46 protein-coding genes (2 of these 46 running past the window's edge) are annotated in these 56,598 nt (G+C 72.1%); 16 read left to right on the top strand and 30 right to left on the bottom strand.

The genetic code is table 11. The features are described from left to right. Nucleotides 1-690, top strand: partial view of a PQQ-dependent methanol/ethanol family dehydrogenase gene (locus N4G63_RS11210; RefSeq protein ID WP_314599683.1) — the 3' portion only. Its footprint begins 1,062 nt before the window's first position; 690 of the gene's 1,752 nt are visible here — the last part of the coding sequence; its start codon lies beyond the left edge, outside the window; its stop codon occupies nt 688-690. Nucleotides 691-779: 89 nt separating this feature from the next. On the opposite strand, the gene N4G63_RS11205 is transcribed toward N4G63_RS11210, so the two are convergent. Continuing rightward, nucleotides 780-3,827, bottom strand: a complete 3,048-nt coding sequence (locus tag N4G63_RS11205; RefSeq protein ID WP_314599682.1) for an ATP-binding protein — start codon at nt 3,825-3,827, stop codon at nt 780-782. A 125-nt stretch (nt 3,828-3,952) separates the two neighbouring features. Here N4G63_RS11205 and N4G63_RS11200 point away from each other — a divergent pair, with 125 nt between their 5' ends. The 3 genes from N4G63_RS11200 to N4G63_RS11190 all read left to right on the top strand — a co-directional run bounded on the left by N4G63_RS11200 (nt 3,953) and on the right by N4G63_RS11190 (nt 6,515). Continuing rightward, complete coding sequence (locus tag N4G63_RS11200) at nt 3,953-4,894, top strand: DMT family transporter (RefSeq protein WP_260788497.1); 942 nt, start codon at nt 3,953-3,955, stop codon at nt 4,892-4,894. A 114-nt stretch (nt 4,895-5,008) separates the two neighbouring features. Next, nucleotides 5,009-5,797, top strand: coding sequence for an SDR family oxidoreductase (locus N4G63_RS11195; protein WP_314599681.1), 789 nt, complete (start codon nt 5,009-5,011; stop codon nt 5,795-5,797). 97 nt (nt 5,798-5,894) lie between these two features. Then, a complete protein-coding gene (locus N4G63_RS11190) occupies nt 5,895-6,515 on the top strand; it encodes a glutathione S-transferase family protein (RefSeq protein ID WP_314599680.1) in 621 nt (206 codons plus the stop codon). Nucleotides 6,516-6,535: 20 nt separating this feature from the next. On the opposite strand, the gene N4G63_RS11185 is transcribed toward N4G63_RS11190, so the two are convergent. The 5 genes from N4G63_RS11185 to tfpB all read right to left on the bottom strand — a co-directional run bounded on the left by N4G63_RS11185 (nt 6,536) and on the right by tfpB (nt 14,113). Continuing rightward, nucleotides 6,536-8,242 (bottom strand): gamma-glutamyltransferase family protein, encoded by a 1,707-nt coding sequence (locus N4G63_RS11185; RefSeq protein ID WP_314599679.1) that lies wholly within the window; start codon nt 8,240-8,242, stop codon nt 6,536-6,538. A 25-nt stretch (nt 8,243-8,267) separates the two neighbouring features. Next, a complete protein-coding gene (locus N4G63_RS11180; protein ID WP_314599678.1) occupies nt 8,268-9,896 on the bottom strand; it encodes an MFS transporter in 1,629 nt (542 codons plus the stop codon). A 212-nt stretch (nt 9,897-10,108) separates the two neighbouring features. Next, nucleotides 10,109-11,620 (bottom strand): tripartite tricarboxylate transporter permease, encoded by a 1,512-nt coding sequence (locus N4G63_RS11175; protein ID WP_260788496.1) that lies wholly within the window; start codon nt 11,618-11,620, stop codon nt 10,109-10,111. Between the two features lie 10 nt (nt 11,621-11,630). Beyond that, on the bottom strand, nt 11,631-12,095 hold the full coding sequence (locus tag N4G63_RS11170) for a tripartite tricarboxylate transporter TctB family protein (protein WP_260788495.1): 465 nt from the start codon (nt 12,093-12,095) through the stop codon (nt 11,631-11,633). 140 nt (nt 12,096-12,235) lie between these two features. Then, entirely contained in the window at nt 12,236-14,113 is a 1,878-nt protein-coding gene (gene tfpB, locus N4G63_RS11165; RefSeq protein WP_260788494.1) for a type IV pilus assembly ATPase TfpB, read from the bottom strand. A gap of 124 nt (nt 14,114-14,237) precedes the next feature. Here tfpB and N4G63_RS11160 point away from each other — a divergent pair, with 124 nt between their 5' ends. The 3 genes from N4G63_RS11160 to N4G63_RS11150 are packed head-to-tail and all read left to right on the top strand — an operon-like array spanning nt 14,238 to nt 18,631. Next, the gene (locus tag N4G63_RS11160) at nt 14,238-15,605 is read left to right on the top strand and encodes a TldD/PmbA family protein (protein WP_260788493.1); all 1,368 of its coding nucleotides are present in this window, start codon (nt 14,238-14,240) and stop codon (nt 15,603-15,605) included. Between the two features lie 13 nt (nt 15,606-15,618). Next, nucleotides 15,619-16,932, top strand: a complete 1,314-nt coding sequence (locus N4G63_RS11155) for a metallopeptidase TldD-related protein (protein ID WP_260788492.1) — start codon at nt 15,619-15,621, stop codon at nt 16,930-16,932. A gap of 40 nt (nt 16,933-16,972) precedes the next feature. Continuing rightward, on the top strand, nt 16,973-18,631 hold the full coding sequence (locus tag N4G63_RS11150; protein WP_260788491.1) for an MFS transporter: 1,659 nt from the start codon (nt 16,973-16,975) through the stop codon (nt 18,629-18,631). A 194-nt stretch (nt 18,632-18,825) separates the two neighbouring features. Here the strand turns inward: N4G63_RS11150 and N4G63_RS11145 are convergent, their stop codons facing one another. From N4G63_RS11145 to N4G63_RS11120, 6 genes are all read right to left on the bottom strand, one after another. Further along, nucleotides 18,826-19,815 (bottom strand): Bug family tripartite tricarboxylate transporter substrate binding protein, encoded by a 990-nt coding sequence (locus N4G63_RS11145; protein ID WP_260788490.1) that lies wholly within the window; start codon nt 19,813-19,815, stop codon nt 18,826-18,828. Between the two features lie 33 nt (nt 19,816-19,848). After that, nucleotides 19,849-21,459 carry an AMP-binding protein gene (locus N4G63_RS11140; protein WP_260788489.1) on the bottom strand — a complete coding sequence of 537 codons (1,611 nt, stop codon included), beginning with the start codon at nt 21,457-21,459 and terminating at the stop codon, nt 19,849-19,851. A gap of 39 nt (nt 21,460-21,498) precedes the next feature. Continuing rightward, nucleotides 21,499-22,476 carry an NAD(P)H-dependent flavin oxidoreductase gene (locus tag N4G63_RS11135; RefSeq protein WP_260788488.1) on the bottom strand — a complete coding sequence of 326 codons (978 nt, stop codon included), beginning with the start codon at nt 22,474-22,476 and terminating at the stop codon, nt 21,499-21,501. Nucleotides 22,477-22,614: 138 nt separating this feature from the next. Continuing rightward, complete coding sequence (locus N4G63_RS11130) at nt 22,615-23,754, bottom strand: DNA alkylation repair protein (protein WP_260788487.1); 1,140 nt, start codon at nt 23,752-23,754, stop codon at nt 22,615-22,617. A 49-nt stretch (nt 23,755-23,803) separates the two neighbouring features. After that, nucleotides 23,804-27,595, bottom strand: coding sequence for a hypothetical protein (locus tag N4G63_RS11125; protein ID WP_314599677.1), 3,792 nt, complete (start codon nt 27,593-27,595; stop codon nt 23,804-23,806). A gap of 21 nt (nt 27,596-27,616) precedes the next feature. Continuing rightward, the gene (locus N4G63_RS11120; RefSeq protein ID WP_314599676.1) at nt 27,617-28,315 is read right to left on the bottom strand and encodes a hypothetical protein; all 699 of its coding nucleotides are present in this window, start codon (nt 28,313-28,315) and stop codon (nt 27,617-27,619) included. A 279-nt stretch (nt 28,316-28,594) separates the two neighbouring features. Between N4G63_RS11120 and N4G63_RS11115 the strand changes: the two genes are divergently transcribed. Further along, nucleotides 28,595-29,797, top strand: a complete 1,203-nt coding sequence (locus N4G63_RS11115; protein WP_260788483.1) for an ammonium transporter — start codon at nt 28,595-28,597, stop codon at nt 29,795-29,797. Between the two features lie 152 nt (nt 29,798-29,949). Here N4G63_RS11115 and N4G63_RS11110 read toward each other — a convergent pair whose 3' ends face one another. From N4G63_RS11110 to N4G63_RS11045, 14 genes are all read right to left on the bottom strand, one after another. Next, on the bottom strand, nt 29,950-31,335 hold the full coding sequence (locus N4G63_RS11110) for a hypothetical protein (protein ID WP_314599675.1): 1,386 nt from the start codon (nt 31,333-31,335) through the stop codon (nt 29,950-29,952). A gap of 24 nt (nt 31,336-31,359) precedes the next feature. Beyond that, a complete protein-coding gene (locus N4G63_RS11105; protein ID WP_260788481.1) occupies nt 31,360-32,070 on the bottom strand; it encodes a nucleotidyltransferase family protein in 711 nt (236 codons plus the stop codon). A 2-nt stretch (nt 32,071-32,072) separates the two neighbouring features. Next, nucleotides 32,073-32,975, bottom strand: coding sequence for an XdhC family protein (locus N4G63_RS11100; RefSeq protein WP_260788480.1), 903 nt, complete (start codon nt 32,973-32,975; stop codon nt 32,073-32,075). A gap of 12 nt (nt 32,976-32,987) precedes the next feature. Continuing rightward, a complete protein-coding gene (locus N4G63_RS11095) occupies nt 32,988-34,196 on the bottom strand; it encodes a VWA domain-containing protein (protein ID WP_260788479.1) in 1,209 nt (402 codons plus the stop codon). Between the two features lie 48 nt (nt 34,197-34,244). Further along, nucleotides 34,245-35,171 carry an AAA family ATPase gene (locus N4G63_RS11090; protein WP_260788478.1) on the bottom strand — a complete coding sequence of 309 codons (927 nt, stop codon included), beginning with the start codon at nt 35,169-35,171 and terminating at the stop codon, nt 34,245-34,247. A 5-nt stretch (nt 35,172-35,176) separates the two neighbouring features. Continuing rightward, nucleotides 35,177-36,034, bottom strand: coding sequence for an SRPBCC family protein (locus N4G63_RS11085; RefSeq protein WP_260788477.1), 858 nt, complete (start codon nt 36,032-36,034; stop codon nt 35,177-35,179). Nucleotides 36,035-36,047: 13 nt separating this feature from the next. Next, a complete protein-coding gene (locus N4G63_RS11080; RefSeq protein WP_314599674.1) occupies nt 36,048-38,465 on the bottom strand; it encodes an aerobic carbon-monoxide dehydrogenase large subunit in 2,418 nt (805 codons plus the stop codon). Nucleotides 38,466-38,480: 15 nt separating this feature from the next. Next, the gene (locus N4G63_RS11075) at nt 38,481-38,990 is read right to left on the bottom strand and encodes a (2Fe-2S)-binding protein (RefSeq protein WP_260788474.1); all 510 of its coding nucleotides are present in this window, start codon (nt 38,988-38,990) and stop codon (nt 38,481-38,483) included. A gap of 96 nt (nt 38,991-39,086) precedes the next feature. Then, nucleotides 39,087-39,947 carry an FAD binding domain-containing protein gene (locus tag N4G63_RS11070; RefSeq protein ID WP_260788473.1) on the bottom strand — a complete coding sequence of 287 codons (861 nt, stop codon included), beginning with the start codon at nt 39,945-39,947 and terminating at the stop codon, nt 39,087-39,089. Between the two features lie 192 nt (nt 39,948-40,139). Beyond that, nucleotides 40,140-40,967, bottom strand: coding sequence for a LytTR family transcriptional regulator (locus N4G63_RS11065; RefSeq protein WP_260788472.1), 828 nt, complete (start codon nt 40,965-40,967; stop codon nt 40,140-40,142). Nucleotides 40,968-41,031: 64 nt separating this feature from the next. Then, a complete protein-coding gene (locus tag N4G63_RS11060) occupies nt 41,032-43,389 on the bottom strand; it encodes a CHASE domain-containing protein (RefSeq protein WP_314599673.1) in 2,358 nt (785 codons plus the stop codon). Between the two features lie 49 nt (nt 43,390-43,438). Beyond that, complete coding sequence (locus N4G63_RS11055; RefSeq protein ID WP_260788469.1) at nt 43,439-43,810, bottom strand: response regulator transcription factor; 372 nt, start codon at nt 43,808-43,810, stop codon at nt 43,439-43,441. A gap of 217 nt (nt 43,811-44,027) precedes the next feature. Continuing rightward, nucleotides 44,028-44,759: a crotonase/enoyl-CoA hydratase family protein gene (locus tag N4G63_RS11050; RefSeq protein ID WP_260788468.1), complete on the bottom strand. Its 732-nt coding sequence runs from the start codon at nt 44,757-44,759 to the stop codon at nt 44,028-44,030. A gap of 35 nt (nt 44,760-44,794) precedes the next feature. Further along, a complete protein-coding gene (locus N4G63_RS11045) occupies nt 44,795-46,981 on the bottom strand; it encodes a sigma-54-dependent Fis family transcriptional regulator (RefSeq protein WP_314599672.1) in 2,187 nt (728 codons plus the stop codon). 327 nt (nt 46,982-47,308) lie between these two features. On the opposite strand from N4G63_RS11045, the gene exaC reads away from it, so the two are divergent. Beyond that, entirely contained in the window at nt 47,309-48,832 is a 1,524-nt protein-coding gene (exaC, locus tag N4G63_RS11040; protein ID WP_314599671.1) for an acetaldehyde dehydrogenase ExaC, read from the top strand. A 217-nt stretch (nt 48,833-49,049) separates the two neighbouring features. Continuing rightward, the gene (locus N4G63_RS11035; protein ID WP_260788466.1) at nt 49,050-49,439 is read left to right on the top strand and encodes a DUF779 domain-containing protein; all 390 of its coding nucleotides are present in this window, start codon (nt 49,050-49,052) and stop codon (nt 49,437-49,439) included. 165 nt (nt 49,440-49,604) lie between these two features. Here the strand turns inward: N4G63_RS11035 and N4G63_RS11030 are convergent, their stop codons facing one another. Beyond that, the gene (locus N4G63_RS11030; RefSeq protein WP_260788465.1) at nt 49,605-50,009 is read right to left on the bottom strand and encodes a type II toxin-antitoxin system VapC family toxin; all 405 of its coding nucleotides are present in this window, start codon (nt 50,007-50,009) and stop codon (nt 49,605-49,607) included. Nucleotides 50,010-50,013: 4 nt separating this feature from the next. Beyond that, on the bottom strand, nt 50,014-50,271 hold the full coding sequence (locus N4G63_RS11025) for a type II toxin-antitoxin system Phd/YefM family antitoxin (protein ID WP_260788464.1): 258 nt from the start codon (nt 50,269-50,271) through the stop codon (nt 50,014-50,016). A gap of 142 nt (nt 50,272-50,413) precedes the next feature. On the opposite strand from N4G63_RS11025, the gene fdxA reads away from it, so the two are divergent. The 4 genes from fdxA to N4G63_RS11005 all read left to right on the top strand — a co-directional run bounded on the left by fdxA (nt 50,414) and on the right by N4G63_RS11005 (nt 52,823). Further along, nucleotides 50,414-50,764, top strand: a complete 351-nt coding sequence (fdxA, locus tag N4G63_RS11020) for a ferredoxin FdxA (RefSeq protein WP_260788463.1) — start codon at nt 50,414-50,416, stop codon at nt 50,762-50,764. Between the two features lie 29 nt (nt 50,765-50,793). Then, nucleotides 50,794-51,405, top strand: coding sequence for a pyridoxamine 5'-phosphate oxidase family protein (locus N4G63_RS11015; protein WP_260788462.1), 612 nt, complete (start codon nt 50,794-50,796; stop codon nt 51,403-51,405). A 60-nt stretch (nt 51,406-51,465) separates the two neighbouring features. Beyond that, complete coding sequence (locus tag N4G63_RS11010) at nt 51,466-51,855, top strand: MAPEG family protein (protein ID WP_260788461.1); 390 nt, start codon at nt 51,466-51,468, stop codon at nt 51,853-51,855. A 251-nt stretch (nt 51,856-52,106) separates the two neighbouring features. Then, a complete protein-coding gene (locus N4G63_RS11005) occupies nt 52,107-52,823 on the top strand; it encodes a riboflavin synthase subunit alpha (RefSeq protein WP_260788460.1) in 717 nt (238 codons plus the stop codon). 37 nt (nt 52,824-52,860) lie between these two features. Here N4G63_RS11005 and N4G63_RS11000 read toward each other — a convergent pair whose 3' ends face one another. Next, nucleotides 52,861-53,364, bottom strand: coding sequence for a cupin domain-containing protein (locus N4G63_RS11000; RefSeq protein WP_260788459.1), 504 nt, complete (start codon nt 53,362-53,364; stop codon nt 52,861-52,863). A gap of 138 nt (nt 53,365-53,502) precedes the next feature. Between N4G63_RS11000 and N4G63_RS10995 the strand changes: the two genes are divergently transcribed. After that, nucleotides 53,503-54,072 (top strand): hypothetical protein, encoded by a 570-nt coding sequence (locus tag N4G63_RS10995; RefSeq protein WP_260788458.1) that lies wholly within the window; start codon nt 53,503-53,505, stop codon nt 54,070-54,072. 23 nt (nt 54,073-54,095) lie between these two features. Here N4G63_RS10995 and N4G63_RS10990 read toward each other — a convergent pair whose 3' ends face one another. Then, complete coding sequence (locus N4G63_RS10990) at nt 54,096-55,367, bottom strand: serine hydrolase domain-containing protein (RefSeq protein WP_314599670.1); 1,272 nt, start codon at nt 55,365-55,367, stop codon at nt 54,096-54,098. A gap of 402 nt (nt 55,368-55,769) precedes the next feature. Between N4G63_RS10990 and N4G63_RS10985 the strand changes: the two genes are divergently transcribed. Then, a protein-coding gene (locus N4G63_RS10985; RefSeq protein ID WP_314599669.1) for an ATP-binding protein crosses the window boundary here: on the top strand, nt 55,770-56,598 show its beginning. It continues 2,957 nt past the right edge of the window; 829 of the gene's 3,786 nt are visible here — the first part of the coding sequence; the start codon lies at nt 55,770-55,772; its stop codon lies beyond the right edge, outside the window.

Here is a 56,598-nt window from a genome sequence, read left to right as displayed (position 1 = left end):
ACCGGCAAGCTGGTCAACGCCTTCCCGTTCGTCAAGAAGATCACCTGGGCCACCGGCATCGACCTGAAGACCGGCCGCCCGAACTTCGTGCCCGAAAACCGCCCCGGCGACCCCACCGCCGGCGCTGACGGCAAGAAGGGCAACTCGGTGTTCTCGGCGCCTTCGTTCCTGGGCGGCAAGAACCAGATGCCGATGGCCTACTCGCCCGACACCAAGCTGTTCTACGTGCCGGCCAACGAATGGGGCATGGAGATCTGGAACGAGCCGATCACCTACAAGAAGGGCGCGGCCTACCTGGGCGCCGGCTTCACGATCAAGACGCTGAACGACGGTCCGATCGGCGCGCTGCGCGCCATCGATCCCAAGACCGGCAAGATCGTCTGGGAAGCCCCCAACAACGCGCCGCTGTGGGGTGGTGTGCTGACCACCGGCGGCAACCTGGTGTTCTGGGGCACGCCGGAAGGCTTCCTGCAGGCCGCCGATGCCAAGACCGGCAAGATCGTCTGGAAGTTCCAGACCGGCTCCGGCGTGGTGGCTCCCCCGGTCACCTGGGAAGACAAGGGCGAGCAGTACGTCGCCGTGGCTTCGGGCTGGGGTGGTGCGGTGCCGCTGTGGGGCGGCGACGTGGCCAAGAAGGTCAACTACCTCGAGCAGGGTGGCTCGATGTGGGTGTTCAAGCTCGCCAAGTGAGCGACAGCGGCCGGCCACACCGGCCGCTGAACAACCCAATGCAGAAGGGGGCCGCGAGGCCCCCTTTTTTTGCGCCCTGCGCCGCCTTCTCATGCGCCCTTGAGCGCGGCCTCCACGGCCCGCAGCAGCAGGCCGGCGTCGATCGGCTTGGCCAGGAACTGGGCGGCACCGGCCTCGATGCAGTCGTCGATGCGCTGCGGCCGGGTTTCGGCCGAGACCACGATCACCGGCACCTCGCGCATGCGCGGGTCGGCGCGCAGCGTGCGCAGCAGCTCGATGCCGGGGCGGTCGGGCAGGTCGAGGTCGAGCAGCACCAGATCGGCCAGCGCGGCGCGGGCCAGGCCGTCGGCGGCGGTGGCCACGCAGCGCAGGCTGACGCCCGGCAGGCTGCCCAGGATGCGCTGCACCTCGGCGGTGTCGCGCGCATCGTCCTCGATGTAGAGCACCTCGCCGATCGCCACCTGCGAGGCCAGCGGCGTGAGCTGGCTCGACAGCACCTCGCTGTGCCGGCCATGGGCGGTGTCGCCGGCGGCGCGCGGCAGGCGCACGCCGAACACCGAGCCTTCGCCCAGGCGGCTGCTCACCTCCAGATCGCCGGCCATCAGCTCGAGCAGCTTGCGGCAGATCACCAGGCCGATGCCGGTGCCCTGGTCGTGCAGCGCGCCGGGCGTGGCACCGCGCTCGCGGCCCAGGCGGTGGAAGGGCGTGAACAGCTCGCCCAGGCGCTCTTCGGGGATGCCCTGGCCGCTGTCTTCGACCTCGATGCGCAGCTCGCCCACGCCGGCCGGCCGGGTGCGCAGCTCGACCGTGCCGCCACGGCGGTTGTACTTGACCGCGTTGGACAGCAGGTTCACCAGCACCTGGCGCAGGCGCATCGGGTCGGCCTGCACCCACTCGGCCTGCGGCGACAGCGACAGCGACAGCGTCACGCCCGCGGCCAGCGCGGCGGGCTCGACCATGGCCATGGCCTCCTGGGCCAGGTCGGGCAGGGCCACTGGCTCAAGGTGCAGGCGCAGGCTGCCGGCTTCCATGCGCGAGAGGTCGAGCACGTCGTTGATCATGTCCAGCAGGTGCCAGCCGGCCTGGCGGATCTGCGCCAGGCCACGCTGGCGGCTGCCGCCGGTGGCCGGGCCTTCGGCGCTGCCGGCGTCGTCGAGCATCTGCGCAAAGCCGAGGATGGCGTTGAGCGGCGCGCGCAGCTCGTGGCTCAGCCGCGCCAGGAACTCGCTCTTGGTGCGGATGGCGATGGCCGCCTCGTCGCGCTCGCGCTCGGCCTCGCGCAGGCGCAGCACCTGGGTCAGGTCCTGCAGCGCACCCACCGTGGCCACCGGTGCGCCGCTGGCGTCGTGCAGGGTGCGCAGGCTGGCGGCCACCTGCAGCATGCGGCCGTCGGTGGTGAGGTAGCGCTGGCGCGTGGCACCGCCGCCGCCCAGCGCCGCCGCGGTGCCGTCGTCCTCGTGCACATCGGGCAGGCGGATGTCGTCGAGCGGGCGGCCCAGCAGCGCCGCCGCCTCGCAGCCCATCATGCGGCAGAAGGCCGGGTTGACCATGGTCAGGGTGCCAGCGTTGTCGACCAGCGTGACGCCGATCGGCACGCTGTCGAAGATGGCGCGAAAGCGCTGCTCGCTCTCGGCGGCCACGCGCTCGGCCTGGCGCCGCTCGTCGATCTCGGTGTGCAGCGCGGCGGTGCGTTCGCGCACCCGGTCCTCGATGCGGCGCAGCCGGCCGGTGAGCGCCAGCAGCAGCACGGCCAGCAGGGCCATGCCGGTGAGCGTGGGCAGGGCCAGCAGCCAGGCGGCGGTGAACAGGCGGTTGTCGGCCCCGGGCGGCTCGATCAGCAGCAGGTCGAGCCGGCGGTCGGCCAGCGTCAGGCGCGTGGCCTGGGTGCGCGTGGCGCCCTCGGTGGCCTGGTTCTGGCAGGCCTCGGGGCCGGCTAGGCGCTGCAGGCCGCTGGTGGCCTGGGTGCGGCCGTCGTACACGCACAGGCGCAGGTTGGGGTCGTCGGCGTCGGGCAGGGCCGGCTCGAGCTGGCGCTGCAGGTCGAGCAGGGCCACCATCACGCGGCGCGGTGCGTTGCCGTCGGCCGGCAGCGCCTGGGTCAGCAGCATGGTCTGGGCACCGGGGGCCACCGGCTGGGCATGGGCGCCCTGGTCGGCCAGCGCCTGGCGGGCCGCGTCGGCCAGGGCCGGGGCGTTGCGCAAGGCCTGGTCGCTGCCGGCGGCGCTGGCGTACAGGTGGCGCAGCGCCGGTGCCGCGCCGTCGCTGCCCAGCTCCAGCCAGCCGGCGGCCAGCAGGCCGGGGTTGCGCTGCATCCACAGGCCGGCCCAGGGGTCGAAGGCCTGGCCGCCCAGGCCCTCGCCGCCCACCGCGAGCATGCCGCGCAGTGCCAGCAGCGCCGCCAGCGGGTCATTGGCCAGCTGCTGCAGCCGCTGCTGGCGCGCATGGGTGTCGCGGTCAAAGCGCACCTGCAGGCGCAGCTCGTCGCGGCGCGCCACCTGGTCGATGCCGGGCAGCATCACCGCCATCAGCAGCAGCAGCGGCCAGGCCACCGGGCGGCGGCGCAGGCGCCAGGCCTCCTGCTGCCGCGCCAGCCAGCACAGCAGCACCGGCGCCACGATCACGATGGCCGCCCAGTCGGCCACCCAGCGGCCGGCGGCCGCGGCCAGCACCTGGCGCGAGAACAGGCCCTGGCTGTCGGCCCAGGCGGCCGTGGCCATGGCACCGGCCGCGCCCAGCGTGGCAGCGGCCGCCGCGGCATGCAGCGCAAAGCGGCGCAGGCGCGCGCCATCGTCCAGCTGCAGCAGCTGGGCGTCGTCGGCATGGCGCATCAGCCAGCCCATCAGCAGGGTCTGCACGGCCAGCAGCGCGGCATGGCCCAGCAGCGGCACCACGGCCGTGCCGGCCAGCGCGTCGCCGGCCATCGCGCCCAGCAGCGCGGCCGGCACCGTCCAGCGCCCGCGCGACAGGCCGGCGGCCACCATCACGCCGAGCACCAGGTTCAGCGGGGCCAGTGCGGTGGCGCCCAGCGTGTAGCGCGGCAACAGGGCCTGCAGCGCCGCACACAGCAGGGCCAGACACACTGCGCGCAGCGCGGCGCGGCCAAGGGGCGAGGGGGCAGGTACAGCGGCTGTGTTCATGGTGCGCGGCGAGTATCGCCCACGCGCCTGGCGCGCACGGGCCGGTGTTTCACGCCTTGCCAGGCGTGCGCGGGCGCTTGCAGCTGGCCGCGGGGGCGCCCACAGCGGCTTCCTACAATGCCCGCATGCCGTCTGCCACACCTGCCGCGCCCGCTGCCGCCAGCGCGCCGCGGCCGTGGCTCGGGCCGCTGCTGGCCATCGCGGGCGCGATGGCCTTCTCGGGCAAGGCCATCATCGTGAAACTGGGTTACCGCCACAGCCTGCTGGACAGCGGTGTGCCGCTGGACGCGCTGACCCTGGTGATGCTGCGCATGCTGGTGGCGCTGCCGTTTTTCGTGCTGCTGGCCTGGTGGGGCGGGCGCGGCCGCGCCGCGCTGGGCCGGCACGAGCTGGCTGCCGTCGCCGCGCTGGGCTTTGCCGGCTACTACCTCAGCAGCACGCTCGATTTTCTGGGCCTGCAGTACATCAGTGCCAGTCTCGAGCGCCTGATCCTCTACATCACGCCCACCGTGGTGGTGCTGCTGTCGCAGTGGCTGTTCGGCCGGCGTGCCACGCGCGCGCAATGGCTGGCCATGGCGCTGGCCTATGTGGGCCTGCTGCTGGTGTTTGGCCGCGAGCTGCACTTCGAGGGCCCGCGGGCCGCGCTGGGCGCGGCGCTGGTGCTGGCCAGCACGCTGAGCTACGCGCTGTACATGATTTACAGCGGCGAGTGGGTGCGCCGCATCGGCGCGCTGCGCCTGGCCGGCTGGGCCAGCGCGGTGGCCTGCGTGCTGTGCCTGCTGCAGTTCGTGGCGCTGCGGCCGCTGGCCACGCTGGCGGCGGTGCCGGCACCGGTGTGGTGGCTGTCGCTGCTCAACGGCACGCTGTGCACCGTGGCGCCGGTGCTGATGGTGATGATGGCCATCGAGCGCATCGGCTCGTCGCGCGCCTCGCAGCTGGGCATGGTGGGGCCGGTCTCCACCATCCTGATGGGCGTGGTGCTGCTGGGCGAGCCGCTCACCGGCTGGCTGGTGGCCGGCACCCTGTGCGTGCTGGGCAGCGTGACCTGGCTGGCGCGGATAAAGTAATTCCCCCCCCCACACCCCGATGCGCCAGCGGCGCCTGCCGGGTGGCGGTGGCCGATGGTGATGTGGGTGCCGCTGGGTACCCTGGACAATGAAGAGCGTTCTCTGGAGCACGACATGGATCTGGGTTTGCAGGGCAAGTGGGCGCTGGTGTGCGCCGCCAGCAAGGGGCTGGGCAAGGGCTGCGCGCAGGCGCTGGCGCGCGAGGGCGTGAACCTGGTGGTCACCGCCCGCGGGGCCGATGCCCTGCAGGCCACCGCGGCCGAGCTGCGGGCGCTGCACGCCGGCATCACGGTGCAGGCGGTGGCCGGCGACATCACCACGGCCGAGGGCCGCGCCGCCGCGCTGGCGGCCTGCCCGCAGGTCGACATCCTGATCAACAACGCCGGTGGACCGCCGCCGGGCGACTTTCGCGACTGGGACCGCGAGGCCTGGATCAAGGCGCTGGATGCCAACATGCTGACGCCCATCGAGCTGATCAAGGCCTGCGTGGACGGCATGGCCGCGCGCGGTTTCGGCCGCGTGGTCAACATCACCTCGGGTGCGGTGAAGGCGCCGATCGACTTTCTCGGCCTGTCCAACGGCGCCCGCAGCGGGCTCACCGGCTTCATCGCCGGGCTGGCGCGCCAGCCGCGGCTGGCCGGTGCCAATGTCACGCTCAACAACCTGTTGCCGGGGGCCTTCGACACCGACCGCCTGCAGACCACCCTGCGCGGCGCGGCCAGCAAGGAAGGCGTGGCGGTGGCCGAGATCGCGGCGCGGCGTGCGCGCGGCATTCCGGCCGGGCGCTTTGGCACGGCCGACGAGTTTGGCGCCTTCTGCGCCTTCATCTGCAGCGCGCAGGCCGGCTACCTGACCGGGCAGAACCTGCTGCTCGACGGTGGCGCCTACCCCGGCACCTACTGAGGCGCCCGGCGCCGTGGGCCAGCTTCACCCACCGCCGGGCGGCGAGCCAGGCGACGTCGGGCGGCCGGAGAGCCGGCCGCCTGCCTCAGGCCCTGCGGTGCTGCGCGTGCTGGGCCAGCCGGCCTCGATCAATGTGCGCAAGGTGCTGTGGACCTGCGCCGAGATCGGCCTGCCGATCGAGCGCGAAGACTGGGGCGGCGACACGCGCGCGCCCACCGCGCCGGGCTTTCTGGCGCTGAACCCCAACGCCATGGTGCCGGTGATCGTGGACGGCACGCAGGTGCTGTGGGAGTCGAACACAATCTGCCGCTACCTCGCGGCGCAGCATGGCCGCGTGGATCTGCTTCCCAACGCCGCCGGTGAGCGTGCAAAGGTCGAGCAGTGGATGGACTGGCAGATCGCCGAGCTGAACCCGGCCTGGCGCGCGGCCTTCGTGGCCCTGGTGCGCGGCCGGCCGGTGCCGGCCGATGAGGTGGCGGCCAGTACTGCGCAGTGGCACCGGCTGATGGCATTGCTGGATGCCCACCTGGGCGATGGCCGGACGCATGTCTGCGGCGAGGCCTTCACGCTGGCCGACGTGGTGCTGGGCCTGTCGGCCAACCGCTGGCACCACACGCCGCTGGCCGGCCGGCCCGGCCTGCCGGCCGTGGCCGCCTGGCTGGCGCGGCTGGCGCAGCGGCCGGCCTGCCGGCTGCACGGACTCAACGGCGTGGCCTGACGAGGTGTGAATCAGCGCGGCTACCAGCCCGCCGCCAGGCCGTCGCGCCGCGGATCGCTGGCCGCCACATAGCCTTCGGCCGCCGGATCGCCCAGGCGCCAGATGAACTGGCCGGCGCCGAAGTCCTGGTAGCTGTCGCTCAGCACCTCGGTCTGGTGGCCCAGGTCGCGCAGGCCCTGCACCACGGCCGGTGCCATGGCCGACTCGACATTGATCGACAGCCCGGCGTTGAAGCGCCAGCGTGGCGCGTCGCAGGCGGCCTGCGGGTTTTGCGCAAAGTCGAGCATGCGCACCAGGGTCTGCATGTGGCCCTGCGGCTGCATGTTGGCGCCCATCACGCCGTAGCTCATCACCGGTTGAAGCATCGTCGCCGATGTGGCTTTGCCACTCGGTGACACCCCCACGGGGGGCGGTGACGCGTCAAGCGTCGCCTGGGGGCATTGTTTCGTAAGGAAGGCCGGGATGATGGTGTGGAAGGGCCGTTTGCCCGGTGCCACCTGGTTGGGCCCGGCCTGCAGACCGAAGGCATGGCCGCGGTTCTGCAGGCTGATGCCGTACTCGGGCACCACCACGCCCGAGCCGAAGCCCATGTAGTTGCTCTGGATGAAGCTGACCATCATGCCGCTCTCGTCGGCCGCGGTGAGGTAGATGGTGCCGCCCTTGACCGGGTTGCCAGCGCCGAAGTCTTGCGCGCGTTTGGGGTCGATCAGCCTTGCACGCCCGGCCAGGTAGTCGGCATCGAGCATCTGCGCGGCGCTGACGTCCATGCTGGCGGGTTCGGCCACGTAGCGGTAGACATCGGCAAAGGCCAGCTTCATGGCCTCGATCTGCAGGTGCTGGGCGGCCACGCTGTCGGCGCCCAGCGCGGCCACGTCAAAGTGCCGCAGGATGCCGAGCGCGATCAGCGCCGCGATGCCCTGGCCGTTGGGCGGGATCTCGTGCAGGCGGTGGCCACGGTAGTCCTGGCCGATCGGCTCGACCCATTCCGGGCGGTACGCGGCCAGGTCGGCCACGGTCATGGCGCCGCCCTGGGCGGCGGCCTGGCGCGCCAGGCTCTCGGCAATCTCGCCACCGTAGAAGGCGGCGCCGCGGGTGGCGGCAATGGCCTTGAGGGCCCGCGCCGCGCCGGCAAAGCGGAACAGCTCGCCCACCGCCGGCGCGCGGCCGCGCGGCAGAAAGGTCTCGGCAAAGCCCGGCTGCGAGGCCAGGGCCTGCACCTGGGCCGCGGCGGCCCATTTCTCCTGCACCACCACCGGCACGGCATAGCCGCGCTCGGCTACCTCGATGGCCGGGGCCATCAGGTCGGCAAAGGGCAGCTTGCCGTAGCGCTCGCTCAGGGCCACCCACGAGGCCACGGCACCGGGCACGGTGACGGCGTCCCAGCCGCGCACCGGCGGCGTATGGGCGCCATCGCCGTACTTGCGGTGAAAGTACCCGGGCGTCCAGGCTGCCGGCGCGCGGCCCGAGGCATTGAGGCCCTGCAGGCGCTGGCTGGCGGGATCCCACAGGATGCAGAAGGCATCCGAGCCCAGGCCGTTGCTGCAGGGCTCGACCAGGGTCATCACCGCGGCGGTGGCCACCGCGGCATCCACCGCATTGCCACCCTGGGCCAGGATGCGCAGCCCGGCCTGCGCAGCCAGCGGATGCGAGGTGGCCACCACGTTGCGCGCAAACACCGGCAGGCGGGTCGAGCGGTAGGGGTTCTGAAAGTCGAAGGCGTGGGTCATGGGGGGCTCCGGTCAGGGCTTGCGCTCAACGCATCGATCGATCGGCCAGGTAGCGCTGCACGCGCGGGGCCTCGGCGCCGAGGTGGAACGCCAGGCGCTGCTCGCGCAGCTCGCGGTCGGCCTCGGTGAACCGCTCCTGCCGGCGCAGGTGCTCGGTCCAGCTCTCGTCGACAAAGTACTCGAGGTAGCGCCCGGGCATGGCCGTGTCGCGGAACAGGCCCCAGCTCAGCACGCCCTGGCGCCGGCGCGCGGCGCGCGTGGCCTGCATCACCTGGGCAAAGGCCTCGGCGCGGGCCGGGTCGACAAAGTACTCCACGGTCACCATCACCGGGCCTTCGTCGGGCTCGATCGGGATCATCGGCGCCTCGGCCGTGGCCGGCACGGCCACCGGCGAATGGTCGGCGTCGCCCGCGCCGTCCACGCTCCAGCGCCGCGTGGCCAGCAGAAACAGCGGCCCGGCCACGGCGGCCACCACCACCGCGGTCTGCACGCTGCTCATCGAGGCCACCTGGCCCCACAGCAGCGAGCCGGCCGCCGAGCCACCCATCAGCGCCATCTGGTAGGTCGACATGCCGCGTGCGCGCACCCAGTCGGGCAGCGCCATCTGCGCGGCCACGCTGAGCGTGTTGGCGGTGGAGATCCAGGCCATGCCCAGCAGCGCGATGGCCGGCAGCGCCAGCCACAGGCTGGGCGCAAAGACCACCGCCACCGACAGCAGCGCATGCGCCACGGTGGCAAAGCCGACAAAGGTGTCGCGGTCGAAGCGTGCGCGCAGCGCCGGAAAGAACAGCGCCGCCACGATGGCCCCGCTGCCGATGCCGGCCAGCAGCAGCGTGAAGGTGGCCGGCCCGGCCCCGGGCAGGCGCAGCGCCACCAGCGGCAGCAGCGCACTGAGCGCCGCCACCTGCAGAAAGAACGCAAAGATGCGCAACAGCACGATGCGCATGCGCGGGTTGTGCGCCACATGGTGCAGGCCCACCCGCATGGCGCCCACGAAGCGCTCGCCCGGCAGCGCGCTGGCCTGCGGCTCGGATTTCCAGCGCAGGATCAGCACCGAGGCCATCACCGCCAGCAGCGCATTGAGCACGAACACCGCCGCGCCGCCGGCCATCACCGTGAGCAGCGCGCCGGCCAGCATCGGGCCGACCACGCGCGCCAGGTTCATCGAGATGCCGTTGAGGGCCAGCGCCGCCGGCAGATCGGCGCGCGGCACCACCGAAGGCACGATGGCCGAGAACACCGGCCAGCGCAGCGCCAGGCCGATGCCGTTGGCAAAGGTGAGCGCCAGCAGCAGCGGTGCGCTGATGGCGCCGGTGAGCGACAGCACGGCCAGCAGCAGCGCCACCACGGCCACCCAGATCTGCGTGGCGGCGTAGTAGCGCCGGCGGTCCAGGATGTCGGCCAGCGCCCCGCTGGGCAGGCCCAGCACGAACACCGGCAGCGTGGACGCGGTCTGCACCAGGGCCACCATCACCGGATCGGTGGTCAGCGAGGTCATCAGCCAGGCGGCCGCGACATCGTTCATCCACATCGTGAGGTTGGCCGCCGCCCAGGTGATCCACAGACCGCGGAACACCGGCCCGCCCAGCGGCGCCAGCGCGCCGGGCAGTGGGCGGCGGGGCGGCGGGCTGGGATCGGGGGCGGAACGACTCATGAGGCAGGGTGCAAGCGTAGCCCGAAATGCACAACGACCCCGTGAACGGGGCCGTTGGATGGATCGACATCGCAGGGGCCGATGTGGATCGGAGCGCAGCGGGGCCAGGGCACGCCACCGATCCAACCCAGCGGTCGCCGCGGAACCGGCTCTGCCGGGCCGCTGGCGGCGCCCCCTTGAGGGGGAAGCGGCGACGCCGCTTCGGGGGTGGATCAATCTTCGACGAAGGCCTCGTCGCGCTTGGCCTTGATCGACGGCAGCATCACCACCACGATCATCAGGAACGCGGCCACCAGCAGGCCGGCCGACAGCGGGCGGGTGACGAAGGCCGACCAGTCGCCGCGCGACAGCAGCAGCGCGCGGCGCAGGTTCTCTTCCATCATCGGGCCCAGGATGAAGCCCAGCAGCAGCGGCGCCGGCTCGCAGCCCAGCTTGTAGAACAGGTAGCCCACCAGCGCGAAGCCACCGGTCATGAACACGTCGAAGGTGCTGTTGTTCAGCGTGTAGGTGCCGATGCAGCAGAAGGTGACGATGGCCGGGAACAGGAAGCGGTAGGGCACCGTGAGCAGCTTGATCCAGATGCCGATCAGCGGCAGGTTCAGGATCACCAGCATCAGGTTGCCGATCCACATGCTGGCGATCAGGCCCCAGAACAGCTCGGGGTTGCTGGTCATCACCTGCGGGCCGGGCTGGATGCCCTTGATGGTCATCGCACCCACCATCAGCGCCATCACGGCATTGGGCGGGATGCCCAGCGTCAGCATCGGGATGAAGCTGGTCTGCGCGCCGGCGTTGTTGGCCGACTCGGGGCCGGCCACACCGCGGATGTTGCCCTTGCCGAAGGGCACCTCGCCCTTGCGGCCGAAGCTCTTCTTCTCGAGCGTGTAGGCGGCAAAGGCAGCCAGCAGCGCGCCGCCGCCGGGCAGCACGCCCAGCAGCGAGCCCAGCGTGGTGCCGCGCAGCACGGCCGGGAAGGCGTCCTTGAAGTCCTGCTTGGTCGGCCACAGGCCCTTCACGTCCTTGGTGAAGACCTCGCGGTGCTCGGCCGGCTGGCCCAGGTTGGCGATGATCTCGCCAAAGCCGAACACGCCCATGGCGATGGCCACGAAGCCGATGCCGTCGGTGAGCTGCGGGATGTCGAAGCTGTAGCGCGGCACGCCCGAGATCACGTCGGTGTTGATCTGGCCCAGCAGCAGGCCCAGCACGATCATCGCGATGGCCTTGACCAGCGAGCCCGAGGCCAGCACCACGGCGCCGATCAGGCCCAGCACCATCAGGCTGAAGTACTCGGCCGGGCCGAACTTGAAGGCCAGCTCGGTGAGCGGCGGCGCGAAGGCGGCGATGATCATCGTGCCCACCGTGCCGGCGAAGAACGAGCCCAGGCCGGCAGCCGCCAGCGCCGAGCCGGCACGGCCCTGGCGGGCCATCTGGTAGCCGTCGATGGCGGTGACCACCGAGCTCGACTCACCCGGCACGTTGATCAGGATGGCGGTGGTGGAGCCACCGTACTGCGCACCGTAGTAGATGCCGGCCAGCATGATGAGGGCCGGCGTGGCGTCGAGCGCGTAGATGCTGGGCAGCAGCATCGCGATGGTGGCCACCGGGCCCAGGCCCGGCAGCACGCCGATCAGGGTGCCCAGGATCGCGCCGAAAAACGCGTAGGCCAGGTTCTGGAGGGTCAGCGCGGTCTGGAAACCGATCGCCAGGTTGTTCAGCAAGTCCATCGTTCGCTCCTCATGCGCCCAGGAACGACGGCCACAGCGGGATCGTCAGGCTCAAACCCTTGATGAAGATGAGCCACGAGCCGGCGGTCAGGATCGCGGCATTGAGCAGCGCCTCCAGCCAGTGGAACTCGTCGCCCGCCGTCGAGGCGCACACCACCAGGATGGGCAGCGTGGCGATCATGCCCAGCACCGGCAGCAGCAGGCCGAACAGCGCCACCGAGCCGACGATGATGATCAGCGGCCGCCAGGCGAAGCTGCCGATGCGGTCGCCGTCCTCGGTCTCGACGGTGAGTGCACCAAACACCACCATGCCGCCCAGGATGGCCATCAGCACGCCCAGGCCGAACGGAAAGTAGCCGGGGCCGGGGCGGGCCGAGGAGCCGAAGCTGTAGTTCGTCGCACCCCAGGCAAATGCCAGGCCTACTGCGATGAACATGAGTCCCGACCAGAAGTTTTTCTGGCTCTTGATCTTCACGACGATGGTCTCCTCGAACAGCCGATGTACTGCCGGCGGATTCTAGGCAGCCACCTCCCTGCGCCCGCTGTGGTTTCCACGTAACGGGGGGGTGCGTCGCCTGGGTGACAGCGGCGGCCTGTGGTGGCGCCGCCGGGCGCTCAGTGCTCGTCCCAGGCCGGTGTGGCGCGCAGCACCTCGTCCACCGTGGTGGCGCCCTCGGCCACCTTCATCATGCCGGCCAGGCGCAGCGGGCGCATGCCGTTTTTCACCGCGCGGCGGCGCAGCGCGGCGATGTCGTGCGCCGGGTGGATGGCCTGGCGCGCGGCCTCGTCGATCTCGAGCAGCTCGTACAGGCCCACACGGCCGCGGTAGCCGGTGTTGCGGCAGGCCTGGCAGCCCACCGGCTTGTAGGGCCGCACGCCGCCCGACAGGCGCCAGGGCTTGCCCAGCTCGTCGAGCGCCTCGCGGGTCAGGGCCTCGTCGCGCACCTTGCAGGCCGGGCACAGCGTGCGTGCCAGGCGCTGGGCCAGCACGCCCACCACGGTGGCCGAGATCAGGTAGGCCGGCACGCCCAGATCCGCCAGCCGGGTGATGGCCGAGGCCGCGTCGTTGGTGTGCAAGGTGCTGAACACCAGGTGGCCGGTGAGCGCGGCCTGGATGGCCATCTCGGCGGTGGCCAGGTCGCGGATCTCGCCGACCATGATGATGTCGGGGTCCTGGCGCATCAGCGCGCGCAGGCCGTCGGCAAAGCCGAGGTCGAGCGCGGCCTGCACCTGGGTCTGGTTGAAGGCCGGCTCGATCATCTCGATCGGGTCTTCCACGGTGCACACGTTGACCGTGTCGTTGGCCAGGGCCTTGAGCGTGGAGTACAGCGTGGTGGTCTTGCCGCTGCCGGTGGGGCCGGTGACCAGCACGATGCCGTGCGGCCGCTCGATCAGGCGCTGCCAGCGCTCGGCGTCGTGGCTGGAAAAGCCCAGCTCGGCCACGCCCTTGACCACGGTGTCGGGGTCGAACACGCGCATCACCAGCTTTTCGCCAAAGGCGGTGGGCAGGGTGGACAGGCGCATCTCCACCTCGCCGCCGGGTGCATCGGGTGCGTCGGGGCGCTTGGTCTTGATGCGGCCGTCCTGCGGGCGGCGGCGCTCGACCACGTCCATGCGACCCAGTAGCTTGATGCGCGCGGTCATCGCGTTCATCACCACCGCCGGCACCTGGTAGACGGTGTGCAGCACGCCGTCGATGCGAAAGCGGATCGCGCCCATGTCGCGCCGCGGTTCGAGGTGGATGTCGCTGGCGCGCTGGTCAAAGGCGTACTGCCACAGCCAGTCGACCACCTGCACCACGCCCTGGTCGTTGGCGTCGAGCTGCTTGTTGGCCTTGCCCAGCTCGACCAGCTGCTCGAAGCTGGCGGCGCTGGAGGTCTCGCCGCTCTTTTGCGCCTGGCGCACGCTGCGCGCCAGGGTGTAGAACTCGGCCGTGTAGCGGGCGATGTCCTCGGGGTTGGCCAGCACCAGACGCACGCGGCGGCGGCCGGCCGATTCGATCTCGGCCACCCAGGCGGTGTCGAAGGGCTCGCTGGTGGCCACGGTGACGGCATCGGCCGCCACATTGACCGGCAGCACCTTGCGCATCTCGGCGTACTGCAGGCTCATGACCTCGGCCACGCGGCCCACATCGACCTTGAGCGGGTCGATGCGCAGGTAGGGCAGCCGGGCGCGGCGTGCCAGCCACTCGGTGAGGGCCTCGGTGTCCAGCGCGCGGCCGGCCTGCTGCAGACCGGCGCCGCCCAGGCGCACCAGCGCGTGCAGGCTGGAATCGCCGGCGCCAAAACGCTGGGCCACGCGCTCGGCGTCGGCCGGGGCGATCACGCCGTCCTCGCGCAGCCAGTCGAGCAGTTCGCGCCAGTCGAGCCGGCGGTGGCGCGGCACGGCCGGGGCCGCGGCCACCGGCGTGGACGGGCCTGCGGCGGCCGGCGTCGCAGGCGGCGTGGGGGTGCTGCGGACGCGGGGCGTGGCACTGCTCATGGTGCGCCGCATGTTAGCTGCTGCGCCGCCGTGGCCAGCGGCGCAAAAGCCCGGCTTTACCGTGCCGAAACCGCGGGCGTGAACCTATCATCCGGCGTCCGGGGCCACAGGCTCCCACCGTGCCGGGAGACGCCCCATGCCTGTAGAAGCCTCCGCCGCCGGCGGCTACCACGAGACCCGCCACCACACGCTGCGCAAGACGCGCATGCAGATGATCGACGGCGCGCTGGTGCTCAATGCGCGCAGCGTCGATGCCGGCACCAGCGTGCGCGTGCTGCACGGCGGTTACTGGGGCCTGGCCTCGGCCGCCGGCCTGGCCGATGGCGGGGCCGTGGCGGCCCTGCGCGACCAGGCGCAGCGCAATGCGCAGGTGATGGCGCGGTTTGGCGCCCGGCCTGCCAAGGCCCTGCCGGGTGGCCACCACCGCGGCGTGCACCGCTTTGCCGGCCGCACGCCGCTGAGCCCGGCCGAGTGCACCGAGCGCCTGGGCGCGCTGCACGCCTGGGTTCGTGCGCGCTACCCCGGCCTGCGTGCGCTGCGCCTGATGCTGCTGGACGAAGACCACGAGAAGCACATCACCACCGCCGCCGGTGGCGATGCCCAGGCCAGCATCCAGCGCAGCGCGCTGGCCATCACCCTGGTGGCCGAGGGCGCCGACGGCGCACCGGTGGAGCTGGTGGAGTTCTTGTCGTGCAAGGGCAGTGCCGCCGATCTGCGGCTCGACGAGGCCACGCTGGGCCCGGTGGTGGCAGCGCTGCACGGCCACCTGCAGGCCAAGCGCCATGCGGTGCCGGCACGCGGCGGCCAGCACACCGTGGTGCTGGCGCCGGCGCTGGCCGGCATCCTGGCGCACGAGGCCATGGGCCACCCCTGCGAGGCCGACATCGTGCTCGGCGGCGCCGTCACCGCCAACCTGCTGGGCCAGGCGGTGGCCAGCCCGCTGATCACCATGCTCGACGTGGCGCACAGCTTCGACGGGCAGGAGGCGATGTGCCCGGTGTACGTGGACGACGAAGGCACGCCGGCCACCGACACGGTGCTGATCGAGCGCGGCGTGCTCGGCGGCTTCATGCACAGCCGCGAGACCGCGGCGCACTTTGGCGTGGCGCCCACCGGCAGCGCGCGCGCCTACGCGCCGGCCGACGAGCCGCTGATCCGCATGCGCAACACCGTGATCCTGCCCGGCGAGTCCAGCCTCGACGCGCTGGTGGCCGGCGTGGACGACGGCTACCTGCTGCTCAAGACCGCCAACGGCCAGGCCGACTCGACCACCGAGTTCATGTTCGGCATCCCGCTGGCCTACGAGATCCGCGGTGGCCGGCTGGGCGCCGCGGTGCGCGACACCACGCTGTCGGGCTCGGCCATCCAGGTGCTGCAGGGCGTTGACGCGGTGGGCCACGAGATGCACTGGAGCTGCGCCGGCTACTGCGGCAAGAAGCAGCCCATGGTGGTGAGCATGGGCGGCCCGGCGCTGCGCACACGGGCCCACCTGGGCGGGCAATGAGGAGGGCGGCACCATGAACCCGCAGCAAGCCGCCGCCGGCCGCGCCGAGATCGATGCCGCCGCCGAGCGCGCGCTGGCCCGCCTGGCCGCGCAGGGCTTCGACGCCGCGCAGGTCGACATCAGCCTGCGCCACAGCAGCGAGGTGAGCCTGATGCACGACCAGCCCAGCCTGCTGCGCAGCGGCCGGGCGCAGCGCCTGGTGCTGGCCGGCATCGTCGATGGCCGCCGCGCCGCCACCGAGCTGGCCGACTGGTCGCCCGCGGCGCTGGAGCAGGCCGTGCCCCTGCTGTGGCAGGCCGCGCGCGCCGCGCCGCAGGACGCCGCGCAGGCCGTCTCGGCCGGCCAGCAGGCCACGCTGGCGGCCGGCAGCCTGGCCGATGGCGACGACCCCGCGCCGCTGGCCGAGGCCCTGGCCGGCTTGCTGGCCTGGCGCGCCGCGCACACGCCCAGCGTGATGCTCGAGGAGAGCTTCGTGGCCCACCATGCCGAGCTGCAGCGCAGCCTCGGCAGCGCCGGCAGTGCGCTGGCGGCCGCCCATGGCTGGCACGAGGTGAGCGTGATGGGCACCGCGCGCGACGGTGCGCGCTCGAGCTCGTTCAACTTTGGCGGTGGCACCTGTGCGCGGCTGGACGATGCGCCGCTGGCCACGCACTTCGGCTTGTCGCAGATGCTGCTGGGCCTGGTCGACAGCGTGCACACCCGGGCGCTGGGCGAGAAGTTCGTCGGCAGCGTGGTGCTGTCGCCGCCGGCGGTGCAAAGCCTGCTGAGCTGGCTGCTGGGCCAGCTGGCCGACCAGGCGCTGATCTCGGGCAGCTCGCTGTACCGGGCCCGCGTGGGCGAGGCCATCGCCTCGCCGCTGCTCAGCGTGCAGCACCGCGGTGGCGCGCCGGGCACGCTGGCCTGGTCGGCCGACGGCTTTGCGGTGGCGCCCTGCGCGGTGCTGGAGGGCGGCGTGCTGCGCCGGCTGACGCCCAGCCTGTACGGCAGCCGCAAGACCGGCCTGCCGCATGTGCCGCTGGCCGCCACTGGCTGGGCGCTGCAGGCCGGCCACACGCCGCTGGCCGAGCTGCAGGCCGGCGTGGCCCGCGGCGCGCTGGTGGGGCGGCTGTCGATGGGCTATCCGGCCGCCAACGGCGACTTTTCGGGCGTCATCAAGAACAGCTGGGTGCTGCGCGATGGCCAGGTGGGGGCCGCGCTGTCCGAAACCATGATCAGCGGCAACATGGCGCAGATGCTGCACGCCGTCAGCGCCGTGAGCCGCGAGACGCTGGACACCGGCGCCTGGTGCCTGCCCTGGCTGCGGGTGGACGGCCTGCACTTTTCTTGAGCGATCAGCGCATCGCGCCGGCGCTTAGCATGCGGGGCAGATGACCGACCGCCCGCCACCCGCCGCACACCCCTCGATCTGGCGCACGCTGCGCCATCCCGCGTTCCGTGGCCTGTGGTGGGCCAGTGGCCTGTACTTCATCGCCAATGCCATGCACACCATGGCCGCGGCCTGGATGATGGTGGAGCTGTCGGGCTCGTCCTTTCTGGCCGCGCTGGTGCAGACGGCGGTGTTTCTGCCGATGTTCATGCTGGCGCTGCCGGCCGGCGTGCTGGCCGACACCACCGACCGCCAGCGCCTGATCCTCAGCGCGCTGGCGGTGCAGGCGGTGGCGGTGCTGCTGCTGGCAGCGCTGCTGCTCACCGGCTGGGCCGGGCCGCCCACCATCCTGGCGCTCACCTTCGTGGCCGGCTGCTGCACCGCGGTGCTGTCACCGGCCTGGAACTCGGCAGTGGGCGAGATCCTGCCGCGCGACGAGCTGCCGCAGGCCATCGTGGCCATGAGCATTGCCTACAACGCCGCGCGCGCGCTGGGGCCCACGCTGGCCGGCGCGGTGTACGGCCTGGCCAAGCTGTGGGCCGGTGGCGACGAGGCCCCGCCCGGCCCGGCCACGCACCAGGCCGGCCTGGTGGGTGGCGGCACGGTGATGGCCCTGGCGCTGGCCGGCACCCTGGTGCTGGGCTGGGCCATGCTGCGCTGGCCGCCACGCCCGCATCCGCCCAGCCGGCTGCCGCCCGAGCGCCTGTGGGGCGGCACGCTGGCCGGGCTGCGCTATGCCCGCCACAGCGAGCTGATCCTGGCCCAGCTGGTGCGCACCGCGGCCTATGGCGCGGCGGGCTCGGCGCTGTGGGCGCTGCTGCCGGCCATTGGTGCGCAGCGGCTGGGCCTGGGCGCCGCCGGCTACGGCCTGCTGATGGGCTGCCTGGGCACCGGCGCGGTGGCCGCCGGCCTGGTGCTGGGCCGCGTGCGCCAGCACCTGGGGCTGGAGCGCCTGGTGGCGCTGGCCGGCGTGGTGTTTGCCGGCGCGATGCTGATCTCGGCGCTGAGCCGCTGGGCACTGCCGGTGTACGTGGCCCTGGTGCTGGCCGGCGCGGCCTGGATGAGCGTGATGTCGACCTTCAACACCGCCACGCAGACCAGCGCGCCGGTGTGGGTGCGCTCGCGCGCCACGGCCATGCATGTGCTCAGCGCGCTGGGCTCGTTTGCGCTGGGGTCGGCCTTCTGGGGCGCCATGGCCGGCATCCTGGGCCTGCCCAGCGCGCTGTGCGCGGCGGCGGCGCTGATGCTGGCCGGCCTGCTGCTGGCGCGGCGCTTTCCGCTGCGCATGGGCGTGGCCACCGAGGTGACGCAGGCGCCCTTCACCGACCTGCTGGTGGCCGACGAACCCGACCCCGAGGCCGGCCCGGTGGCGGTGGAGGTGATCTACCGCATCCGCCCCGAGGCGGCCGAAAGTTTTCTGGCCGTGGCGCAGCAACTGCGTGCGCCGCGCCACCGCGATGGCGCCACCTTCTGGCGCCTGTACCGCGACCTCGACGACCGCAGCCGGTATGTTGAGCGCTTCATCGTGCAGCGCTGGGTGGATTACCTGCACCAGCGTGCCCGTGCCACGCTGGCCGACCAGGCGCTGGAGGAAGAACTGCGCGCCTACCTGGCGCCCGGCGAGGCGGTGGAGACGCGGCACTACCTGGCCGAACGCTGACAAGGTGTGAATGAACCTGCTGCGCGGGCCCATGGCGGCCCTGCGCGACTCGCCGTACGGGTGTACGGCTGCGTTGCTCGAACCACCCTGAGCCCGCTCGCGACGGTTCCTTCACACCTTGTGAGCTGGCGCACCCGGCCGCCGGCTGCGGCCCGGCACTTGGCGGGCCGCCGCGGCTCAGGTCGGCTGCAGGTTCATTCGGCTTTGGCGCCGGAGTCCTTCACCACCTTGGCCCATTTGGCGATCTCGGTGGCCTGGTACCTGGCCAGCTCGTCGGGGCTGGAGATCCAGGGCTCCAGGCCCAGGGCCTTGAGCTTGTCGGCCACCTCGGGCAGCTTGAACACGCGCTGCATCTCGGCATGGACCCGCGCCACCACCTCCTTGGGCGTGGCCGCCGGGGCGAACACCGCAAACCAGGTGGTGGCCTCGAAGCCGGGCACGCTTTCGCCCACGGTGGGGATGTCGGGCGCGGCGGCCGAGCGCCTGGCGGTGGTCTGGGCCAGTGCGCGGATCTTGCCCTCGCGGGCCATCGGCAGCGCCGAGGGCATGTTGTCGAACATCAGCTGGATCTGCCCGCCCACCAGATCAGGGATGGCGAACTGCCGGCCCTTGTAGGGCACATGCTGCATCTGGGTGCCGGTGAGGCTCTTGAACAGCTCGCCCGACACATGCACCGACGAGCCCACGCCCGGCGAGCCGAAGCTGGCGGCGTTGGGGTTGGCCTTGAGCCAGGCGATCAGCTCGGGCACGGTCTTGGCCGGCAGGCTGTTGGTGACGACCAGCAGGTTGGGCGCCGAGGCCACATGCGCCACCGGCGCGAAGTCGCGCACCATGTCGTAGGGCATCCTGGCGTACAGCGCGCCGTTGATGGCGTGCGTGCCCACCGTGCCCATCACCAGGGTGTGGCCGTCGGGCGCGGCCTTGGCCACCTTGTCGGCGCCGATGTTGCCGCCGGCGCCGGGCACGTTGTCGATCACCACCGGCTGGCCCAGCTGGGCCTTGTCGGCGAACAGCCGCGCCAGGATGTCGGGCGCGCCGCCGGGCGGGAAGGTGACCACCAGGCGCACCGGCTGCTTCGGCCAGGGGCCGGGCTGCGCCGCGGCAGGCCCGGCCAGGGTGCACAGCGAGGCGGCGGCAGCGGCGGTGGCGGCCAGCGCCAGGCGGCGCGATACGGCGTGAGTCATGCGGGGGGGTCTCCATGCGGGCCGGGCGGGTGCTCAGTTGACGTGCCGCGCCTGCCCGGCCCAGTAGGGCGCGCGCAGCACTTTCTTGTCGATCTTGCCCACCGCGGTGCGCGGCATCTCGGCCACGAAGTCGATCTGCTTGGGCACCATCACGCTGCCCTTCTTCTGGCGCACCAGCTCGGTCAGCTGCGCGGCCAGCTCGGTGTCGGGCAGGGTCACGCCGGCGCGGCGCTGCACCACGGCCGTGACCGCCTCGCCCCACTTGGCATCGGGCACGCCGATCACCGCCACCATGGCCACCGCGGGGTGGCTGGAGAGCACGTCCTCGACATCGCGCGGGTACACGTTGAAGCCGCCCGAGACGATCAGGTCCTTCTTGCGGTCGACGATGAAGTAGTGGCCCTCGGGCGAGGCGCGCGCCATGTCGCCGGTGTGCAGCCAGCCGTGCTTGAGCGTGGCGGCGCTGAGCTCGGGCTGGTTGAGGTAGTGCTTCATCACCTGCGGGCCGCGCACGCACAGCTCGCCCACGTCGCCCGGGGCCACGGGGTCGTCGTGGTCGTCGAGCAGGGCCACGGTGCTGTGCGTGGTGGCATTGCCGCAGCTGGCAAACAGCTCGGGGCGCTTGACATCGTGGTCGGCGCGCTTCAGGAAGGTGATCGGGTAGCCCTCGGTTTGGCCGTAGAGCTGCGCAAACTTCGGGCCGATGCGCTCCAGCCCCTCCATCAGGCGCGTGGGCGACATCGGGCTGGCGCCGTAGATCAGCGATTCGAGGCTGGTGAGATCGGTGCCGGCCAGCTCGGGCTGGTCGAGCAGCATGTAGATCATGGTGGGCACCAGCAGCGTCAGGTTGATGCGCTCGCGCTCGATGGTGTGCAGCAGCTGGCCGGGGTGGAAGCCCTGCATCAGCCGCACCGTGCCGCCGCGCATCAGCGTGGGCTGCACCAGGGTGCCGGCCACATGGGTGATGGGCGCGGCGGCCAGGTAATGCGGGCAGGCCGGCAGCTCGAAATCGGTGATCACGTCCAGCAGCATGGCGGCGCAGCCGGCCTGGTCGCGCACCGCGCCCTTGCTGCGCCCGGTGGTGCCGCCGGTGTAGTTGATGGTGGCGATGTCGTTGGCCAGCGAGATGTCGCGCATGCCGGTGTGGCCCACGCGCTGCGCGGCGGCCAGCAGATCGATGCCACGCGCCACATCGCCCGCCGGGCCCAGGGTGTAGACCTGCTGCAGCTGCGGGCAGCCGGCCACCAGCGCCGCGGCGCGCTCGCCAAAGGCTTTGGCATCCACCACCAGCACCTCGGCTTCAAAGTCCTGCAGCTGGAACAGGTGGTCGTCCAGGCTGCCGAGCTGGTGCAGCCAGGTGGTGCACATGGCGCTGGCCTGGGCGGCGGCGCCGGCACACCAGGCTTCCATGCGGTTGCCGGCCAGCAAGGCCACGCGCGTGGCATGCGGCAGCGCGGCGCCGGAGTAGACGGTCTGCATGCGGCCGATCAGCTCGGACAGGCCGCGGTAGCTGATCTGCCCGCCGTCCCACACGAAGGCGGTGCGGTCGGCATGGCGGTGCAGGGCGCGCTGCAGCAGGGCGCTGACCGTGGGGCCGGTGTGGATGATGACTTCGGGCGGAATGCCGACGAGGGCTGGCTTCATGGCGTGTCTCCCTGGGGTCAAGAGTCTGGGCAGGCCGGTTCAGGCGCTGGCATCGTGGTACTCGGCGGCCAATTCGGCTATCAGGTCTGCCACCGAGGGCAGCGCATGCACGCCCGAGACGCTGTGGCCCGCACTCCACACGTCGCGCCAGCGGCGCGGGGCGTCGCCGGGCGGGTCTTGCGGGTGGGCGCGGCCGCCGAACATCTGCGCCGCGGTCTCGGGCGTGACGGTTTCGTCCAGGCGCGCGGGGTCGAGCCCGGCGCGGCGGATCGACGGCGCCAGCATGCTGGTGGGCAGGCCGGTGAAGGCGCGGGTGAGCAGCACGTCGTCGGCGCTGGCCGCCACCAGCATCTGCTGGTAGTCGGGCTCGGCCAGGCTTTCGTGCGTGGCGATGAAGCGCGTGCCGGCATAGCCCAGGTCAGCGCCCAGCACGCAGGCGGCGCGCAGCGCCACGCCATCGCTGATGCCGCCGGCCAGTGCGATCAGGCCGCCATAGCCCTCGCGGCGCAGCGCGCGCACGAAGGCCAGCGGGTTCAGCCAGCCGGTCTGGCCGCCGGCCCCGGCGCTCAGCAGCACCAGGCCGTCCACCCCGGCGTTGATGGCCTTGTGCGCATGGGCCAGCGTGGCCACATCGGCCAGCACGCTGCAGCCCATGCCTTGCAGCGCCGGCAGCACCGGCGCCGGCGAGCCCACGCTGGTGATCACCAGCTCGGGGCCATGGCGCAGCAGGCAGGCCAGGTCGTCGGCCAGGCGCGGCGAGCGCATGATCAGGTTGGCGCACCAGGGCGCGGCCTGCGGCTGCCCGGCCAGGCGACGGCGCAGCGTGCCCAGCCAGGTGTCGAGCTCGGCGGTGCTGCGCGCATTGGCGGTGGGAAAGGCGCCGACCACGCCGGCCGCACAGGCCGCCGCCACCAGATCGACGCCCGAGACGCGCAGCATCGGCGCGGCCACCAGCGGCAGGCGCAGGCGCTGCAGCCAGGCAGGGCGCGCGGGGGCAGGGGCGGGGGTGGGCGGCACGGCTGGCGCTCCGGTCGGGCGGTGCGCTGCATGCTAGGCCGGGCGCTGCGGCCGGGCCATCGTCCAAAGCGACGGATCGGCGCCAGGTGCGGGGGCAGGGCCGCCATGTGCCCGCGCCGCAGGTTCATTCACAACGTGTCAGGCGTCCAGCAAAAACTCCGCCTGCGCCAGCACCTGGCCGTTGACCCGCAGATCCACCGCATGCGCGCCCGGGTGGTAGCGCCGCACCGTCACCGGCCGAAACGAGTGGCGCTTGTCGAGCTGGCGCTGCTCGCCCGGTGCCAGGTCGATCACCCAGCCCTTGAACACCTTGGCCGTGCGCTGGCCATCGGCCTTGGCGTGGTGCACCGCGTAGTCGATCACCAGGTGCTGCGGCCGCGGCGCGGTGCTGGCCAGCGTGATGCCCAGCGTGATCGCCTCGCCCACGCGGATGCGCGCCGGCGCCACGGCCAGCGCGGCGCGGCCGCGCAAGGGCTCGGCCTGGCCCCAGGCCGCCAGCACCGCGGCGTCACCGGCCTTGATCAGGCTGCGGCTGGCGTGGCGCAGCAGCGCGCGGCGCTCGGGCGGGGCGCCGGGCAGGTGCTCGGCCAGCCAGCCGGCTACCCGGGCGGGGTGGTCCTTGGCGATGTCGTTGAGGTGATTGGCCACGCTGCGGCGCACGTACTCGCTGGGGTCGTCCTGCAGTGCGCGCAGCAGCGCCAGCGTGGGCGTGGGGTCGGCCACCAGGGCCTGCAGGCGCAGGCCCCAGGGCAGGCGCGGCCGCGAGCCCTCGCTGACCAGGCGCCGCACATGGGCGCTGGGGTGATGCAGCCACTGCGCCAGCGTGTCGAACACCAGCGCCGGATGGCGCACGATGAACGGCCGGATCGCAAACTCGGCGGTGAAGCGCTGGGTGATGGCCTGCAGCGCCTGCAGCGCGCGCTGCGGTTCGTCGATCCCCTGGCGGGCCACGAACTCGCCCACCGGCCACAGGATCCAGCCCGACAGGCCAGCCGCCGCGGTGCCGGCCCAGCCTTCCTGCAGCGCCTCGGGTGATTCCACCACCGGTGCCAGCGCAGCCTCGATCACCGTGGCCGCCGCGCCAAAGTCGGCCGGCAGCGTGGCTTGCAGTGCGTCGGCAATCTGCATCGCCCGGGCCTTCATCTCCAGCGCCTCCAGGCCCTGGCAGGCCAGCGCCTGGAAACCTGCGGCGTCAAAACCGGGCCAGGCGCGCTGCAGGTGGGCGCCGGCCTCGGCCACGCGGTCGGGGTTGATCAGGTTCTTGAAGGGTTCGGCCATGTGCGGGCTTGTACCGCATGCGCTGTCGGCGCCGGCGCCAGCGGCGAAGTCAGGGCTGGCTGCGCACCTCGCCGATCAGCTGCAGCCCGTCGTCCAAGCGGTCGAGCAAGCGGTTTTGCTTGTCCGTCACGTTCTTGAGCAGACCGTCGACGTGTTCGACCACCAAGGTGCGCGCGGCCTTGGCGCCGTCGTCCTGGCTGTCCAGGCTGGTGCTGGAAATGGTCTCGACCAGCGCACGCCGGAACTTCAGCAGGCCGCGCAGGCAAGCCACGATGGCGTCGTTGAGCGGGCGGATCAGGTCAGACTTGCTGGCCGGCAGGCTGGCGGCGTCGCGCAGCGTGCTTCTGGCGCTGGACAGGTGCACGGTGTAGTGCTCGTCGGCCAGCGCGCGCAGCTTGGCGGGTGCGGCCGGGGCACTGGCCACGGCGGCATGCGCCTGCGCCGCCTTGGTCAGCTGAGCCGGCAGGCCCGACAACTGCTCGGCCAACTGCTCGGCATGGCCGCGGGTGTCGCGCAGGTATTGCTCGCGCAGCCGATCGTTCACGCGGCGCAGACCCAGCGACTTGTCGGGCCCCATGTCGCCGAGCGCTTCGCGAGCGCGTTCGCGCTCGCCGCTGCCCAGCGTGGTGTCATCGACACGGCGCTGCAACTCGGCGCGGCGCAGCAGGTTGCTGTCGAGCTTGCGCCCCATGCCGAACAGGGCCAGCGACTGGGCCGACTGGATCACGGCACTCGGATCGGCGCTGTAAGACTTGAGGTACCAGTTGCCCACATCGTCTTTGGCCAGCACGGTGTTGGTGGCGCCACCGCCCGAGACTGTGACGCGGTTGATGTTCTGCCAGAACAGCTTTTCGGCGTTTTCCTTGGCGTCGCGGGTGATCTGCTGGTAGTTGGAATGGTCGTCCCAGGCGTCAGGCTTGACGTAGCGAAGGTAGTCGGTGAGCAGGTTTTTGTAGGGCGACTCAGGCCCGTCGGCCAGCGCGGTGGACGAGTACACGCTTTTCAGGTAGTCGGCCGCGGGGCGCAGAAAGGTGCTGGCCTGGCGCGCTTCATAGGCTTGTTCGATGGCCTGGGCCAGGTTGGCGGCGCGCTGGGTCTCGCCGCTGGCCGTGGCCTCGATGCGTTGATGGCGCAGGGCGGCGATCACCTGGTCCAGCACCTCACGCGGCGTGCTGCTGCTGGTGCCCTTGGCATCCAGGGTGATACGCGCCGGTGGCGTGAGGCGCGACATGCTATTCACGGCCTCCTGGAGCTGCTTCTGGGTCTCGCCGCTGGCCTTGGCGGCGCTGGTCTTGATCTCGTCGATCAGCAGGCGGTGCAGGCCGGCTGCGTCGCGCACCGCCTGCTGGCTGGCCTTGTCGATCACGGCCTGGCGATGTTCCAGGGCAATGCTGCGCAGTTGCTCGTGCCGCGGCAGCCGCGCTGCCAGCGCTTCGGCCCGTGCCTGGCTGGCTTGCTGCTGGGTCAGCAGATCGTCGCGCTGCGTACGCAACTGCGTGACCAGCTTCTCTGCCTCGTCGGCCCTGACTTTGGCCTGCATCGCCGCCTTTTGCTGGGCCGCCAGCGTGGTCTCCAGCGTGCTCAGAATGGCTTGGTAGACACCGGCCGGTGTCGTCGGCCGCTCGTCGATCGTCAGCGTGCTGGCCCGTTCACTGCTGAAGAAGCTTTGGGCCTGTTTGCGCCGCGCTGCAATGGGGTCAACGGCTGACTTGGGATCGTCCAGCGACCGCACGGCCTGGGCCAAGGCCTCGACCACGCTGTCGCGGCCGGTCTGCAGCAGCACTTCGGGCGTCTTGAGGGCGAAGGCCTCGAACTGCCGCTGCACCTGTTGCCGGTCGCGCCGCTCCTGGGCCAGCAGAGCGGCGTCGGACGGGGCGGGCAGGGCCTGCGTGATGCGGTTGGGCTGCGCGATGGTGCGCAGCACCGACTCGGTTGCGTAGACCTGATCGCTCGCCGCCTTGGCCGGTCCCTGCAGCGCTTGCAGGTCTTTCTCAGCCTGTTCCAGCTGCTGCCGGACTGCTTGCAGCGCGCTGTTGCCGGCGCTGTCGGCTTGGGCCAGGGTGTTCTGGCTGCGTTCCAGCTGCCGGAGGTCGGCCTGCATGCTCAGCAGCCAGGCATCGAAGGCCACGGCCGGCGACGGCGCGTAGACCTGGGCAGCGGCGAGCGCCTCGCCGCTGCCGCGCAGGCCCTGCTGCAGCTCATGCTGGCGGCGGCGGGTCAGGTCGTTGGCGTGCAGCAGCAAAGTGTTGCCGAGGGTTTGCAGGGTGGCCATGCGGCCCGCAAACTTGGCCAGCGTGGCGTCGTCCAGGCCGGAGATCTCGTCCTTGAGGACTCTCTGCGTCAGCGTGTTGGTGACCAGCAAGACCCGCTCGGCGAAGAACAGCAAGGACTCCTGCAACTGCATCACGGCGCGATCAACCTGTGGGTCGGATGGCTTGCCGTTGGCGCGCACCAGCGCGTCGCGGTAGCGCTGGGTCAGGGTGTCGATGCCGTCGCTCGGTCGCGCGGTTTCGAAGCCGCTGGCGTTGGCGCCCAGTGAGCCCACGTCGGCGTCGAGCTTGGCGACCTCTTCGCCCAGTTCAGTGCTGTCGATCAGGCTGCGCGCCAGGCCGTAGTTCAGCGCACTGTCGTCTTGCAGGTTGTCGCGGTAACTGGTGTCGACTGCCGGGGTTAGGGCCAGACGGGCGCGATCGGCCCGTCCCAGCTGTGGCAAGCGGATGTCCACCGCCTGCAGCAGCTCAGCCATCTGCAGGGGCAGCCGACGGCTCAGGGCCAGCATGTCACGGCTCATGCGTGGGTAGGGGTTGAGCGCTCCGCGGGCGCGTGCCGCCGTGTCGCCAACCAGGCTGCCAGGCTTCAGCTGCCACAGACGTAGCAGCTCCTTTGCAGCCGGCAGATCGGACACATCGGGGTGGATGCGGCTTTCCAGGTAGGCCGCCAGAAACGGCAGCTGCGTGGCAATGACGGCGGTTCTGGAAACGGCATCGATCGCCGCCGTTCGCGGCGCGGTGTGGGCCGTTCGCAGGATGGCCACTGCGGCCCGCAGCACCTCGCGCATGGCGGTGCGCGCCTCGCCATAGGCCTGGCCAATCTCGTTGACACGCCGGATGAAAGCGGGTTGCTGTGTGCCATGCAGGTGCCGGCTGTGCAGTGCCACCGGTGCCAGGCTGGCGATCAAGTCGAAACCTGCGTTCGAGCGGGCCACCTCCGTGCAGGCCTGCTGGCGGGCCAGTGCCGGCGGGCAATGGCCTTTGCGATCCTGCGGATACACCATGTAGGGTTCATCGCGATATGTCACGCTGGCACTTGGCACGGCCTCGCAGGACAGTTGGGCATCACCGCACAGGAATCGGCGGTAGGCTTGGGCAAAGGCGTTGTCGGGGCCCGCTTTGATGCTCTTGCCCAGCTCGCGGTCCTGTGTGTTGATCTCCAGCCGCTGCATGGCACGGCTCAGCCGCTGGTGGGCCTGGCGCAGGTCTTGGACGGCCGGGTCGCCCAGATCGTCGTAGCTCGATAGGGCACCGTTGACGAAGCGCGCCAGGCGGGCGGAGAGCTCGGCATCCGTGTACGAGGTCTTTCGGCGCAGATCTTCCTGCTCCTGCGGCGTCAGCGGGTCATGCAGGGTGTGGTGCCGGTAGGCGATTTCCAGATCGGTTCGCAGCGAGCTGAGCAGCGGCTTGGCAGCAATGGCCGTGGCGGCAAACTGCTGAATCTGGATCTCGGGCTCGTGGCTCAGCGGCCCCTTGTAGACATCAACGTCGATTTGAATGGCCGAGCACGCCGCCAGCAGCGTCGACGCTAGAAGGCCCAGCAGGGTGCCGGGCCAGGTGGTGCGGTTCATGGGTATTCCTTCCGGCCGGGACTACAGGCCAGCGGCGTCGAGCACCAGGCGCATGCCCTGTCGCATGTCGCGCGAGGCGGCCAGATCCTGCCAAAGCGCACGCTCGATCTCAGGCCCGCTTCCGGTGCCTTGCGTGGCCTGAGCCACCACGCCGAGTGCCTGATCCACCGCGGAGAAAAACTTCTCCGGGCTCGATCCCATCACCACCACCAGGCGGTGGTCGCGCGGCGCTTCACGGAAGCCTTCAGGCCCGAACATCACCAGCCGGCGCCCGCCCAGGGCGCCGCGTTCAAGCGGCTCCACGGTGGCCGCTGGGCGCCCACTGCCATTGCCGTCGCCGTCCTGTCCGATGCGGGCGGTGAGCGAGTCGACCAATTCAGCACGCACCCAGCCCGATGCGAAGCGGGTGAAGTTCAAGGCGCTGGCCTGGCCACGAACCCGGACGCGGTAAATGGTGGGTGGAACCTGGTCGCGGGGATCGAAAACGCCGAGGTAATAGACCTGATGGATCGCCGTGGTTGGCGCATGCGCCGCGCCAACCACGGCCAGCCCCAACGCGGTATTTCGGTCGCGCACCGTGCTGCAGGCGGACAGCCCCAAGATCAACAAGCCGGACACGACGCGAGTCATTGCCTTGCGCTGGGCTGCCGTGTGCCAGCGCCGCGCGCGTGTAGGCAGGGCACCGCCGCGGTCCGATCTGCAGGGCGTGGCAGTGAACATGGCGTTCCCCCGTATCTGCATGGATTGCAAACCCAGTCTATGAGCCATGTCCTGGCCACACCTCGTCAAGCCTGACGACGAACCTCGCACCAGCGTTTATGCACAATACAGGTGCATTTCAGGCCTCAAAGAAGTACGAATGCACTTGAGTGCCTTGGATTGGTGCGCTGAAACTGCACCAACTAAGGCATGCCAATTGCTTCTCGTGGTGCATCGTCAGACCGCCGTGGTGCATCAGGCCCCGAGGCGGCGCATGTTTCTCGTCTTGGAGACTTCCCCATGGAGCAGATCAAGCAGGGCAGCGATGCCCTGTTCATTCTTCTGGGCGCCATCATGGTGCTCGCCATGCACGCCGGTTTTGCCTTTCTCGAGCTGGGCACGGTGCGCAAGAAGAACCAGGTGAACGCGCTGGTCAAGATCCTGGTCGACTTTGCGGTCAGCACCATCGCGTACTTCTTTGTCGGCTACCTGGTGGCCTATGGCACCAGCTTCATGGTGGGCGCCGAGACGCTGGCGGCCAAGAACGGCTACGAGCTGGTGAAGTTCTTCTTCCTGCTCACCTTTGCGGCGGCCATTCCGGCCATCGTGTCGGGCGGCATTGCCGAGCGCGCGCGCTTCGGCCCGCAGCTGATCGCCACCGCGGTGCTGGTGGGTGCGGTGTACCCGCTGTTCGAGGGCGTGGTGTGGAACCAGCGCTTCGGCGTCCAGGCCTGGCTGAAGGCCAGCACCGGTGCCGAGTTTCATGACTTCGCCGGCAGCGTGGTGGTGCATGCCGTGGGCGGCTGGATCGGCCTGGCCGCGGTGCTGCTGCTGGGCGCGCGCGCCGGCCGCTACCGCAAGGACGGCTTCATCAGCGCGCACCCGCCCAGCAGCATCCCGTTTCTGGCACTGGGGGCCTGGATCCTGGCGGTGGGTTGGTTCGGCTTCAACGTGATGAGCGCGCAGACCATCGACAAGATCTCGGGCCTGGTGGCCGTGAACTCGCTGATGGCCATGGTGGGCGGCACCCTGGTGGCCGTGCTGATGGGCAAGAACGACCCCGGCTTTGCCTACAACGGCCCGCTGGCCGGCCTGGTGGCGGTGTGCGCCGGTTCCGACGTGATGCACCCGGCCGGCGCGCTGGTGGTGGGCGGCGTGGCCGGTGCCATCTTTGTGCTGATGTTCACCCTGACCCAGAACAAGTGGAAGATCGACGACGTGCTGGGCGTGTGGCCGCTGCACGGCCTGTGCGGCGCCTGGGGCGGCATCGCCTGCGGCATCTTCGGCCTGCCGGCGCTGGGCGGCCTGGGCGGGGTGAGCTTCATGGCCCAGCTGCTGGGCACGCTGATGGGTGTGGCCTGGGCACTGGCTGGCGGCCTGGTGGTGTATGGCGTGCTGAAGGTGGCGGTGGGCCTGCGGCTCACGGCCGAAGAAGAGTACGAAGGCGCCGACCTGTCGATCCACCGCATCGGCGCCACGCCCGACCGCGAAGTGAGCTGGTAAGCCGCGCGGCAGGCGCAGGCCGCTGGCCGGCGCTGCCGAGCGGTGGCGTGTGCGGGGACGGACGCGGTGACTTGCGCGGTGGCGTACGCGCTGGTGAAGTCAACAAAGCGGCCTGCGGGCCGCTTTTTCTTTGGCGCTGGCGCCGCTGCCGTTCAGCGCGGCCCGTGGGCGCGGCGCAGCAGCGCCTGCGACCGGCTGGGCGCCTGCGCCACCAGGCCGACCAGCGCGGCCGCGCCGGCCAGGGCCAGGGCGCCGTGCAGCGCCACCAGCGTGCGCGGGCCGAAGGCCTCGAGCGCCAGGCCGAAGCCCAGCAGGGCCAGGGCCGACAAGGCCAGCGCCTGCGCGGCCGATGGCGCATGGTCGGCCTGGGCCCCGGATGCCACGGCCTGGGGCCCGGCCGGCGTGGACCGGAACCCGACTGACGTGGGCGTGGGCGTGGGCGTAGCCGTGGCCGGACCGTCACCGGCCAGGCGCAGCCGCCAGGCCAGGCCCCAGGCCAGGCCATGCAGCACCGCGGCTGCGGCCAGGCCCTGGCGCCCCGGCCAGGCCAGGGCCAGGCCCCCCAGCACCAGCAGGCCGGCCACGCCGCGCTGCAGCCGGGCCGCGGGCAGGCTGCGCAGCAGGGGCCAGGGCAGGGCCGGCAACAGCATGGCGGCCAGGTGCTGGGCGGCGGTGCTGGCGGCCTGCTCGGCGAGGCTGCCGTTGCCGCTGCCGCACCAGGCGGCCATCCAGGGCAGGGCGGCCATCATCGGCAGCATGGCCAGTGCGGCGGCCTGCGGCGCCCACTGCAGCGGCTGGCGCAGTGCGGCCCGGTGCGGCACCGGCCAGGCGCAATCGAACAGGCCGCTGCGGCAGGCGGTGGCCGTTTGCCCGGCCAGACCCGCCAGGCCGGCCAAGGCCAGGCCGGCCAGCGGCAGGGCCCAGGCCATGCGCGCCAGCGTGGCGGCGGTGTCGGCGCCGGCCGCGTCGGCCCACAGCCCGCCGGCCAGCAGCGCACCGCCGGCCGCCGCCAGCGTGGGCGCTGCGGGGCGGCTGCCGGCGTGGCGGGGGGTGGCCGCGGCGGCCTCGGCGCGGGCCAGGCGCAGCCCGCGCACGGCGGTGGCCGCCAGCGCCAGCAGCGCGCTCCAGGCCAGGGCCAGCACGCTGGTCGTGGCCCAGATGGGCGCTGCAGTCAGGGCTGGTAGCGCAGGCAGGGTGGGCAGGATGGCCATGCCAGCCAGGCACGCCGCCTGGGGCCACGCGGCCTGGCTGCCCGTGGCCGCCTGCGCCGCCACCATTGCCACGGTGCCGGCCAACAGCAGCGCCAGGGCCTGGGCCTGGCGCGGCAGCGGCCGCCGGCCCAGTGCGGCCATGGCCACCGCGGTGCCCAGCAGCCACACCGCCGGCAGCAGCAGGCCGCCCGCGTGCAGCGGCATCGCATGCCGGCCCAGCGCAGCCAGGCCCAGCCAGCCGCCGATCAGCAGCGCCCAGGCCAGCACGCGGCCGGCCGCCAGGGCGGCGTTGGCGCGGTGCAGTGGCTGAAGCGCTCGATTCGGCATCGCACTGGACGCTGCAACGTGGTGCTAGGCCAGTGTCTGCGCCGGGGCGCCGGCCACGGCCGGGCTGGCCCATTCGGGCGGCCAGCGCAGCTGGTGCCCGGTGTCGGCGTGCAGGCGGGCGATGTCGTCCTCGCAGTCGACATCGACGCGGTAGCGGCGGTTGTCGGTGTCGAACCAGTGCACGGCCGCGGGGTGGGCGGCGCGCCATTGCCGGCAGCCCACATTGGCATCGCCGGCCAGGATCTGCTGGCGCACGCTGGCCGAGAAGGCCACCGGGTTGCCGGGCTCGCCAGCCACGCGCGGCACCACCACCTCGGTGCCCGGTGCGCGCTTCTTGTAGGCGCCGACCACGGCGTTGATGTCGCCAGCGTTGATCAGCGGCTGGTCGGCCAGGGCCACCACCACCACATCGATCTTGTCGGACAGCGCGGCCAGGCCGGCGCGCAGCGACGACACCTGCCCGTCCTCGGGCCGCGGGTTGCGCAGCAAGCTCACCGGAAAGGCCTGCACCGCCGGCTCGATGGCGTCGGCATGGTGGCCCAGCACCACCACCAGCTCATCCACGCCCGCGCCTGACAGCGCCACCACCTGGCGCGTGATCAGCGGCACGCCGCCCAGCTGCAGCAGGCTCTTGGGCCGGCGGCCGAAACGCGCGCCTTCACCGGCAGCCAGCAGCACCGCGCCCACCACCAGCCGGCTGTACAGGCCGCCGCCGCCCTTGAGGATGCAGCCCATGCTCAGGCCCCCCCGCAGCACGACGAGACGGTGGCCACCGGGCGCTCTGGTGCCGGTGCGGGCACGGCCACGGTCTGACTGGCGACGTCGGCGGCGCTCGCTGCTGGCGCGGCCCTTGCCTGCCGTCGCGCCGCCACCACCGCGGCCAGCACCGACAAGGCCACCTCCTCGGGCGTGCATGCGCCGATCGGCGTGCCGGCCGGGGCCACGATGGCGGACACGGCCTCGGCGTCCGACCCCGCGGCCAGCAGCGATTGCTTCAGCACCCCGGCCTTGCGCGCACTCGCCACCAGCCACACGCCCCGGCCGCCCAGCGCCAGCGCGCAGCGCAGGCCCTGCACATCGCGCCTGCCCTGGGTGGCCACCACCACAAAGCTGCCGGGGCCGATCTTGCCGGGCGTGGCATGCGGGCAATCAGCGGCCAGCACCTGCTGGGCATCGGGCCAGGCGCTGGCCTCGGCGCCTTGCGCCACCACGCTGACTGCAAAACCCACGCGCGGGGCCAGGCCGGCCAGGGCCTGCGCCACCGGCGAATCGCCGATCACCGTGAGCCGCGCGCGCGGCAGCACCGGGTCGACAAACAGCTCCAGCGTGCCGCCCGAGGGGCAGCTCATGCCGAACTGCAGCACGTCGTCCAGGGGCTTGAGCTCGCCATCGGGGGCCACGCGCAGCAGCCGCGCCTGGCCGTCGTCGAGCGCCTGCTGCACGGTGCGCAGCACGGCCGGCTGGGCGCAGCCGCCGCCGATCCAGCCATCGACAAAACCGGCGCGGGTGACGATGGCCTTGTCGCCGGCCCGGGCGGCGGCCGGCGGCAGCACGCGCAGCACGCTGACCAGCGCATAGGGCTCGTCCTGCTCGCCAAGCCGGCGTGCGGTGGCCAGCAGATCCTGGGCATGGGTGGACATGGCGGGGTTCTCCTAATGGATCAGGGACGCGGCGGCCTGCAGATCGGCCAGGCTGGCCAGGCGGATGAAGCGCTCGATGTGGGGCCGCGCGCCCTGCACCGCGGCCGAGGCCGGTGCAGCGGGCGAGGGATGGAACCAGGTGGTGCGCGCGCCGCGGCCGCGCACGCGCGCCAAGGCCTCGGCCAGGGCCTGGGGCGCATCGGCGTCGAAGCCGTCACTCAGCAGCCACACCTGGGCGCGCCGGCCCAGCTGGGCGCGGGCATGCACGCGCACGAAGTCGTCCACGCTGGTGGCGATGCGGGTGCCGCCACCAAAACCCGAGGCCACGGCGTTGACCTTCTCCTGCACCGTGGCGCTGTCGCGCTGCAGCAGCGGCGTGACCTCGGCCAGGCGGGTGTGGAACACGAAGACGCGGGTCTGTCCCGGCTGCGAGGCGGTGACAAAGGCGCGCGCGATGCGCAGGAACAGCTGCGCGTGGATCTCCATCGAGCGGCTCACGTCCACCAGGATGAACAGGCGCGGGCGCTCGCGGCGCGGCTGGCGCCAGGCCGGTGCCAGCGGCACGCCGCCGGTGGCCAGGCTGGCACGCAGCGTGCGCCGCAGGTCGAGCCGGCGGCCGCTGCGCTGCGCCAGCCAGCGCCGGGTGAGGCGCTGGCGCAGGCGCTCGGCAATGCGCTCGGCCAGCGCGTTCAGCTGCGCCAGATCCTGCGGCAGCCATTGCGAGAAGCGGCGCTCGTGCAGCGCATCGGTGCGGCTGGCGCCGCCCAGCGTGTGGGCGCGGCCGGGGTCGGTGGCGGCGGGCAGCAGGGTGTCGTCGAGCGTGGCGTCGCTGGCGCCGGTGTCGCGGGCCGGCTGGGCTGCGGCAGCCATGTCGTCGTGCAGCTGCTGCACGGCCTGGCGCAGATCGCGCGAGGGCCGGGTCAGGCCGCTCACCCGGGTGCTGCCGCGCAGGCGCTGCGGATGCCAGTAGCGCTGGAACAGCTCGGGCCAGTGCTGCCAGTCGCGCCGGTTGTGGCAGGCAATGGCGCGCCAGGCAGCCTCGAGCTGGCCGTGGCGGGCCAGCGGCAAGGCCAGTGCGGCCTGCACCAGGGCCTGCTGCTCGGCGATGCCGATGCGAAAGCCGTGCTCGCGCAGCGTGGCGGCAAAGCCGGCAATGCCGCCCAGCGGATCGGCCGGCGGCAGCGGCACGGGCAGCAGGGGGGCAGGGGCCGGCGCGTGCATGGCGGGGGCGGGTGAACAGGGGGCCGGCGGTGCTGCGGGGGCGGCGGCTCAGGCGCCGTGGCGCGCGGCCACGCCCTCGCCCGTCTGCTCGCGGTTGCGGCCTTCGAGCAGGCGGCGCAGCCGCTCGGGCGTGAGCTGGAAGCGGTCGTCGCGGGTCTTCAGCAGGCAGCCGAGGGTGGCCTGCAGGGCCTCGGCCTCGTCGGGCAGGCACACGCGCTGCAGGCGGTGCAGCGCGCGCACCCAGTCCAGGGTCTCGGCCACGCCGGGGGTCTTGGCCAGGTCTTCGCGGCGCAGGCGCTGCACAAAGGCCACGGCCTCGTCCACCAGGCGCGGCTCGGCCTCGGGCAGGGTGCTGCGCACGATGGCGATCTCGCGCGCCAGCGTGGGGTAGTCGAGCCAGTGGTACAGGCAGCGGCGGCGCAGCGCGTCGCTCAGCTCGCGCGTGCCATTGCTGGTGAGCACGGCCAGCGGCGCCTGGCGCGCGCGCAGCGTGCCCAGCTCGGGCACGGTGATCTGCCAGTCGGCCAGCAGCTCGAGCAGGAAGGCCTCGAAGGCTTCGTCGGCGCGGTCAAGCTCGTCGATCAGCAGCACCACCGGCTGCTCGCTGGTCAGGGCGGTGAGCAGCGGGCGCTCGAGCAGGTAGTCGCGGCCAAACAGGTCGGTCTCGCGCAGCAGGCCGCCGGGCTGCGCCTCGTGCGGGCGCTGGTGCAGCTGGATGGCCAGCAGCTGGCGGCCATAGTTCCACTCGTACGCGGCCTGCGACAGATCAAGCCCCTCGTGGCATTGCAGGCGCACCAGGCGCCGGCCCTGGCAGCGTGCCAGCGCGGTGGCCAGCGCGGTTTTGCCCACGCCGGCGTCGCCCTCCACCAGCAGCGGGCGCTGCAGCTCACCGGCCAGCCACAGCGTGGTGGCCAGCGGCTCGTCGGCGATGTAGCCGGCCTGGTGCAGGCTCTGGCGCAGCGCAGCGGCGTCCATCGCGGTCAGGCGCGCTTGCCAAACAGGCCGGCGAACCAGTTCTTCACCAGCATCCACACGATGGCCAGGGCGTTGAGCTCCTTGGCCGCGGCGGTGACCACCACCGGTGCCACCGGGCGCGGTGCCGGCGGCGCGGGCACTGCGCCAGCGGCGCCGCCCGTGGCGGCGTTGACGGTGGCCGCCGGCGCCGCGGCGTGCACGACGGGGGCGGGCACTTCCTCCATCACGGCGGCGGCGGCCGGCTGCGCCGCAGCGGCCTCGGCCTGAGGCACCGGCTGCGCCGCAGCGGCCTCGGCCTGAGGCACCGGCTGCGCCGCTGCAACCTCGGCCTGGGGCACCGGCTGCGCCGCTGTGACATCGGCCTGGGGCACCGGCTGCGCCGCCGTAACTTCGGCCTGGGGCACCGGCTGCGCCGCTGCCGTGGCACTGAAGTTGTCGGCGAACTGCTGCAGGATCATGTCCGACACCTGCACCATCATGCGGCCGCCGAACTGCGCGAACTTGCCGTTCACCGTCACCTTGGCCTGGCCCACCAGCACGCTGGTGCCGGGTGTGTCGCCCGGCTCCACGGTGGCCACCAGGTCCATGGCCGCGGTGCTGCCGCTGCGGTCGGCGCCCTTGCCCAGCAGGTTCAGACGCTGGGTGCTTTCGTCGAGCGAGAGCACCTCGATGTCGCCGGCAAAGGCCGCTGTGGCCGGGCCCACCTTGACCTTGACATGGCCCTTGTAGTGCGTGCCGTCCAGCTGTTCGGTGATGGCCGCGCCGGGCATGCAGCCGGCCACGGCGCGCACGTCGCGCAGCACGGTCCAGGCCTGGGCCGGGCCGGCCGCGATGGGGTAGCGCTTGTCGAGCGTGACTTCCATGGTTCGATGGTCCTCAGACTTCCAGCGCCAGGCCCTTGGCCTTGAGCTGCTGCCACACGCGGTAGCTGGTGAAGGGCATGGTCAGATCGGTCACGCCGGTGTGGGCGAAGGCGTCGATCACGGCATTGGCAAAGCAGGGGATCGAGCCCACGTGCGGCGATTCGGCCACGCCCTTGGCGCCGATCGGGTGGTGCGGGCTGGGCGTCACGGTGTGGTCGGTCTCCCACTTCGGCGTTTCCACCGCGGTGGGCAGGTAGTAGTCCATCAGCGTGTTGCCCAGCAGGTTGCCTTGCGCGTCAAAGGGCATCTGCTGGCCCATGGCCACGGCAAAGCCCTCGGTCAGGCCGCCGTGGATCTGGCCCTCGATGATCATCGGGTTGATGCGCGTGCCGCAGTCGTCGAGTGCGATGAAGCGGCGCACCTTGGTTTCGCCGGTGGCGCGGTCGATGTCGAGCACGCACAGGTAGATGCCGAACGGGAAGGTGAAGTTGGGCGGGTCGTAGTAGTGCACCGCCTCCAGCCCCGGCTCCAGGCCGGCGGGCAGGTTGTTGTAGGCGGCCCAGGCGATGTCCTTCATGGTCTTGAAGCGGCCGGCGTCGCCCTTGACGTTGAAGCGGTCGATCTCCCAGTCGAGGTCGGCCTCGCCCACCTCCAGCAGGTGGGCGGCGATCTTGCGCGCCTTGGCGTGGATCTTTCGTGCCGCCAGCGCGATGGCCGCACCTGCCACCGGTGTTGAGCGGCTGCCATAGGTGCCCAGGCCGTAGGGCGCGGTGCTGGTGTCGCCTTCTTCCACCTGGATCACTTCGCTGCCGATGCCGAGCTCGGTGGCGATGATCTGGGCATAGGTGGTCTGGTGGCCCTGGCCCTGCGTGATGGTGCCCATGCGGGCGATGGCCGAGCCGGTGGGGTGGATGCGGATCTCGCAAGAGTCGAACATGCCCACGCCCAGGATGTCGCACATCTTGCTGGGGCCGGCGCCCACCACCTCGGTGAAGGTGCACAGGCCGATGCCCATCAGGTGCGTGGCCGTGGGGTCGGCCCGGCGTGCGGCCTGCTCGGCGCGCAGCGCGGGGTAGCCGGCCTTGTCCAGCACCTGCTTCATGGCGCGGTGGTAGTCGCCCGAGTCGTACTCGAAGCCGAAGGCGCTGGTGTACGGGAACTGCTCCTTGCGGATGAAGTTCTTCTCGCGGATGGCCGCCTTGTCCAGCCCCAGCTTTTGCGCCAGCACGTCGATCAGGCGCTCGATCAGGTACACGGCCTCGGTGACGCGGAAGCTGCAGCGGTACGACACGCCACCCGGCGCCTTGTTGGTGTAGACGCCCTTGACCTCGCAGTGCGCGGCGGCGATGTCGTAGCTGCCGGTGCAGATGTGGAACAGCCCGGCCGGAAACTTGGTGGGGTCGGCGCAGGCGTCGAAGGCGCCGTGGTCGGCCACCACCCGCGTGCGCAGCGCCAGGATCTTGCCGTCGGCGGTGGCGGCCAGCTCGCCGTCCATGTGGTAATCGCGGGCAAAGGCGGTGGTGCTGATGTTCTCGATGCGGTCTTCCACCCACTTCACCGGCTTGCCCAGCACGATGCTCGAGACGATGGCGCACACATAGCCGGGGTAGATGCCGACCTTGTTGCCGAAGCCGCCGCCGATGTCGGGGCTGACGATGCGCACCTTGCTCTCGGGGATGCCCGACAGCATGCTGACCACGGTGCGCACCACGTGCGGCGCCTGGCTGGTGATCCAGGTGGTGAGATCGCCACGGATGGGGTCGTAGCTGGCCACGCAGCCGCAGGTCTCCAGCGGGCAGGGGTGCACGCGCGGGTACAGCATGTGCTGGCTCACCGTGACCGGGGCCGTGGCAAAGGCCTGCTCGGTGGCGTCGGCATCGCCCGCGGTCCAGGTGAAGATGTGGTTGTGGTGCTCGCGCGCGCCGTGGGCGCCGCTGGTCTTGCCGGCCAGGTCTTCGCGCAGCACCGGGGCATCGGGCTGCAGTGCGGCGTAGGGGTCGATGACCACCGGCAGCTCGTCGTATTCCACGATCACGGCATCCACCGCGTCGGCGGCGATGTAGCGGTCGTCGGCGATCACGATGGCCACTTCCTGCATCTGGAAGTGCACCTTCTCGTCGGCCAGCACGGCGGCCACGTCGCCGGCCAGCGTGGGCATCCAGTGCAGCTTCAGCGGCTTCAGGTCATCGGCCGTGAGCACGGCGTGCACGCCGGGCATGGCCAGCGCGGCGCTCTTGTCGATGGACTTGATGCGCGCATGGGCCAGCGGGCTGCGCACGATGTCCATGTGCAGCATGCCGGGCATCTGGATGTCGTCGACATAGTGGCCCTTGCCCTGGATGAAGCGGGCGTCTTCCTTGCGCAGGCGGCTCTCGCCCATGCCCTGCAGCGCGGCCAGGCGTTCCACGCCCTTGTCGGTGGGTGCGTTCATCGGTGAATCTCCTGCTCAGGCGGTGACGGCGGTGGCCGGGGCGGCTGCCGTCTCGCGCAGCTTGGCGGCCGCGTACAGCACGGCCTTGATGATGTTCTGGTAGCCGGTGCAGCGGCACAGGTTGCCGCTCATGCCCACGCGCACCTCTTCTTCCGTCGGGTCGGGGTTCTCGTGCAGCAGGCGGTAGGCGCGCATCAGCATGCCGGGGGTGCAGAAGCCGCACTGCAGGCCGTGCTGGGTGTAGAAGCCCTCCTGCACCGCATGCAGCACGGGGCCCTGGGCCAGGCCTTCCACGGTCTTGATGTCGGCGCCGTCGCACTGCACCGCCAGGTGGGTGCAGCTCTTGACCGACTGGCCGTCGATGTCCACCGTGCAGGCCCCGCAGTGGCTGGTCTCGCAGCCGATGTGGGCGCCGGTCAGGCGGCAGTCTTCGCGCAGAAAGTGGATCAGCAGGGTGCGCGGCTCGACGGCTTTTTCCACCGCCTTGCCATTGATCGTCATCTCGACAATTTGCTTCTTTGCCATGTCATGTTCTCGTCGGAGTGGTTTCAGCCCCGCCGGGCCGCCCCAAGGGGCTGAACGCCCCCTCGGGGGGCAGGAGCGGAGCGGCGTGGGGGCGCCTCAGCAGCGGGCTGCGGCGCGCTCGATGGCGCGCTTGACCATCTGGCCGGCCATCGCGGTCTTGTAGGCCACGTCGCCGCGCAGGTCTTCGGCGGGGTCGGTGGCGGCCATGGCGGCCTGGGCGGCGGCGGTGAGGGTGGCCGGGCTGAGCGGCCGGCCCAGCAGCGCGGCCTCGGCGTCTTTGGCGCGGATGGCCATCGGCGCCACGTTGGTCAGCCCGATGCGCACCTGGCCGACCACGCCGCCATCCAGGCGCAGCACCACCGCGGCGCCGGCCGTGGCCCAGTCGCCGGTCTTGCGCTTCAACTTCTCGTAGGCCCAGCCGGTGCCCTGGGCAAAGGCCGGCACGCGGATGGCGGTGAGGATCTCGTCCTCGGCCAGCGCCGTCATGTAGGTGCCGTGGAAGAAGTCGTCGGCGGCCACGGTGCGGCTGCCACCAGGGCCTTGCAGCGTGAACTGCGCGTTCAGCGCCAGGCTGATGGCCGGGTGGTCGTTGCCGGGGTCGCCGTGGGCGATGTCGCCACCGATGGTGCCGCGGTTGCGCACCTGCGGGTCGGCGATCAGCTTGGCGGCCTCGGGCAGCAGCGGCACGCGGCGCTGCAGCAGGGCGCTGGCGATCAGCTCGTTCTCGACCGTCATCGCGCCGATGAGCACGGTGTCGCCTTCTTCGGCTATGCCGCGCAGCTCGGCAATGCGGTTCAGGTCGATCAGGTGGGCCGGCTGGGCAAAGCGCAGCTTCATCATCGGCAGCAGGCTGTGGCCGCCGGCCAGCAGCTTGGCATCGGGGCCCAGGCTGCCGAGCAGGCCGATGGCCTCGCCCACCGAACGGGGGGCGTGGTACTCGAAGGCGGGAGGAATCATGCGGCGTCTCCGGGGTTCTTTGAACGACGCCTGGATTCTGGAAACCGGCCGTGCCGATGTCGAACACGGGGCTGTTGCCCCCGCTGCTGCACGAACGGTGGCCCAGCGCGCACGAAATGCCGCCGGCCTGCACGAACTGCAGCCGCCCCCGCTTTGTGGCAAATCAAGCCCGGGAAAGCCCGGGGAGGGAACTTACCCGCGGTTTGGCAGCGCCAGCGAGCCCGCGGGCACGCCCAGGCGCTCGAGCAGCTCGCCGGCGCTGCCGCGCGACACCGGCACCGGCTCGGCCACGCCGCTCAGCTGCACGGCCAGGCGGCCGTCGTCGCGCTGCAGCTGGCGCACCGCGCGCAGGTTGATCACATGGCTGCGGTGCACGCGCATGAACAGCTCGGGATCGAGCCGCGTCTCCAGATCACCGATCGACAGGTTGCAGAACTGGCTGCCGCCCGCGGTGAGCACGCGGGTGTAGTGGCCATCGGAGCCGATGGCCACGATGTCGTCGGCATCGACGAACAGGATGCGCTGCTGGCTCACCGTGGGCACCTTGAGCAGGCGCCGGCGCTGCGCGGGCGGGGTCACGGGCAGCTGCCCCGGCAGCTCGGCCGCCGCCTGGGCGGCCGGCGTGGCCGCGGCGCGCGGGCTGGCGTCGTCCTTGGCGGCCACCAGGTCGGTGATGTCGTAGAACACCAGGGTGTAGCCGCCGGGCCGCAGGTCGCCGCCCGACAGGCGCGACACCTTGATCAGCAGCACCCGCTCGGGGATGTTGATGATCATGGTCATGGGCGGCGGTGCGGCCACCGGGCACTGCGCCGCCTGGTCGAGCAGAAACTCCACCTTGGGCCGCGAGCGGCTGGGGTGGAAGTCGAGCACCATCTGGTCGAAGGGCAGCATGCGGTCGACCGGCAGCACGCGGCGCGCAAAGTCGTTCATGCCCACCACGCGGCGGTGGCCGTCCAGGTGCACGATGCCCACATCGAAGCGTTCGAGCAGGTACAGCGGCGAGACAGCGTGAGAATCCATGCGACGGGCGGGCGGGGGGCAGACAGCGTGCCGCCATTCAACCATGCGCGCCCGCGCGCGGGTATCAGGCAGAGGCGGGGGCGGCGCTGGTGGCGGGGTGGGCGATGGCGTTGGAGCCAGGGCCGGTGCCAGGGCCGGTGGCGGGGCTGGCCGCGCTGGCGCCCGCGGGTGCCAGCGGCAGCCAGATCGTCACCTGCGTGCCCGCACCGGGCGTGCTGTGCAGCAGCACGCGGCCGTGGTGCAGGGCCACGATCTCGTGCACGATGGCCAGGCCCAGGCCGGCGCCCAGCACGTGGCCCGAGGGGTCGGCGCGGTAGAAGCGGTCGAAGGCGCGCGCGCACTGCGCTTCGGTCATGCCGATGCCCTGATCGACCACGCGCAGCAGCGCCCAGTCGCGCGCCTCGTGCCTGGCCGTCAGGATCGACAGCGTCACCACGGCCGGGGCCGCCGAATACTTCAGGCCGTTGCCCAGCACGTTCACCAGCACCTGCTGCAGCTTGGCGGCATCGCCGTCGGTCCACACCGGGGCGGCGGCCGGCAGCAGCTGCACGCGCGCGGGCTGGCCGGGGTGCAGCAGGCTCTCGCAGGCGGCCAGGGCCACCGGGTTGAGGTCGATGCGCTCGCTGGCAAAGTCGCGGCCGCGGCGCGAGTCGATGCGTGCCAGGTCGAGCAGCTCGTCGACCAGGTGCTTGAGCACGCCGGCCTGGCGAAACACCACTTCGGCCGCGCGCTGGCGCTGGTGCTCGGCCACGCGTGCGCCGGCCAGCAGCTCGGCAAAGCCGTAGACGCTGGCCAGCGGCGTGCGCAGCTCGTGCGCGGCGGTGGTGAGGAACTCGTTCTTCAGCTGCTCGACCTCGCTCTCGTGGGTCACGTCGCGAAAGTAGTACACGCGCTGCCAGTCGGCCTCGCGCATGCCGCGCTGCAGCTGCCGGCGCGGCGGGCCGGCCAGCGTGACGCTGGCCTCGCCGCTGGCCAGCGCGGACATCGGCTCGGCGCCATCGGCGGCCAGGCCGGCCAGCCACTCATCGACCGCGGCTTCGCTCAGGCCCAGCAGGTCTTCGGGGCCCAGGCCGAACCACTGGCTGAACGCCGGGTTGGTGAACACCAGGCGGTGCAGGCTGTCGGCGCCGCTGCGCTCGAACACCAGCACCGCGTCGGGCGACAGGGCGCTGACCGCGGTCAGCCACGACAGCCGGGCCTGGGCCTCGGCGCTGCGCAGCGTGACCTGGCGCTCGAACTCGCGCTTGCGGCGGGCCAGCGCGGCCAGGCTCCAGAACAGCAGCAGGTCGATCGCCAGCCCGCCCGCGGCCACCAGGTTGGACGGCCAGAGGCGGGCCGCCGCGGCATCGGCCATGCCCTCGTAGACCACCGTCCAGCGCCGGCCGGCCAGCACGAGCGGGCGCTGCAGCTCGCCTGGCGCCACGCCAGCCATGCCGGGCGCCCAGGTGGCCGCGCCAGGCTGCGTTGCCGCCGTGCCCGGTGCCGTGCCCGGTGCCGGTGGCGGCCACCGGTAGAACGCGGAAGCGGGCGCGCCGGCCGCGCCGTCGTGGATGCGCAGGCGCATCGTGGCGGTGGCGGCGGTGGCGGCGGCGGCGGCGGCGGCGGCGGCGGTGGTGGTGGTGGTATCGCTGTCGGGCTCGGCACCCACGATGCCCTGCATCAGCCCGTCCACCTGCAACGCGGCAAACACCCAGCCCCAGGGCGTGGGCGCGGCGCCGCCCATGGCCGGGCGCAGGATGGGCTCGAACAGCACCAGGCCCGGCTGCGGCGCGCGGCCATCGGCCTGCGCCAGCGTGACGATGCCCGACAGCGCGGCGCGGCCGGTGTGGTGGGCGCGCAGCATGGCCGCGCGCTGCGTGGCATCGGCCAGCAGGTCGGCGCCGATGGCCGCCGGCAGGCCGTGGCCCAAGGCCTCGAGGTGGACGATGGCCGCTTGCTGTTCGGTCTCGCCGGCCGGTCCTGGCGGCGGGGTCATCGGGGCCCGGGCTGGCGGCTCGCGTCCGGCGGCCGCCAGCGCTTGCGGCGCCAGCCGCCGCGCCACGCCAAGCCCTTGCAGCCCGGGGCAATGGCGCCCGGGCGGCACCGTCTCGGCGTAGCGCTGCCAGTCGTGGCGCGAGACCTCGGTGGTGGCGGCCCACAGCGCCGCGCCGCTGCGCAGCACGGTCTCGCACGCCGCCAGGCGCCGGGCGATGCGGTGGTGCAGGTCGTCGGCGTGGCGCTCGAAGCGCTGGCGCGCATCGTCCAGCGCGGCCTGCCGCGTTGCGGCCCAGGCCAGCGTGGTGAGCAGCAGCGAGCCCAGCAGGATCAGCAGGGCCACGCCGGGGCGTTGCAAGGCGTCTTCCAGCCACCGCAGGCGGCGCCGCCAGGCGCTGCGGTCAAGCGCCGGGGCGGCGGCGCTGGGCCGGTGCTCGATGACCTCCATGGCGGGCCTGCGCTGGGTTGCGGGGCGCGGGGCGGAGGTGGGCTCTGGCTCAGGCCAGGCTCGACACCAGGGCCAGCAGCGCGCGCGGGCTGAAGGGCTTGGCCAGGTAGCCGTCGGCGCCGGCGGCCAGGCCGGCGTGCTGGTCGCTCGTGGCGTGGCAGGCCGAGAGCATCACCACCTTCATGCGCGGCGGTGCGCCGTCGCCGCCCGGCTGCTTGAGGCAGCGGCACACGTCCAGGCCGTCCAGGCTGCCGGGCATCATCACGTCCAGCAGCACCAGGTCGGGTGCCAGCTGGCCGGCCAGGCGCAGCGCCGCGCTGCCGTTGGCGGCCTCGTGCACCTCGTGGCCGCCGGTTTCCAGCGTCATGCGCACCAGCTCGCGGATGTCTTGCTGATCGTCGACGACCAGGATGCGTTTCATGCGGCGGCCTGTTGAGCGCGAGGGGCAGGGGGCGGGTACGGCGATCGGTGGTGCGGGCCGGCGCGCAAGCGGCGCCGACGCAGGGGGATACGGCCTGGCGATGGTGGCCGCCTGCACCGGCGCCGATGCGCCGAGAAGCGCCAGCCGGGCCCGGCAATTGGGCCGCGGCCCATGCTGCGGCCCGGCGCCCGCGCAGCGGCGGGCGCGCACCAGGTGCTCAGGCTGGCCGGCCGTGGCGCCCGGCGCCGGCGGCAAACAGCGCCGCGCCGGCCACGCCCTCGGCCTGCACCACGGCGCTGGCGGCGGCACCTTCGTGCCGCAGCGCGGCCGGCAGATCCAGATCCCACTGCGCCAGTGCGCTGGCCCGGTCGATCCGCAGGCAGGCCTGCGGAAAGCCGGCGATCTGCAGGGCCAGCGCCTGCGCCTCGGCCAGTGCTTCGTGGGCCGGCACGGCGCGGCCGGTGAGGATCATGTCCAGCGCGCGACCCTGGCCCACGATGCGCGGCAGCCGCACCGTGCCGCCATCGATCAGCGGCACGCCCCAGCGCCGGCAGAACACGCCGAACACCGCGCTGGCGGCGGCCACGCGCAAGTCGCACATCAGCGCCAGCTCGAGCCCGCCGGCCACGGCATGGCCCTCGATGGCGGCGATCACCGGCTTGGTGAAGGCCATGCGCGTGGGCCCCATCGGCCCGCTGCCGCTGCCGTCGGGCGTGACCGCGTTGCGCCGCGCCGGATCGGCCACCGCCTTCAGGTCGGCCCCGGCGCAGAACTGCCCGCCGCCACCGGTGAGCACCGCCACCGCCAGCGCGGCATCGGCATCGAAGCGGGCAAAGGCCTGCTTCAGCAGGGCCGCGGTGGGGCCGTCCACCGCGTTGCGGCAGTCGGGCCGGTGCAGGGTGATGGTGGCCACCGGGCCGGCGGTGCTGAAGATGACGGGCTCGCTCATCCAGCCATCTTCACCCGGCGGCGGCGGCCGGTGGATCAGCGCAAACCCAGCTCCGCCATCTTGCGGTACAGGGTGTTGCGGCTGATGCCCAGGCGGCGTGCCGCCTCGCTGAGGTTGCCGGCGCATTCGCCCAGCACGCGGGTCACGGTGCGCTCGGACTGGGCGCGCAGGTCGGTGGTGGCGGCGGTGGGGGTGGCGTCGGCATGGGCCGGGTGCGCGGCGGCGCCGGGTGCGGCGGCCGTGGCGGCCGTGGCCAGCACACGCAGGTCTTCGGCCAGGTCGTCGGGCAGATGGGCCCAGCCGAGCTCGCCTTCGTCATCGGCCGCCAGCGCGCAGGCCGTGCGCAGGGCATTGGCCAGCTGGCGCAGGTTGCCGGGCCAGCGGTAGGCGGCAAAGGCCGCCAGCAGGTCGGGCGCCACACCGATGGGCCGACCGGGCGCGATGTCGGCCAGCAGGCGCGCCACCAGGCCGTGCAGGTCGCTGCGCTCGCGCAGCGGCGGCAGGTGCAGGGTGAGGCCGTTGAGGCGGTAGTACAGGTCTTCGCGAAAGCGCCCGGCGTCCATCTCGCTGCGCAGGCGGCGGTGGGTGGCGCAGACCAGCGCAAAGTCCACCGGCACGGCGCGGCCGCCGCCCAGCGGCACCACCGCGCGCTCTTGCAGCACGCGCAGCAGGCGGGCCTGCATGGCCAGCGGCATGTCGCCGATCTCGTCGAGGAACAGCGTGCCGCCGTCGGCCTCGCGAATGCGGCCGGGCGCGCCTTCCTTGCGCGCGCCGGTGAAGGCGCCGCCCTGGTAGCCAAACAGCTCGGCCTCGATCAGCGATTCGGGCAGCGCGGCGCAGTTCACCGCCACGAAGGGCCCGCCGTGCCGTGGCCCGCTGGCGTGGGCGGCGCGCGCGAACACCTCCTTGCCCACGCCCGATTCGCCCTGCAGCAGCAGCGCGATGGGCTTGCCGATGACGCGGCGCACACGCTGCACCGCGGCGCCCAGGGCGTCGTCGCCGGTGTCGAGTGCGGCCAGCGCGTCACGCGTGGCAGGGGGGCTGGCCGAGGCCGGCGGCGCGCTGGCTGCGGTGGCCGTGGCGGGGTCGGCGCCGGCGTTGGCGTTGGCGTTGGCGTTGGCGTTGGCGTTGAAGGCCGTTGTGGCGGCCGCGCCGTCCGGGCCATCGCCAGCGGTGGCGCCGGGCGCATCGCCCATGGCGGCACGGCGCATCGCCAGGGCCGCACCGCCTTCGGCGCGCACCCACAGCACGCCACCACCGGCGGCGGTGACGCGCGGCACGGTGTGCGGTGCCATCGCGCCGCGGGCATGGGCATGGGCCCAGGTGAGCAGCGTGGCCACATCCAGCGGCAGCCAGAAGGTGATGCGGTCGCGGCCGATGGCCTCGTGCGGCATGCCCAGCAGCGCCAGCGCGGCGCTGTTGGCGCCGATCAGCAGGCCGTCCTCGCGCAGCGCCAGCAGGCCTTCACCCAGCTGGCCCAGGCCGGCCGGCTGGGCATGCAGGCGCAGGCGCAGGCTGGCCGCATGCCAGGTGTCGAACAGGCGGTGCTCCACCATGCCGGCGGCGGCGCGCGCCAGCGCCAGCGTGTGCGGCAGGGTGTCGGGGTGGTAGGCGCGGTGGTCGCCCGAGATGTCGAAGGCGCCCATCAGCTTGCCCGCGGGGTCGAGGATGGGCGCCGCCGCGCAGGTGAGAAAGCCGTTGCGCTCGAGGTAGTGCTCGCCGCCGTGCACCACCACCGGCTGGCCCTCGGCCAGCGCGGTGCCGATGGCATTGCAGCCGCGGTACTGCTCGGCCCAGTTGGCGCCCGGGCGCAGGGCCACCCGCTCGGCGCGCTGGGCAAAGCCGTCGGCGCCCTGGGCGCGCAGCACCATGCCGCGGGCATCGGCCAGGATGATCATGCTGCGCGTGCCGCGCACATGCGGATCGAAAAAATCCATCACCGGCTGGGCATGCGACAGCAGCTCGTACTGGCGCTGCATGGCACGCGCCAGCTGCGCCGCCGATGCGTGCGGCGCGCCGGCCATGCGCCCGCGCGGGGTCAGCCCGGCCTCGCGGCTGCGCTGCCACGAGCGCGCCAGCGTCTCGCCCAGCAGCGGCACCAGGGCGTCGGCCGGCGGCGGGCCGGCCTCGCACAGCTGACGCGCGGCACGTTGCCGCGCGCCGGGCGAGCCGCTGGTGGCGGCGGCCGTGCCAGGGCTGGTCGACAGGGCAGGCGGGGTCATCTCGGGTGTCCTCAGGTTCAGCAGACCGGGCAACATATGCACGGCCGTTCATGGGGGAGATCCCGCGGTGGCGACGGCTTCAGCGTGAATCGGCAGAGCACCTGCGCCGTTGCGTGACAGCGTTGCAGCACGCAGGAGGCTCTTGAACAGTGTCTCCGCAGGAAATGGGCCAGCTTTCACCCGCAAATCGGCCGCTTTGCGCCCAAGCGGCCGTGGCATGGCCGCTGCATCCACTGGCATCCCGAGACGGCGAGGCGATGGCTTCACCGGCCGATCCGCGAGATCCCGTCCGCAAACCGTTCCCGCAACTTTGTTCAGGAGACAGCCATGACCGTGTACGCAGCCCCCGGTGCCGCCGGCGCCAAGATCGCCTTCAAGGCCAAGTACGACAACTTCATCAACGGCAAGTTCGTGCCGCCGGTGGATGGCCAGTACTTCGACGTGATCACCCCGATCAGCGGCAAGGTGTACACGCAGGCCGCGCGCAGCACGGCGGCCGACATCGAGCTGGCGCTCGACGCCGCCCATGCCGCCAAGGACAAGTGGGCCGCCGTGCCGGCCGCCGAGCGCGCCAACATCCTGCTGAAGATCGCCGACCGCATCGACGCCAACCTCGAGCTGCTGGCCTATGCCGAAACCGTGGACAACGGCAAGGCCATCCGCGAGACGCTGAACGCCGACATCCCGCTGTCGTCGGATCACTTCCGCTACTTTGCCGGCTGCCTGCGCGCGCAGGAAGGCTCGCTGACCGAGGTGGATGGCAACACCATCGCCTACCACTTCCATGAGCCGCTCGGCGTGGTGGGCCAGATCATCCCCTGGAACTTCCCGATCCTGATGGCCGCCTGGAAGCTGGCCCCCGCGCTGGGCGCCGGCAACTGCGTGGTGCTCAAGCCCGCCGAGAGCACCCCGGTGTCGATCCTGATCCTCACCGAGCTGATCGCCGACCTGCTGCCCCCGGGCGTGCTGAACATCGTCAACGGTTTCGGCCGCGAAGCCGGCATGCCGCTGGCCACCAGCAAGCGCATCGCCAAGATCGCCTTCACCGGCAGCACCGCCACCGGCCGCGTGATCGCCCAGGCCGCCGCCACCAACCTGATCCCGGCCACGCTGGAGCTGGGTGGCAAGAGCCCCAACATCTTCTTCGAAGACATCGCCTCGGCCGACGACGCGTTCTTCGACAAGGCCGTGGAAGGCCTGGTGCTGTTCGCCTTCAACCAGGGCGAGGTGTGCACCTGCCCCAGCCGCGCGCTGATCCAGGAATCGATCTACGACAAGTTCATCGAGCGCGCCCTCAAGCGCGTGGCCGCCATCAAGCAGGGCAGCCCGCTCGACACCGACAGCATGATGGGTGCCCAGGCCTCGGCCATGCAGATGGACAAGATCATGTCCTACCTGGAAGTGGGCAAGCAGGAAGGCGCGCAAGTGCTGATCGGCGGCGGCCGTGCCGAGCTGAGCGGCGACCTGGCCGGCGGTTATTACATCCAGCCCACGCTGTTCAAGGGCCACAACAACATGCGCGTGTTCCGCGAAGAGATCTTCGGCCCGGTGCTGGCCGTGACCACCTTCAAGGACGAAGCCGAAGCCCTGCAGATCGCCAACGACACCCCCTACGGCCTGGGCGCCGGCGTGTGGAGCCGTGACGGCAGCCGTGCCTACCGCATGGGCCGCGCCATCCAGGCTGGCCGCGTGTGGACCAATTGCTACCACGCCTACCCGGCCGGTGCGGCCTTTGGCGGCTACAAGGAATCGGGCATCGGCCGCGAAACCCACAAGGCCATGCTCGACCACTACCAGCAGACCAAGAACCTGCTGGTGAGCTACAGCCCGAACGCCCTCGGCTTCTTCTGATCAGGCGCATCCGCCTGCTGCGCGGCCCGATCTGCCGCCTGCGATGCTCGCCGTACGGGTGTACGGCTGCGCTTCTCGGCAGCACCTCGGGCCGCTCGCACACGGCGGTTGCACCCTGATCACCGAGCGTTCAACGACAAGATCCCTCAAAGGGCGGCCACGGCCGCCCTTTTTCACTTTCATGGCGCACCGAACAAGCCAGACAGGAGACCCGCCCATGAGCGACCCCATCGAGCGCGTGCAGGCCAGCCCCGCCGCGCTGGCGCTGATTGCGCAGCTGCGCCAGCGCCACGGCCAGATCCTGTTCTACCAATCGCACGGCTGCTGCGCCGGCAGCGCGCCGATGTGCTTTGCCGTGCACGAGCTGGGCCTGAACGAGGACGACCGGCTGCTGGGCAGCGTGGGCGACGTGCCCGTATACGCCAGCCTGTCCCAGTGCGACTACCTGGCCGGCCTGCACATGACGCTGGACGTGGCACCCGGCGACAGCGGCAGCTTCGGCCTGGAAGACGGCTCGGGCCAGCACTTCACCGCGCACTTTCGGCTGTGGACGGATGACGAGCTGCCGCGGCTGGCGCCGATCACCCCCGCCAAGCCGGGCGCCTAGCGTCAACAAGCCGGCGGGCCAGGGTGGGGTGCGGCGGCACCAGGTCGCGTACGGTGGCCGCAAGCGCCGCGTGGCGCGCATGACGACGAAGCTGCCGTACCGCCTGCATGGAGCAGGCGGCCCGGCGCCTGCTTCCTTGACGGCGCCATTCAGCGCTGCGTCATGTCAGGCCTTGAACGGATTCAGCAGCGCCACGCCAAAGGTCTTGAAGTCGGCCACGTTTCGGGTCACCACCGTCAGGCCGTGGATCTTGGCCGTCGCGGCAATCATGGCGTCTTCATACACGGTGTCCGAGCGCCTGTGCATCAGCTGGGCCCAAGCGCGAAACGTTGCCGCGTCCATCGGCAGCACGTTGTAGGCACTGGCCACCATCTCGAGCCAGGCTTCGATTTGCGCCGCCTTGGCCGCATCCTGTTCGCGCGTGATCTCGATGCCGGATTGGATCTCGCCGATGGTCACCGCCGAGAGATGCAACTGGGTGTCTTCGAGCCCCTCAAACCACGCCACCACGGCGCCATGCGGCTTGGGTTTGCGCAGCTCTGACACCACGTTGGTATCCAGCAGGTACATGGGCTCACCTCGCTGCCGTTGGTGGCCGCCTGCGCGCAGCACCGCGGGCCGGAACCAGCATCCCGGTGCGCGCCTCATCCAGAAGCAGCAGTTGCTTGAGCGAGGGCCGCGCTGAAGCCTTCAACCGCCGCCATTCGTCCACCGGCACCAGCACGGCAGCCTCGGCGCCTCGCCGGGTCACCATCTGCGGCCCTTCGGCCAGGCAGGTTTCGAGGAACTCGCTGAACCGCGCCTTGGCGTCCTGCACAGGCCATGTCTGCATCGCTCACCTCGAAATGACCAGTTGGATGACCAGTTTAGCGCCATCCGATGCACGGCGCCGGCCATGGCGAAGTGCCCCTCGGCGGCTTGGCTTTGGCCCTGTCACACATGGCCGACGGCTTCTCTTTCACAATCCCGGCCCTATGCCCTTCATCGTCACCGAACCCTGCATCAAGTGCCAGTACACCCACTGCGTCGACGTCTGCCCGATGGACTGCTTCGTCGAGGGCCCCAACTTCCTGGTGATCGATCCGGCCGGCTGCATCGATTGCTCGGTGTGCGTGGGCGAGTGCCCGGTGCAGGCCATCGTCAATGCCAAGGAGGTGTCGGATGCGCAGGCGCCGTTCGTTGAGCTGAACGCCCGGCTCGCCGGGCAGCCGGGCTGGCAGCCGATCACCCGCTCCAAGGCGCCGCCGCCTGATCACGCCGACTGGGTGGGCGTGGCGGGCAAGCGCGCGCTGCTGCTGCTGGATGCCGACACGCCGCTGGCCTGACACAACGCCAATTCGGCTACCGTCGCACCATGGCCTATCTCAGCACCCCCAGCCAGCTCGAAGCACTGTTTGGCGCCGCCGGCGAAGCCTCGCTGCGCAAGGAGGTGCCCACGCTGCACCCCAGCTACCGCGCCTGGATCGAGCAATCGCCCTTCGCCGTGCTGGCCACGGTGGGCCCCGATGGCCTGGACACCTCGCCGCGTGGTGACCCCGCGCCGCTGGTGCGCATGCCCGACGAGCGCACGCTGCTGCTGCCCGAGCGGCGCGGCAACAACCGGGTCGACAGCCTGCGCAACATCCTGGCCGATGCGCGGGTGTCGCTGATCTTCTTCGTGCCCGGCATCCACGAGACGCTGCGGGTCAACGGCCTGGCGCGCATCAATGTCGATCCGGCCCTGCTGGCCTCGTTCACGCTTCAGGGGCAGGTGCCCAAGTGCGTGGTCGAGGTGGCGGTGCAGGCGGTGTTCTTCCAGTGCGCCCGGGCGCTGGTGCGCTCCAGCCTGTGGGCGGTCGGGCAGACGGCCCAGCGCCCGCCGGTGCCCACGGCCGGGCAGATGCTGGGGGCGTTGACGCAGGGCGGCATCGATGGCGCGGCTTACGACCGCGAACTGCCGGCGCGGCAGGCGGGCACACTCTATTGATCCGGGCGCGGCTCCAGGCCGCCCGCCTGCCACGCTGAACCTGCACACCGGCTGTACACCATGCACCTCATCGACACCGTGGCCATGTTGGCCGTCATCCAGTACCTCGCGTTCGGCGCCCTGGTGGGCCGCGCGCGCGGCCGCTACGGCGTCAAGGCGCCGGCCATCACCGGGCATGAGCCCTTCGAGCGCGTCTACCGGGTGCACCAGAACACGCTGGAGCTGCTGGTGGCCCTGCTGCCCGCCTTGTATGTGGCCGGCCGCTACTGGCCGGCCTGGGTTGTGGCGGCGATCGGCGCGGTGTACCTCGTGGGTCGCCTGATCTACTGGCGCGCCTACGTGGCGCAGCCGTCGTCGCGCATCCTGGGCTTCGTCCTCAGTTTTGCGCCGGTGCTCACGCTGGTGATCGCTGCGCTGGTGCCGGCGCTGCTGGGCAAGCCGGTGCGCTGACCGCCACGGCCGGCTGGCCTGCTCGGCCAGGTCGACTGGCCTGCGCGCCATGCTGGTCAGCCGCTGGCCACCGGCCCGGTGGTGTATTTGGCGGCGCAGCCGGCGCCGGTGCAGGTGAGCAGCAGCATGCGCTGGACGAGGGTGCCGGCCTTGTTCTTGGCACGCAAGTGCCCCACGCCGTTGCGGCTGTCGGCGCCGGCGCTGATAAGCTGGGCCTCGTCGTCCCCTCCTGCTCTGCACCCGATCCAGCCATGTTCACCGGCATCGTCCAGGCCGTCGCCACCGTTTCGCAGCTCATTGACCGGCCGGGCCTGCGCTCGTTCACGCTGCAGTTTCCGCCCGGCTTCACGCAGGATCTGGCCATTGGTGCCAGTGTGGCCAGCGACGGCACCTGCCTCACCGTCACCCGTGTGCTGCCGGGCGACGCGGCCGAGTTCGATGTGATGCAGCAAAGCCTGGCGCTCACCACGCTGGGCACGCTGGCCGTGGGCAGCCGCCTGAACGTGGAGCGCGCCGCCAAAGAGGGCGCCGAGGTGGGCGGCCATGTGCTCAGCGGCCATGTCGATTGCCTGGGGCAGCTGCTGCAGATCCGCCGGCCCGAGAACAACCATGTGCTGCGCATCGGCGTGCCCGAAAGCCACCGCCGCTACGTGTTTGCCAAGGGCTACGTCGCGGTCAACGGCGCCAGCCTCACCATGGCCGAGGTCAACCGCGCCGAGGGCTGGTTCGAGGTCTGGCTGATCCCCGAGACGCTGCGCATGACCACCTTTGGCGAGAAGGCCGAAGGCGCGGCGCTGAACCTCGAGATCGACCGTGCCACGCAGGTGGTGGTGGACACCGTGCGCGATGCGCTCGACGAGCGCCTGGGCCCGCTGCTGCCGGCGCTGCAGGCGCTGCTGGCCCAGCAGGGCCACAGCCTGGACGACCTGGGGGCGGCGGTGGTGCTGCCGCGCACGCCGGCACGCTGATCGACCGCGCCGGCGCAGCGGCTGCGCGCGCGCCGGGTCAGCACAAGGCGGCCAGCGCCGGATGGCGGGCCGCCAGCCAGGCGCGCAGCGGCTCGTCGGGCGCCATCATCGTGAAATCGGCAAAGTCGAAGCCGGGGGCCACCATGCAGGCCACCAGGCTGTACTCGCCCTCGCTCTGCGCGGCCTGCCAGACATCGGCCGGCACGGTGGCCTGGGGCGCGCTGTGCGCGTCCACCGGGGCCAGGCGTGTGCTCCAGGCGCGCGGCTCGGTGCCGGCGTCGCGGGCGTCCAGCAGGTGCAGCTGCAGCGGTGCGCCTTCCAGGTGGCACCACACCTCGTCGGAGCGCACCCGGTGCCAGCGGCTGAAACCGCCATCGGCCAGCACAAAGTAGATCGAGGTCAGCGCGGCGCGCGGCGGCCGGCCGTCACGCGGGTCGACCGTGGCGGTGGCGCGGTGCACCTCGGCGAAAAACCCGCCCTCGGGGTGTGGCTGCAATTGCAGGCGGCTGATCAGTTGCTGGGCGCGTGTGGGCAGGGGCATGGTGGCAGGGCCGGGCGATGTGGGTGGGATGGGTTGGCCACGGTGCATGCCGCTGCCTGCACCGCATCGATGGCACATTGTGGGGGCGGCCCGCGCCGGCCATGTCGGCGCGCCGGGCCGCTGCAACGTTCAAGCACGATGGCCCCCACACGCTCACACGATCTGCCAGCACGCCACACCCATCAAGCAGGCCCGGCCCTGGCGCTGGCCCTGGCCATGGCCCTGGCGTTTGCGCGGCCGGCCCTGGCTGCCGAGCCCGATGCCGCCGACCAGGCCTTCTACCGCCGCGCGGCCAGCTGCGCCGGCGTGATGAAGCAGGAGGTGGTGCGCCTGGCCGGGCGCTGGCGTGCCGGCGAGCGCGGCGTGCGCGGCGAGGTGCAGCGCCTCACCGAGCTGAGCTTTGCCTTCGTGGGCGTGGCCTACAAGCGCGGCCTGCGCGGCGAGGCGGCCGACCGCCTGCTGGCCGAGGCCGAGCGCACCCAGGCGGCCCAGGGCGCGGCCGTGCTGCGCCAGTTGTCGGCCGATTGCCAGGCCGAGGGCCGGCAGCTGCTGGACAAGAGCAACTCGCTCGAGCGCATGCTGGTGCGCAACCGCGCCAAGGCGCGCGTGGGCCATCTGCTCGACGATGCGCTGTCCACGCCGGCCAATGCCACCGCCGCGCCGGCCGCCACGCCGGCGCCGGCCGTGCAGCGCGCGGCGGGCGGCTGAGCCGCCGCCGGCGCCGCCGGTGTTCAGGGGTTGTCGATCAGGTGCTGGCCCAGCGCGGCCCAGGCGCGCATGGCGCTGGGATCGCAGGCCAGGCTGGCGGGCAGCGGGTGCGAGGCCAGGCGGGCCACCACCATCTCGGCGCGGGGGTCGATGTACAGCGCCTGGCCGTGCACGCCGCGCGCCATCCACGCGCCATGCGCGTTGTGCGTGACCCACCACATCGCGCGGTAGCTCCAGCCGCGCATCTGCGGCTGGCGCGCGCGGGCAAAGGTCTCCGGGCAACCGCCGGCGCGGATGCGCAGGATCACCGCCTCGGGCACCAGCTGGCGGCCGTCGGCCCAGCCGTGGCAGCGCAGCATCTCGCCCAGGCGGGCCAGGTCGCGCAGCGTGCTGTTGAGGCCGCCGCCGGCAAAGGGCATGCCCTGGCTGTCGACGGTGAAGAAGGCCTCGTGCTCGGCGCCCAGGCGGCGCCACAGCCGCTCGGCCAGGTGCGTGGCCAGGTCCTGGCCGGTGACGCTTTGCATCACCATGGCCAGCGCGTCGGTGTTGACCGTGCGGTAGCCAAAGGCCTGGCCATGCTGGCCGGCCGGGCCCACGCCGTGCAGAAACTCGGCCAGGCTCTGCGGCCCGTCGTAGCCGGGCGGGCGCGGCAACACGCCGCCGGCCCGGGCATGGCGCCAGATGCCGGCCTGCGGGTCGGTGTAGTCCTCGCTGTAGTCGAGCGCGCTGGTCATGTCCATCAGCTGGCCCACGGTGGCATCGGCAAAGCCGGTGCCGGCCAGGCTGGGCAGGTAGTGGCTGACGCGGGCGTATTCGTCCAGCGCGCCCTCGTGCACCAGCATCGCGGCCAGCAGGCCGACCACGCTCTTGGTGACCGACATCGCCGTGTGCCGCTGCGCCGCCTGCAGCGCGCCGTGGTAGCGCTCGTGCACGATGCGGCCGCGGTGCAGCACCAGCACGCCGTCGGTGTAGGCCTCGGCCATGGCCTGGGCAAAGTGGCTGCGCTGGCGGCTGGCCACCGGCTGGAAGCCCAGACCGTCGATGTCGTCGCGTGGCTGCCGCGGCAGCTGCCACACCGGCACCGGGCTGCGGGCCACCTCGGTCACCGGCACCAGATGGTCGAGGTGGCTGAAGCTCCAGCGCAGCTGCGGAAAGCGGTAGGCGCTGCCATCGTCAAAGCGGATGCGGCGCGGCGCGGGCGGCGGTGAGCCCTGCATCCAGCCCAGCGCCACCGGGCAGCTGGCCTGGGCATCGGGAAACTTCAGGGCCTGCAGCAGGGCGACCGGGGCGTTCATCGGAGGGCGGTGAGGGGCAGGTCGCGGAGGGCGAGGGGCAAAAAAATACGGTGATACCGGGCATGGCGGGCCGCGTTGAACAGGCACCAGGCGCCGGGCCGGGGCCTGGGCACCGGCCGCGGCCGGGTGCCGATGCGAGCCACGCCAGACATCTCGGCCGCCAGCGCCCCGGCTTGAGGCCACCCGGCGCCGCGGCCGGGCTGCGCTGTCCACAATGCCGCGCTTATCGCCAGCCAGTGTCGCCGGGCGGTGCCGGCGGCTTGCGCTGGCCAGGGGGGCTGCGGGCCGCCGAGTGCTGTAATGCGGCCAGCGCGCCCGGCGGGCGCGTGCGCCTGGGCCGGGCAGCAGTTGGAACGGCTGGCCGGCCCGCGTGGCTGGCGGCGCCCACTCGCGAAGCAAGGCATGTCGCAACCCGACGCACCGAGCCCGATCGACCCCGCAGCGCCTGCGCCCCGGCCCGCCCCGGCCGCCGTGCCCGCGGCGCCGCGGACGCTGTGGCCCTGGTGGCTGGCGGCCGCCATCGTGGCGCTGGCGCTGGCGGTGGTGGCGCTTGAACACCGGCGCCTGTCGGCCGAGCGGGCCACGCAGCTCGAGGCGCTGGCCGATCGGCAGGTCAGCCAGGTGCTGGTGTGGCTGGGCGAGCGCACCGCGCAGGCGCGCTTCGTGCGCAACAGCAGCGAGTGGGCCAGCCTGTACCAGCGCTGGCAGCGCGGCGGCGATGACCTGGCCCGGCGCGACCTGATCGAGCGGCTGATCGAGCTGCGGCGCGCCTGGGGCGACGCCGAGGCGATGGTGCTCGATGGCGAGGGCCGGGTGCTGTTCGACGAGTCGGCCGATGGCCAGGCCCGGCCGCTGCCCGAGACCTTGCGCGAGACGGCGCTGCAGGCCATGCGCAGCGGCGAGGTGCGCATCGGCGCGCTGCATGTCGCCTCGGCGGCCCCCGATCTGCTGTGGCTGGATGTGGTGGCGCCGCTGGTGGCCACCGGCCTGCCGGCACCGGCGGCGGTGGTGCTGCGCATGGAGGCGCGCGAGCTGCTGCAGCCGCTGCTGGCGCCCTGGCCCGGGCCCGACCTGGGCGGGCGCAGCGAGCTGATGCGGCTGGAGGCCGACCAGCTGCTGCGCCTGGGCGGTGCCGAGCCGGTGCCGGTGGCGGCCTCGGGGCCGCTGGTGGCTGCGGTGCTGCGTGGCGAGCTGCCGCCGGCACGCGCCGCCGAGGGCCTGGCGGCCAGCG

The sequence above is a fragment of the Aquabacterium sp. OR-4 genome (assembly GCF_025290835.2).
Taxonomy (GTDB): Bacteria; Pseudomonadota; Gammaproteobacteria; order Burkholderiales; family Burkholderiaceae_C; genus Pseudaquabacterium.
The sequence above is the reverse complement of the archived record's forward strand: the minus strand, read 5'-3'. Positions and strand labels throughout refer to the sequence as shown.

What these genes read in the sequence shown, in the direction of transcription:
- N4G63_RS11150 (WP_260788491.1), top strand. Translation starts at nt 16,973, where the DNA reads ATGACCGACCGCCCGCCACCCGCCGCACACCCCTCGATCTGGCGCACG.
- fdxA (WP_260788463.1), top strand. Translation starts at nt 50,414, where the DNA reads ATGCCCTTCATCGTCACCGAACCCTGCATCAAGTGCCAGTACACCCAC.
- N4G63_RS11085 (WP_260788477.1), bottom strand. Translation starts at nt 36,034, where the DNA reads ATGGAAGTCACGCTCGACAAGCGCTACCCCATCGCGGCCGGCCCGGCC.
- N4G63_RS10990 (WP_314599670.1), bottom strand. Translation starts at nt 55,367, where the DNA reads ATGAACGCCCCGGTCGCCCTGCTGCAGGCCCTGAAGTTTCCCGATGCC.
- N4G63_RS10995 (WP_260788458.1), top strand. Translation starts at nt 53,503, where the DNA reads ATGGCCCCCACACGCTCACACGATCTGCCAGCACGCCACACCCATCAA.
- N4G63_RS11000 (WP_260788459.1), bottom strand. Translation starts at nt 53,364, where the DNA reads ATGCCCCTGCCCACACGCGCCCAGCAACTGATCAGCCGCCTGCAATTG.
- N4G63_RS11075 (WP_260788474.1), bottom strand. Translation starts at nt 38,990, where the DNA reads ATGGCAAAGAAGCAAATTGTCGAGATGACGATCAATGGCAAGGCGGTG.
- N4G63_RS11120 (WP_314599676.1), bottom strand. Translation starts at nt 28,315, where the DNA reads ATGTTCACTGCCACGCCCTGCAGATCGGACCGCGGCGGTGCCCTGCCT.
- N4G63_RS11140 (WP_260788489.1), bottom strand. Translation starts at nt 21,459, where the DNA reads ATGAAGCCAGCCCTCGTCGGCATTCCGCCCGAAGTCATCATCCACACC.
- N4G63_RS11095 (WP_260788479.1), bottom strand. Translation starts at nt 34,196, where the DNA reads ATGCACGCGCCGGCCCCTGCCCCCCTGCTGCCCGTGCCGCTGCCGCCG.
- N4G63_RS11125 (WP_314599677.1), bottom strand. Translation starts at nt 27,595, where the DNA reads ATGAACCGCACCACCTGGCCCGGCACCCTGCTGGGCCTTCTAGCGTCG.
- N4G63_RS11010 (WP_260788461.1), top strand. Translation starts at nt 51,466, where the DNA reads ATGCACCTCATCGACACCGTGGCCATGTTGGCCGTCATCCAGTACCTC.
- N4G63_RS11080 (WP_314599674.1), bottom strand. Translation starts at nt 38,465, where the DNA reads ATGAACGCACCCACCGACAAGGGCGTGGAACGCCTGGCCGCGCTGCAG.
- N4G63_RS11060 (WP_314599673.1), bottom strand. Translation starts at nt 43,389, where the DNA reads ATGGAGGTCATCGAGCACCGGCCCAGCGCCGCCGCCCCGGCGCTTGAC.
- N4G63_RS11180 (WP_314599678.1), bottom strand. Translation starts at nt 9,896, where the DNA reads ATGAGTCGTTCCGCCCCCGATCCCAGCCCGCCGCCCCGCCGCCCACTG.
- N4G63_RS11185 (WP_314599679.1), bottom strand. Translation starts at nt 8,242, where the DNA reads ATGACCCACGCCTTCGACTTTCAGAACCCCTACCGCTCGACCCGCCTG.
- N4G63_RS11045 (WP_314599672.1), bottom strand. Translation starts at nt 46,981, where the DNA reads ATGACCCCGCCTGCCCTGTCGACCAGCCCTGGCACGGCCGCCGCCACC.
- N4G63_RS11005 (WP_260788460.1), top strand. Translation starts at nt 52,107, where the DNA reads ATGTTCACCGGCATCGTCCAGGCCGTCGCCACCGTTTCGCAGCTCATT.
- exaC (WP_314599671.1), top strand. Translation starts at nt 47,309, where the DNA reads ATGACCGTGTACGCAGCCCCCGGTGCCGCCGGCGCCAAGATCGCCTTC.
- N4G63_RS11175 (WP_260788496.1), bottom strand. Translation starts at nt 11,620, where the DNA reads ATGGACTTGCTGAACAACCTGGCGATCGGTTTCCAGACCGCGCTGACC.
- N4G63_RS11195 (WP_314599681.1), top strand. Translation starts at nt 5,009, where the DNA reads ATGGATCTGGGTTTGCAGGGCAAGTGGGCGCTGGTGTGCGCCGCCAGC.
- N4G63_RS11035 (WP_260788466.1), top strand. Translation starts at nt 49,050, where the DNA reads ATGAGCGACCCCATCGAGCGCGTGCAGGCCAGCCCCGCCGCGCTGGCG.
- N4G63_RS11065 (WP_260788472.1), bottom strand. Translation starts at nt 40,967, where the DNA reads ATGGATTCTCACGCTGTCTCGCCGCTGTACCTGCTCGAACGCTTCGAT.
- N4G63_RS11200 (WP_260788497.1), top strand. Translation starts at nt 3,953, where the DNA reads ATGCCGTCTGCCACACCTGCCGCGCCCGCTGCCGCCAGCGCGCCGCGG.
- N4G63_RS11090 (WP_260788478.1), bottom strand. Translation starts at nt 35,171, where the DNA reads ATGGACGCCGCTGCGCTGCGCCAGAGCCTGCACCAGGCCGGCTACATC.
- N4G63_RS11070 (WP_260788473.1), bottom strand. Translation starts at nt 39,947, where the DNA reads ATGATTCCTCCCGCCTTCGAGTACCACGCCCCCCGTTCGGTGGGCGAG.
- N4G63_RS11055 (WP_260788469.1), bottom strand. Translation starts at nt 43,810, where the DNA reads ATGAAACGCATCCTGGTCGTCGACGATCAGCAAGACATCCGCGAGCTG.
- N4G63_RS11025 (WP_260788464.1), bottom strand. Translation starts at nt 50,271, where the DNA reads ATGCAGACATGGCCTGTGCAGGACGCCAAGGCGCGGTTCAGCGAGTTC.
- N4G63_RS11115 (WP_260788483.1), top strand. Translation starts at nt 28,595, where the DNA reads ATGGAGCAGATCAAGCAGGGCAGCGATGCCCTGTTCATTCTTCTGGGC.
- N4G63_RS11160 (WP_260788493.1), top strand. Translation starts at nt 14,238, where the DNA reads ATGCCTGTAGAAGCCTCCGCCGCCGGCGGCTACCACGAGACCCGCCAC.
- N4G63_RS11015 (WP_260788462.1), top strand. Translation starts at nt 50,794, where the DNA reads ATGGCCTATCTCAGCACCCCCAGCCAGCTCGAAGCACTGTTTGGCGCC.
- N4G63_RS11050 (WP_260788468.1), bottom strand. Translation starts at nt 44,759, where the DNA reads ATGAGCGAGCCCGTCATCTTCAGCACCGCCGGCCCGGTGGCCACCATC.
- N4G63_RS11145 (WP_260788490.1), bottom strand. Translation starts at nt 19,815, where the DNA reads ATGACTCACGCCGTATCGCGCCGCCTGGCGCTGGCCGCCACCGCCGCT.
- N4G63_RS11155 (WP_260788492.1), top strand. Translation starts at nt 15,619, where the DNA reads ATGAACCCGCAGCAAGCCGCCGCCGGCCGCGCCGAGATCGATGCCGCC.
- N4G63_RS11100 (WP_260788480.1), bottom strand. Translation starts at nt 32,975, where the DNA reads ATGTCCACCCATGCCCAGGATCTGCTGGCCACCGCACGCCGGCTTGGC.
- N4G63_RS11030 (WP_260788465.1), bottom strand. Translation starts at nt 50,009, where the DNA reads ATGTACCTGCTGGATACCAACGTGGTGTCAGAGCTGCGCAAACCCAAG.
- N4G63_RS11105 (WP_260788481.1), bottom strand. Translation starts at nt 32,070, where the DNA reads ATGGGCTGCATCCTCAAGGGCGGCGGCGGCCTGTACAGCCGGCTGGTG.
- N4G63_RS11130 (WP_260788487.1), bottom strand. Translation starts at nt 23,754, where the DNA reads ATGGCCGAACCCTTCAAGAACCTGATCAACCCCGACCGCGTGGCCGAG.
- tfpB (WP_260788494.1), bottom strand. Translation starts at nt 14,113, where the DNA reads ATGCGGCGCACCATGAGCAGTGCCACGCCCCGCGTCCGCAGCACCCCC.
- N4G63_RS11205 (WP_314599682.1), bottom strand. Translation starts at nt 3,827, where the DNA reads ATGAACACAGCCGCTGTACCTGCCCCCTCGCCCCTTGGCCGCGCCGCG.
- N4G63_RS11110 (WP_314599675.1), bottom strand. Translation starts at nt 31,335, where the DNA reads ATGCCGAATCGAGCGCTTCAGCCACTGCACCGCGCCAACGCCGCCCTG.